This window comes from Escherichia sp. E2748 (assembly GCF_005781125.1).
Taxonomy (GTDB): domain Bacteria; phylum Pseudomonadota; class Gammaproteobacteria; order Enterobacterales; family Enterobacteriaceae; genus Escherichia.
In genome coordinates this window covers 863,715-921,385 of sequence record NZ_VATP01000001.1, presented here as the reverse complement: position 1 = coordinate 921,385, position 57,671 = coordinate 863,715, and the positions used below count along the sequence as shown (strand labels likewise).

Below are 57,671 nucleotides of genomic sequence, written 5' to 3'. Positions count from 1 at the left end.
AACATTGTTTATCAACTTCCGCCTACACTGGCGCGACCAGGGATTGCCTTTGTTATTCGCAGAAGGTTTTTTGCTGATGGGCTCATTCGTCACCCTGTTTAATTATATTGGCTATCGCTTGATGCTTTCCCCGTGGCATGTCAGCCAGGCGGTGGTGGGTTTATTATCGCTGGTCTATTTGACCGGTACCTGGAGTTCACCAAAAGCCGGAACCATGACCACCCGCTTCGGACGCGGTCCGGTGATGCTGTCTTCGACAGGTGTCATGCTTGTTGGCCTGTTAATGACATTGTTCAGTTCGATATGGCTGATTTTTGCCGGGATGCTGCTCTTCTCAGCCGGATTCTTTGCTGCTCACTCGGTCGCCAGCAGCTGGATTGGCCCCCGAGCTAAACGCGCCAAAGGCCAGGCTTCCTCGCTGTATCTGTTCAGTTACTACGTGGGGTCAAGTATTGCCGGAACATTAGGTGGGGTCTTCTGGCATAACTACGGCTGGAACGGCGTTGGCGCCTTTATTGCGTCGATGCTGGTGGCCGCGATTATAGTGGGTACACGTTTGCACCATCGATTGCACGCCTGAAAAAATAAGCCCGGGCTGAGTAAAATACCCACCCGGGCTTATTGTCTGCTCAACTCAACGTTAATAACCATCCTAAAATAGACGAAGCGCCAGCCAATTCCCGCAGCGCATCTAATGTCATCAGGATAATAAATACCCAAATTAGCGGATTCATTTACTGTGTGTCATTTATTGATGATGCAAAGTAATTCTACCGTTTTGGGAACAGAGAAATAGTAAACTCGATCAAGACTACTGATATTAGTAGGGAATTTACCTTAAGTCACATCGCGTTATTATTTACCAATTTACTTTGTACATATCGTTACATGCCGAAACCAACCACTCACGGAAGCCTCTCATTACCCGAGATATAGTCATTACATCGGCCCCGTAGTGGGGTTGCATAAAAAAACCAAATTGAGGGTATGACAATGAAAAAAGTATTAGCTCTGGTTGTTGCCGCTGCGATGAGTCTCTCTTCTGCCGCTTTTGCCGCAGAGACTGCGACCACACCTGCCCCTGCAACTACTGCCACCAAAGCTGCACCTGCAAAAACCATGCATCATAAAAAACAGCATAAAGCAGCACCTGCCCAAAAAGCGCAGGCGGCTAAAAAGCATCATAAAAAAGCGAAAACCGAACAGAAAGCTCCGGAACAAAAAGCACAAGCCGCGAAAAAACACACCAAGAAACACAGCCATCAGCAACCTGCAAAACCAGCAGCCCAACCAGCAGCTTAAGTTTTCAGCAGCAATAATGGCGCGCCCCCTCGCGCCTGAAAATTACGGCGCTAGACGGATAACGTTTAGCGCCGCCTTAAGCGGAGGGTACTATGGTGGGCCGTTATCGCTTTGAGTTCATTCTTATCATCCTTATTTTATGTGCATTGATTGCCACTCGCTTTTATCTTTTCTGATCGTAGTTATCTGATTTCACTCCCACTTTAATCCCGTCCCGGCTATAGTATTTATGAGGGTTTGCTTTTAATAATCATAATTACCCACCAGAGTGTGATATGCGTACAACCATTGCTGTAGTACTGGGTGCAATTAGTTTGACATCTGCATTGGTATTTGCAGATAAACCTGACAGTCCTGAATCGGCTAATGATGAAGTCAGCACCCTTTTTTTCGGTCATGACGATCGAGTGCCAGTAATTAACACGACCCAATCTCCGTGGGATGCGGTTGGGCAACTGGAGACTGCCAGTGGAAATCTCTGCACGGCCACCCTGATTGCGCCCAATCTCGCATTAACGGCGGGGCACTGTTTATTAACGCCGCCAAAAGGCAAACCAGACAAAGCAATTGCGCTGCGTTTTGTGTCGAATAAGGGGCTATGGCGCTATGAGATCCACAACATTGAAGGCCGCGTTGATCCGACACTAGGTAAACGGTTAAAGGCTAATGGAGATGGCTGGATTGTCCCGCCTGCTGCCGCGCCGTGGGATTTTGGTTTGATTGTGCTGCGCAATCCGCCTTCTGGCATTACACCCTTACCACTTTTCGAGGGAGACAAAGCAGCACTCACCGCCGCATTAAAAACGGCAGGTCGTAAAGTGACCCAGGCAGGCTATCCCGAGGATCACCTGGATACGTTGTACAGTCATAAAAATTGCGAAGTGACTGGCTGGGCGCAAACGTCGGTGATGTCGCATCAGTGCGATACCCTGCCGGGTGACAGCGGTTCGCCGCTAATGCTGCATACTGATGACGGCTGGCAGTTGATTGGCGTGCAAAGTTCGGCGCCTGCGGCTAAGGATCGCTGGCGGGCTGATAACCGGGCTATCTCTGTTACCGGCTTTCGCGACAAACTGGAAGAGTTATCCCGGCAATAGCGTTTAAATGCTGCCCGAAAATACGGGCAGCATAAACATCAGGCGAGTTTCACCATGATCATTCCGGCTAACAACAGGACCAGACCAACCCAGCCTTTGCGGTTTAACCGCTGACCAAACAGGACCCAACCGGCTGCTAATGTGGCGACAATACCAAACCCACCCCACAGCGCATACGCCACTGACAAGTCGATCCCTTTCACTGCCTGGGATAGTGCACTAAAAGCAGCAAGTACCGCCGCCAGCGACAACAAGCCATAGACTTTACGGCGAAAGCCATCAGAAAATTTCAAAAATACGTTAGCAATAATTTCCAGCACTATCGCCAGTGCCAACCAGGCGGCGTGAATCCATTCAAACTGAGCCATGATTCTGCTCCAGCGTAGATTTACGCACTTTACGTGTACCCGATTTGATCAAGACAATCCCGGCAACCAGAGTTGTTAACCCGACAATTTTCATCAGCGATAAACTTTCATCAAATAACAGAACGCTAAACAGCGTAATAAATAAAATACCGATACCTTCCCACAGCGCATAGGCTACGCCTAACGCAATTTTTTTAACGGCGAAAGAGAGAAGTATATATGACAGAGAAATCATCACCAGCATTAAAATAAACCCGCTGTTTCCATCACTGACGCTAGCCCATTTCATAGATAACGTGCCGGTAATTTCTGTGGCAATAGCCAGACCTAATAAAATCCAATAAAAATACATTACCCTTCTCCTGCAAGAGAATTATTTTAATATTCGCTTAATTCAGCGAAAGTAAAGAGGTCAAGCCCAGCGCATAGCGCAAGCTTCGGCAGAAGAAAGGACTAAAGCGCGTTGCGCCAGTGCTGCTCACCTGCGAGCAAGATAGTGGATGAGGTACGAAGATGGGTAAATGTAGAAAATAACGTCCTGAACAAATTGTCCATAAAATTACAATTATCCGCAGTGTTGCTTCTCGTCATCGCGGATGATAATTGTCCTCGGTAGTTGAACACGTCTGATTTGTATCATAGCTTAAGAATTAACTCAAAACATTTTCATTTCTTTACCTGAGTGGTTTGATTTTCGTTATAATGCCGCCGCTAAAAATAAAATATTATTAGCGAAGGAAGAATATACGGGGATAAGCATGGCAAAGCCGATCATCACACTCAATGGTCTAAAAATCGTCATAATGTTGGGAATGCTGGTCATTATTCTGTGCGGTATCCGGTTTGCCGCCGATATCATCGTCCCCTTTATCCTCTCGCTATTTATCGCGGTAATACTTAATCCTCTGGTACAACGCATGGTTCGCTGGCGAGTGCCGCGCGTACTGGCGGTGTCAATTTTGATGACCATTATCGTGATGGCGATGGTGTTAATGCTGGCCTATCTCGGTTCAACACTCAATGAACTGACCCGCACTTTGCCACAGTATCGCAGCTCAATCATAAAACCGTTGCAGGCTCTGGAACCTTTATTACAGCGCGTGGGTATTGATGTCTCAGTTGACCAACTGGCTCATTACATTGATCCGAACTCGGCAATGACGTTGCTCACCAACTTACTGACTCAGTTATCTAATGCCATGTCGTCAATATTTTTATTGTTGCTGACGGTGTTGTTCATGCTGCTCGAAGTGCCGCAACTGCCCGGTAAACTCCAGCAAATGATGGCGCGTCCGGTTGAAGGAATGGCGGCAATTCAGCGCGCGATTGACAGTGTGTCGCATTACCTGGTACTAAAAACGGCTATCAGCATCATCACCGGACTGGTCGCCTGGACGATGCTCGCTGCACTGGATGTTCGCTTTGCTTTTGTCTGGGGATTGCTGGCCTTTGCGCTTAATTACATACCCAATATTGGTTCAGTTCTGGCAGCAATTCCCCCTATCGCTCAGGTACTGGTGTTTAATGGTTTCTACGAGGCGTTACTTGTACTGGCGGGATATCTGCTGATTAATTTGGTCTTCGGCAATATTCTGGAACCACGCATTATGGGGCGCGGGTTAGGACTTTCCACACTGGTGGTTTTTTTGTCATTAATTTTTTGGGGATGGTTGTTAGGACCGGTAGGTATGCTGCTTTCTGTGCCGTTGACGATTATTGTCAAAATTGCACTTGAGCAAACGGCGGGAGGCCAAAGCATCGCCGTTCTGTTAAGCGATCTCAATAAAGAGTGACGGCCTCCGTAGAGGCCGTTGAGGTTACAGAGCTTTGAGGATTGCATCCACGCTGGCTTTGGCGTCACCAAACAGCATGTGGGTGTTCTCCTTGAAGAACAGCGGGTTTTGCACGCCAGCATAGCCGGTGTTCATCGAGCGTTTAAAGACAATCACGTTCTGCGCTTTCCACACTTCCAGAACAGGCATGCCAGCAATCGGGCTCTTTGGATCGTCCTGTGCCGCCGGGTTAACCGTATCGTTGGCACCAATCACCAGTACGGTATCGGTATCAGCGAAGTCATCGTTGATTTCGTCCATTTCCAGCACGATGTCATACGGTACTTTCGCTTCCGCCAGCAACACGTTCATATGCCCAGGCAAACGGCCCGCAACCGGGTGAATCCCGAAGCGCACGTTGATACCGCGCGCACGCAGTTTCTCGGTGATTTCTGCGACCGGATACTGTGCCTGCGCTACCGCCATGCCGTACCCTGGAGTAATGATTACTGAATGCGAGTTTTTCAGCAGCTCCGCCGTCTCTTCTGCGGTGATTTCGCGGTGCTCGCCCACTTCCTGATCATCGCCGGTAGAGGAACCATCAGTGCCGAAACCGCCCGCAATGACGCTGATAAAGGAACGGTTCATCGCCTTACACATAATGTAAGAAAGAATCGCGCCCGACGAACCGACCAACGCACCGGTCACAATCAGCAGGTCATTACTGAGCATAAAGCCCGCCGCTGCCGCCGCCCAACCGGAGTAGGAGTTCAGCATCGACACCACCACTGGCATATCAGCGCCACCGATGGAAGCCACTAAATGCCAACCGAAGACCAGCGCTATAGCGGTCATTATCAGCAATGCCAGCACCTGCAAGCCAACACTATCGGTACGAACAAACACCATCAACAGCAGGAAGGAAACGACCAATGCAGCCAGGTTCATTTTATGGCGGTTTGGCAGCATCAACGGTTTAGACGAAATCTTTCCGCACAGCTTACCGAACGCCACAACCGAACCGGTAAAGGTTACCGCACCAATAAAGATGCCAAGGAACACTTCCGTCAGGTGAATGTTGGCCAGAATCGGTGCCATTCCCGCGTCATGATGCAGATAGCTGTTAAAGCCAACCAGCACCGCCGCCAGCCCCACGAAGCTATGCAGGATCGCCACCAGTTCCGGCATTTCAGTCATTTCGACTTTCTTCGCCAGACGGATACCAATCGCGCCACCAATGACCATCGCAACCAGGATCCAGCCAACATTGCCAGTATCCGGCCCGAAGACAGTTGCAATTAACGCAATCGCCATCCCGGCGATACCGAAGTTGTTACCACGGCGAGACGTTTCATGTTTAGAAAGCCCGGCCAGACTGAAGATAAACAGGATCGCGGCAACAATGTATGCAGCTGTAACTAATCCTCCAGACATATGTTACCCCTTAGTTTTTGCGAAACATTTTCAGCATGCGCTGAGTCACGGTAAAGCCACCGAAAATATTAATGCTGGCGATAAGCACCGCGATAAAACTAAGGAAGCTAACCCAGCCGCCCTGGCCAATCTGCAATAGAGCTCCGACAACAATAATCCCTGAAATCGCGTTAGTAACCGACATCAGCGGCGTATGCAACGCGTGGGAGACATTCCACACCACGTAATAACCTACGACGCAGGCCAGCGCGAAAACGGTAAAGTGTCCGAGGAATTCTTTCGGTGCTACGCTTGCCAACCAGCCGAAAAGGATGATTGCCAGCGCCATCAGCGCATATTTACGCCACGGTGAGCAGGCACATTTTTCTTCGGTTTTAACATCAGGTGCCGCCTTCTGTGCTGCCTGCGGTTGGACAGAAACCTGAATCGGCGGCGCCGGCCAGGTAATTTCGCCAGAACGGATCACGGTCACGCCGCGAATCACCACATCATCAAAATCAACCGTGATATTGCCGTCTTTCTCTTTGCACAACAGTTTCAGCAGATTGACAAGGTTGGTGCCGTAAAGCTGTGAGGATTGCGTCGGCAGGCGACCAGGAAGATCGGTGTAGCCAATCACTTTGACACCATTCTCCGTGGTGAAGATTTCACCCGGCACGGTGTATTCACAGTTACCACCGTTTTGGGCTGCCAGGTCGACAATCACACTACCCGACTTCATAGAATCAACCATTTCACGGGTAATCAGTTTCGGTGCTGGTTTGCCTGGAATAAGCGCGGTGGTCACAATGATATCGACCTCTTTTGCCTGGGCGGCAAAGAGTTCCATTTCTGCTTTGATGAACGCTTCCGACATCACTTTGGCGTAACCATCGCCGCTACCGGCTTCCTCTTTAAAATCCAGCTCGAGGAATTCCGCCCCCATACTTTGAACCTGTTCTTTCACTTCCGGGCGGGTATCGAATGCACGCACAATTGCGCCGAGGCTGTTTGCTGCGCCAATGGCGGCCAGACCTGCAACACCCGCACCAATCACCATCACTTTTGCTGGCGGCACTTTACCTGCTGCAGTGATTTGCCCGGTAAAGAAACGCCCAAACTCATGAGCCGCTTCAACAATGGCGCGATAACCAGCGATGTTCGCCATCGAACTTAACGCATCAAGCGATTGAGCACGTGAGATACGTGGTACAGAGTCCATCGCCATCACCGTCACGTTACGCTCCGCGAGTTTTTGCATTAACTCCGGATTCTGCGCGGGCCAGATGAAGCTTACCAGCGTGGTTCCCGGATTTAGTAACGCAATTTCATCATCTAACGGCGCATTGACCTTCAGAATGATCTCTGACTGCCAGACGTTATTCCCTTCTACAATTTCGGCGCCCGCTTGCACAAACGCTTTATCGTCAAAACTAGCCAGTTGACCTGCGCCGCTCTCTACCGCGACGGTAAAACCTAGTTTCAGCAACTGCTCCACTGTTTTCGGCGTTGCTGCAACACGGGTTTCATTGGTTAACCGTTCTCTTGGTATGCCAATTCGCATGATATTCCCTTCCATCGGTTTTATTGATGATGGTTTGCCTGTGTTTTTGATACACAAGCCGCTCATGTACGAGCTAAATGTTACTCCGTTAAAATAAATTAGTAACAAACGCCTATAACGTACTGAAAATAATGCCTGTGATCTAGCGTCAAAAATCAGTATTTCGGCGTGAACTCGCAAAATATTAACGATTCAGCCTTGATAGCGGGATAAACACCATAGAACACAGGATAATGGGCGATAATTGTCTTTGATAATCAGGTAAAACATGAGATTTCACCGACGCCAGCCACCGGTTAACATTAAATTAACTTATACAATTCAGCCAGTTCAGTCATTCTTCTGTTGTTGTGGCTATTTTTTAAGCGCGATGCTCATTCGATCAGATTTAAAATCAAATCAAGAAGTCTGATATGAAAAAATCACGCAGACAGTTACACACTTTAAATGCAATAATCAGCCACGTTTCTCGTTAATAACAATACCAGTACCTGGTTTGCGCAAGGCGAAGGATTATTTTTATGAAGCTTAAGAACACCCTCCTGGCGTCGGCACTGCTTTCTGCTACGGCATTTTCCGTTAACGCAGCAACAGAACTGACACCGGAGCAAGCGGCAGCGGTTAAACCTTTTGACCGTGTAGTGGTTACCGGTCGTTTTAATGCCATTGGTGAAGCGGTTAAAGCCGTTTCCCGTCGCGCTGATAAAGAAGGCGCCGCCTCTTTTTATGTTGTCGACACTTCAGATTTCGGTAACAGCGGTAACTGGCGTGTAGTTGCCGATCTTTATAAAGCCGATGCTGAAAAAGCAGAAGCTGATAAGAATCGCGTTTTTAATGGCGTTATTGAACTGCCTAAAGACCAGGCTGTTTTGATCGAACCGTATGACACCGTTACCGTCCAGGGCTTCTTCCGCAGCCAACCGGAAGTGAACGATGCCATCACCAAAGCAGCAAAAGCGAAAGGTGCCTACTCTTACTACATCGTTCGCCAGATAGATGCCAACCAGGGCGGCAACCAGCGTATTACTGCGTTCATCTACAAACAAGATGCTAAAAAACGCATCGTCCAGAGCCCGGATGTGATCCCTGCGGATTCTGATGCTGGTCGCGCGGCACTGGCCGCAGGTGGCGAAGCCGCGAAGAAAGTTGAAATCCCGGGCGTTGCCACCACTGCATCACCAAGTGCTGAAGTTGGTCGTTTCTTTGAAACTCAGTCCTCAAAAGGCGGACGTTACACCGTCACGCTTCCTGACGGCACCAAAGTAGAAGAACTGAACAAAGCGACCGCAGCAATGATGGTTCCGTTCGATAGCATTAAGTTCTCGGGTAACTACGGCAACATGACCGAAGTCTCCTACCAGGTTGCTAAACGTGCCGCGAAGAAAGGTGCTAAGTATTACCACATCACCCGCCAGTGGCAGGAACGTGGTAACAACCTGACCATCAGTGCAGACCTGTATAAATAAATAACTATTCAGTATCACATTAAGGCGGCTTTATGCCGCCTTTCAGATTTTTAGCTACAAATTTTCCCGCAACCATTGCATGCCGCCACTTCTCTTCGTAAAATCCCGCGCTTTAGTGGCATTCACCATTTTTATGCGTTTTGCCCTAATATTTATTCTTCTGAACACGTTTTAAACACTGGATATCGATGGAAAAGAAACTGGGACTGAGCGCACTCACCGCGCTGGTATTAAGCTCAATGCTGGGCGCGGGTGTTTTCAGTCTGCCGCAAAATATGGCGGCGGTTGCCAGCCCGGCAGCACTGCTCATCGGCTGGGGTATTACTGGCGCTGGCATCTTATTGCTGGCCTTTGCCATGCTGATCCTGACACGCATTCGTCCCGACCTTGACGGCGGTATTTTTACCTATGCACGGGAAGGGTTTGGCGAGTTAATCGGCTTCTGCTCCGCGTGGGGATACTGGCTATGTGCGGTTATCGCCAACGTCTCTTATCTGGTTATCGTCTTTTCCGCATTAAGTTTCTTCACCGATACGCCGGAACTACGCCTGTTTGGCGATGGTAACACCTGGCAATCGATCGTCGGTGCATCGGCATTGTTGTGGATTGTTCACTTTTTGATTCTGCGCGGCGTACAAACCGCCGCCAGCATTAATCTGGTGGCGACATTGGCAAAATTATTGCCGCTTGGTTTGTTTATTGTGCTGGCGATGATGATGTTCAAACTGGACACCTTCAAGCTCGACTTTACTGGCCTTGCGCTTGGCGTGCCGGTATGGGAACAGGTGAAAAACACCATGCTAATCACACTGTGGGTATTCATTGGTGTGGAAGGTGCGGTGGTTGTTTCTTCACGGGCGCGGAATAAACATGATGTTGGCAAAGCGACGCTTCTGGCGGTGCTTTCTGCACTGGGCGTTTATTTATTGGTCACGCTGCTTTCGCTGGGGGTGGTTGCTCGTCCTGAACTGGCTGAGATTCGTAACCCGTCTATGGCCGGTCTGATGGTGAAAATGATGGGGCCGTGGGGCGAGATTATCATCGCTGCCGGATTGATCGTTTCTGTCTGTGGCGCGTATCTAAGCTGGACCATTATGGCGGCAGAAGTCCCCTTCCTGGCAGCGACGCATAAGGCATTCCCGCGTATTTTTGCGCGCCAGAATGCACAAGCCGCACCGTCTGCCTCGCTGTGGCTGACCAACATCTGCGTGCAAATTTGTCTGGTTCTGATCTGGCTGACCGGCTCTGATTACAACACGTTGCTGACCATCGCCTCAGAGATGATTCTGGTGCCCTATTTCCTGGTTGGCGCATTCTTGTTGAAAATCGCTACTCGTCCACTGCATAAAGCGGTAGGTGTCGGCGCCTGCATTTATGGCTTATGGTTATTATACGCTTCAGGCCCAATGCACCTGTTGTTGTCCGTCGTTTTGTATGCGCCAGGGCTACTGGTCTTCCTGTACGCGCGTAAAACGCATACACATGATAATGTATTGAATCGTCAGGAAATGGTGCTGATTGGCATGCTGTTAATTGCCGCAGTTCCGGCCACCTGGATGCTGGTGGGATAACTTTCGTCCCATCGTTTGCTTGCAAAGGAGATTAACGATGGGGAAAACCCAGCCCTTGCCAATATTAATCACTGGCGGAGGCCGTCGTATCGGCCTCGCTCTCGCCTGGCATTTCATTAATCAAAAGCAACCGGTGATTGTCAGCTATCGGACGCACTATCCTGCCATTGATGGACTGGTTAATGCAGGTGCGCAGTGTATTCAGGCTGATTTTTCAACGAACGACGGCGTGATGGCGTTTGCCGATGAAGTGTTAAAAACCACCCACGGCCTGCGTGCCATTTTGCATAACGCCAGTGCGTGGATGGCAGAAAAACCAGGTATGCCACTGACTGATGTTCTGGCCTGCATGATGCAGATCCATGTTAATACCCCTTACCTGCTCAACCATGCGCTGGAAAGATTACTGCGCGGTCACGGACACGCCGCCAGCGATATCATTCACTTCACCGATTATGTGGTGGAGCGCGGAAGCGACAAACATATTGCCTATGCTGCAAGCAAAGCGGCACTGGATAATATGACCCGTTCATTTGCCCGCAAGCTGGCACCGGAAGTGAAAGTGAATTCTATTGCACCATCGCTGATCCTGTTTAACGAGCATGATGATGCCGAATATCGCCAACAGGCGCTGAATAAGTCACTGATGAAAACCGCGCCTGGTGAGAAAGAAGTTATCGATCTTGTCGATTACTTACTCACCAGTTGCTTTGTAACCGGACGCAGTTTCCCGCTTGATGGCGGTCGTCATTTGCGTTAATGCAGTTTCATCCAGCAAATAATTAGCACCCATGCGCTTAGCCCCCAGCACGCAACAGAACCCACAAAAGCAGCGGGCAAGCGCATGATTCCGGTGAAATACCACAACGACGCCAGATAAACAAAATAGGGAATAATCGACCACATACTGAAAACGATTGTGGCGCGTAAGGCTTCAATCCCACGTTCACTGACAACAATATAATGCGCGATGAGCGCAAAAGTCGGGAAAAGCGGGATCAGCCCGGCGATATAGTAATTTTTCGTTTTGGCTAATACACCAATCAACACCACCACCAGCGCACCAAGCGCGGCTTTGATTACCAGCCCCACTGTTTTACCTTAACACTTCCATAACAAGTCATCTGTAGAATACCCGATGCAACCTTGTTTAGAAACGATTGATAGTAAGTAAAATCAGCGCGGTGTATTGTGACGTTTTTATATCTGCCGTGAATAATATGAACACTATCGTTTTTGTGGAAGATGACACAGAAGTTGGTTCACTGATTGCCGCGTACCTGGCAAAGCATGATATGCAGGTTACCGTGGAACCGCGCGGCGACCATGCCGAAGAGACAATTCTGCGGGAAAATCCGGATCTGGTGCTGCTTGATATCATGCTGCCTGGCAAAGACGGAATGTCCATCTGCCGCGATTTACGCACAAAATGGTCCGGGCCGATTGTTCTGCTGACCTCTCTCGATAGCGATATGAACCACATTCTGGCGCTGGAAATGGGCGCCTGCGACTATATTCTCAAAACAACGCCCCCCGCTGTTCTGTTGGCGCGTTTACGTTTACATTTGCGTCAGAATGAACAAGCGACGCTGACCAAAGGTATTCAGGAAACGTCTCTGACACCTTACAAACCATTGCATTTCGGTACGTTAACTATCGACCCCATCAACCGCGTAGTGACACTTGCTAACCATGAGATTTCACTCTCGACGGCTGATTTTGAATTGTTATGGGAACTAGCCACCCATGCCGGACAAATTATGGACCGCGATGCGCTGCTGAAGAATTTACGCGGCGTCAGTTATGACGGGCTGGATCGTAGCGTGGATGTAGCTATTTCGCGGTTACGAAAAAAACTGCTCGATAACGCTGCCGAACCCTACCGCATTAAAACCGTGCGTAACAAAGGCTATCTTTTTGCGCCTCATGCGTGGGAATAAACGATGAAAAAACTGTTTATCCAGTTTTATCTTTTGCTGTTTGTCTGCTTTCTGGTGATGTCTCTACTGGTTGGCCTGGTGTACAAATTTACCGCCGAACGTGCAGGCAAACAGTCGCTGGATGATTTGATGAACAGTTCGCTGTATCTGATGCGTAGCGAATTACGCGAGATCCCTCCACACGACTGGGGAAAAACGTTGAAGGAGATGGATTTAAATCTCTCTTTCGATCTGCGCGTCGAGCCGCTGAGTAAATATCATCTCGATAATAACGCCATGCACCGATTGCGTGGCGGAGAGATTGTTGCTCTGGATGATCAGTACACCTTTTTACAGCGTATCCCGCGCAGCCACTACGTTCTCGCCGTGGGTCCCGTTCCTTATCTTTATTTCCTCCATCAAATGCGTTTGCTGGATATCGTGCTGATCGCCTTTATTGCCATCTCCCTCGCCTTTCCGGTGTTTATCTGGATGCGTCCGCACTGGAAAGACATGTTAAAACTGGAAGCGGCGGCGCAACGATTCGGCGATGGGCATCTCAATGAGCGTATTCACTTTGATGATGGTTCAAGCTTTGAACGACTTGGCGTGGCGTTTAACCAGATGGCGGACAATATCAACGCGTTGATTGCCAGTAAAAAGCAGCTTATTGATGGCATTGCCCATGAACTGCGAACACCATTAGTGCGCCTGCGTTATCGGCTGGAGATGAGCGACAACCTGAACGCCACCGAGTCCCAGGCCTTAAATCGCGATATCAGTCAACTGGAAGCCTTAATTGAAGAACTGCTGACTTATGCCCGGCTCGATCGCCCACAAAATGAACTGCATCTTAGCGAACCAGACCTGCCGTTGTGGCTGTCAACACATCTGCAAGATATTCAGGCCGTGACCCCTGACAAAACGGTACGGATAAAAACGATCACGCCAGGTAATTACGCGGCACTGGATATGCGCTTAATGGAGCGCGTGCTGGATAACTTGCTCAACAACGCCCTGCGCTACTGCCATTCAACCGTTGAAACCAGCCTGCTACTGGCAGGAAACAGAGCAACATTGATTGTTGAAGATGATGGTCCGGGAATTGCGGCAGAAAATCGCGAGCATATCTTTGAACCCTTTGTTCGCCTCGATCCCAGCCGGGACCGTGCAACTGGCGGCTGTGGGCTGGGGCTGGCGATTGTCCACTCCATCGCTCTGGCAATGGGCGGCACGGTCAATTGTGACACCAGCGAACTGGGGGGCGCCCGCTTCTCGTTCAGCTGGCCACTGTGGCACAACATCCCGCAATTTACTTCTGCCTGACACCAAACGCACGGTGGTTAAGTTGTCGTCAATGTGCTATAAATAAAGTATGTTGTAACTAAAGTGGTAATTTTATGGCCCGTTACGATCTTGTTGACCGACTCAATACGACTTTTCGCCAGATGGAACAAGAACTGGCAGCGTTTGCCGCTGAACTTGAACAACACAAGTTGCTGGTTGCCCGCGTGTTCTCGTTACCGGAGGTCAAAAAGGAGGATGAGCATAATCCGCTTAATCGCATTGAGGTTAAGCAACATCTCGGGAAAGAAGCGCAGGCGCTGGCACTGCGTCATTTCCGCCATTTGTTTATTCAACAACAGTCCGAAAATCGCAGCAGCAAGGCGGCTGTTCGTCTGCCTGGCGTGTTGTGCTATCAGGTCGATAACCTTTCACAAACGGCGCTGGCAAGTCATATACAGCGCATCAATCAACTTAAAACCACTTTCGAGCATATCGTCACGGTTGAGTCAGAACTGCCTACGGCAGCGCGTTTTGAATGGGTACATCGTCATTTGCCGGGGCTGATTACCCTTAACGCTTATCGCACGCTCACCGTTCTGCACGACCCCGCCACTTTACGTTTTGGCTGGGCGAATAAACATATCATTAAAAATTTGCATCGTGATGAGGTGCTGGCGCAGTTGGAAAAGAGCCTGAAATCGCCACGTAGCGTTGCACCGTGGACGCGCGAGGAGTGGCAGGGAAAACTGGAACGCGAGTATCAGGATATTGCCGCCCTGCCACAGGATGCGAAGTTAAAAATCAAACGTCCGGTGAAAGTTCAGCCAATTGCCCGTGTCTGGTACAAGGGGGATCAAAAACAAGTTCAGCACGCCTGCCCGACACCGCTTATCGCGCTGATTAATCGGGATAATGGCGCAGGCATGCCAGACGTTGGTGAGCTGTTAAATTACGATGCCGACAATGTTCAGCATCGTTTTAAACCGCAGGCACAGCCGCTTCGTTTGATCATTCCACGGCTGCACCTGTATGTTGCAGATTAACGCCCTGCTTTCATACTGCCGACCATCTGTTCTGGTCGTACCCAGCTATCAAACTCGGCTTCGCTAAGATAGCCCAGCGCAAGGGCGGCAGCTTTTAAGGTCAGCCCTTCTTTGTGTGCTTTTTTGGCGATCTCCGCAGCTTTGTCATAGCCAATATGGGTGTTTAGCGCGGTCACCAGCATCAGAGATTCATTGAGTAATTGGTTGATACGCTCACGATTCGGCTCTATTCCCACCGCGCAGTGTTTGTTAAAACTTTCCATGCCATCTGCCAGCAAGCGTACCGATTGCAGGAAATTGTGGATCACCATCGGACGGAAGACGTTCAGTTCGAAGTTACCAGAAGCGCCGCCGATGTTGATTGCCACGTCATTCCCCATCACCTGGCAGCAAAGCATGGTTAACGCTTCACACTGCGTTGGGTTCACTTTTCCCGGCATGATTGAACTGCCCGGCTCGTTTTCCGGGATTGAGATTTCGCCAATGCCGCAACGTGGACCAGAAGCCAGCCAGCGGACGTCATTGGCAATTTTCATCAGTGACGCCGCCAATCCTTTTAACGCACCGTGCGCCTGAACCAGCGCATCACAGGTCGCCAGTGCTTCAAATTTGTTCGGTGCAGTAACAAACGGCGCACAGGTAATGACCGAAAGCTCGTCCGCCACGCGACGGGCATATTCCGGATGGGTATTTAGTCCAGTACCCACCGCTGTACCGCCCAGAGCCAGTTCCGCTACGTGAGGCAGGCTGTATTCGATATGTTTGAGATTATGCTCCAGCATCGCTACCCAGCCAGAAATCTCCTGCCCCAGGGTCAGCGGCGTAGCATCCTGCAAATGGGTACGACCAATTTTGACGATATCGGCAAATGTGCGGGATTTTTCACTCAGCGTCTGTGTCAGGGTTTTAAGCTGCGGAATGAGTTGCTTGCGCAGCGCCAGCAGCGCTGCAACGTGCATTGCTGTTGGAAAGACATCATTGGAACTCTGGCTTTTGTTCACATCGTCGTTAGGGTGAACTTTACGTTCCATCCCGCGCACACCGCCGAGCAGTTCACTCGCCCGATTGGCCAGCACTTCGTTCATGTTCATATTACTTTGCGTGCCGGAACCGGTCTGCCAGATTGCCAGCGGAAACTCATCGTCATGCTGTCCCGCCAGCACTTCATCCGCCGCCTGCCGAATGGCACTCGCTTTCTCTTCAGACAGCAAGCCTAAATCTTCATTAACTTTTGCCGCTGCGCGCTTGGTTAGCGCCAGCGCATGAATCAGTGAGGTTGGCATTTTCTCCGTCGAAATGCGGAAATGCTCCAGCGAGCGTTGAGTTTGTGCGCCCCACAGCTTATCTGCCGGGACATCGATCGCACCCATCGAATCTTTTTCGCTGCGTACTGTTTTCATGGCCTGCTCCTCACCTGATTAATTTTTTTCTTCTTTGCTTACGTTAAGCAACTTTTAGCCCACTTATTATTTACTATTTGATAACAAATGTTTGGTATTTCGTGCCATGTAAAAAAGCCGCCCCGAAGGGCGGCTCTGCTTATTTCACGCAGCGGCTACACTGCGTGAGTTGTATCTGCTGGAAGAAGTCATTTCCTTTATCATCCACCAGGATAAACGCCGGGAAATCTTCCACTTCGATTTTCCAGATGGCTTCCATTCCCAGTTCCGGATATTCAACACATTCCAGACTTTTAATACTCCCCTGCGCCAGCACTGCCGCAGGACCGCCGATACTGCCGAGATAGAAACCGCCATGTTTTTTACAGGCATCCGTCACCTGCTGGCTGCGGTTACCTTTCGCCAGCATGATCATGCTGCCGCCCTGCGCTTGCAGTTGATCGACGTAAGAATCCATACGTCCGGCAGTCGTTGGGCCAAGAGAACCGGAGGCATAACCTTCCGGCGTTTTGGCCGGACCCGCGTAGTAAATTGGATGATCTTTAATATACTGCGGCAGCCCTTCGCCGTTATCCATCCGCTCTTTCAGTTTGGCATGAGCGATATCACGACCGACGATAATCGTGCCGTTAAGCGATAAGCGTGTAGAAACGGGATACTGCGACAACTGTGCGAGGATCTCTTTCATTGGGCGGTTAAGGTCAACGCGTACCGCTTCGCCTTCTCCCGCTTTACGCAGTTCTTCAGGGATGTATTTGCCAGGATTATGTTCCAGTTTTTCGATCCAGATCCCCTGACGGTTAATCTTCGCTTTGATATTACGGTCAGCAGAACAGGAGACGCCCATACCAATCGGGCAGGATGCGCCGTGGCGTGGCAGGCGAATAACGCGAATGTCATGGGCGAAATATTTCCCGCCAAACTGCGCGCCCAGACCGAGATTTTGCGCTGCAATCAGCAATTCGTTTTCCAGTTCCACATCGCGGAACGCCTGACCGTGCTCGTTCCCTTCCGTTGGCAGTTCGTCATAGTATTTAGCGGAAGCCAGTTTCACCGTTTTAAGGTTAGTTTCCGCAGAAGTTCCGCCAATAACGAACGCAATATGATACGGAGGACACGCCGCCGTACCCAGTGTGCGCATTTTCTCAACCAGATAATTTTTCAGTTTCCCCGGCGTCAGTAACGCTTTGGTTTCCTGATAGAGATACGTCTTGTTTGCCGAACCGCCACCTTTGGCGATACAGAGGAATTTGTACTCGTCGCCATCAACGGCATAAAGATCGATCTGCGCTGGCAAGTTAGTGCCGGTATTCACCTCTTTATACATATCCAGCGGCGCGTTTTGCGAGTAGCGCAGGTTATCTTCGATGTAAGTGTTATAGACACCGCGCGCCAGCGCCGCTTCGTCGCCACCACCGGTCCATACACGCTGCCCTTTTTTACCAACGATAATCGCGGTGCCGGTGTCCTGGCAGGTTGGCAGAACACCTTTTGCGGCGATATCGGAGTTTCGCAGGAATTGCAGTGCCACATACTTGTCGTTTTCGCTGGCTTCCGGGTCACGCAAAATATCGGCTACCTGCTGTTGATGGGCCGGACGCAGCATGAATGACGCATCATGAAACGCCTGACGCGCCAGAAGAGTTAACGCTTCTGGTGCAACTTTCAAAATCTCCTGCCCTTCAAATTCAGATACGCTGACATGTTCGCTGGTCAGCAGGTAGTACTCGGTATCATCTTTTTTGAGTGGGAAAGGAGCCTGATAATGAAAGGGTTTGTTTGACATTGTTCTCTCACTTACTGCCTGGTTTGGTTATGCTCTGGGCGGGTGTTCCGTTGCCCTGTTAAAAGCGAGTAACAATATCCTACACACTTTTTTAACAAAAACTGAGACTAGTACGACTTTTTGCGGCTCCAGGTTACTTCCCGTAGGATTCTTGCTTTAATAGCGGGATTAATTTCCACATCTAAACAGGGATTGATCATGCAAAAACTCATTAACTCAGTGCAAAACTATGCCTGGGGCAGCAAAACGGCGTTGACTGAACTTTATGGCATGGAAAATCCGTCCAGCCAGCCGATGGCCGAGTTGTGGATGGGCGCGCATCCAAAGAGCAGTTCACGGGTGCAGAATGCCGCAGGAGATATCGTTTCACTGCGTGATGTGATTGAGAGTGATAAAGCGACTCTGCTGGGAGATGCCGTTGCCAAACGCTTTGGCGAGTTGCCTTTCCTGTTCAAAGTATTATGCGCAGCCCAGCCGCTCTCCATTCAGGTGCATCCGAACAAACGCAATTCTGAAATCGGTTTTGCCAAAGAAAATGCGGCCGGTATTCCGATGAATGCCGCCGAGCGTAATTATAAAGATCCTAATCACAAGCCTGAGCTGGTTTTCGCCCTGACCCCTTTCCTCGCGATGAACGCATTTCGTGAGTTTTCCGACATTGTCTCCCTGCTTCAGCCAGTCGCGGGCGCACATCCGGCCATTGCTCACTTTTTGCAGCAGCCCAATGCCGAAAGTTTAAGTGAACTGTTTGCCAGCCTGTTAAATATGCAGGGTGAAGAAAAATCCCGCGCGCTGGCGATTTTAAAATCGGCGCTCGACAGCCAGCAGGGTGAACCGTGGCAAACGATTCGTTTAATTTCTGAATTTTACCCGGATGACAGCGGTCTGTTCTCCCCGCTATTGCTGAATGTGGTCAAATTGAATCCTGGCGAAGCGATGTTCCTGTTCGCTGAAACACCGCACGCTTACCTGCAAGGCGTGGCGCTGGAAGTGATGGCGAACTCCGATAACGTGCTGCGTGCGGGTCTGACGCCTAAATACATTGATATTCCAGAGCTGGTTGCCAACGTGAAGTTTGCAGCCAAACCGGCCAACCAGTTGTTGACCCAGCCTGTGAAACAAGGCTCAGAGCTGGACTTCCCGATTCCGGTTGATGATTTTGCCTTCTCGCTGCATGACCTTAGCGATGAAGAAACCACCATCAGCCAGCAAAGTGCCGCCATTTTGTTCTGCGTCGAGGGCGATGCAACGCTGTGTAAAGGTTCTCAGCAGTTACAGCTTAAACCGGGTGAATCAGCGTTTATTGCCGCCAACGAGTCACCGGTGACTGTCAAAGGCCACGGCCGTTTAGCCCGTGTTTACAACAAGCTGTAAGAGCTTACTGAAAAAATTAACATCTCTTGCTAAGCTTATTAAAGGCTTATAACACCTTCAGGCGGCCAGTCCGCCTGATTTTATTTTATGGATAATCATTATGAATAAATCGCTGGTAGCGGTAGGCGTCATTGTTGCGCTCGGCGTAGTCTGGACAGGCGGCGCATGGTACACAGGCAAGAAGATTGAAACCCATCTCGAAGACATGGTCGCGCAGGCGAACGCGCAACTCAAACTAACAGCTCCTGAATCCAACCTGGAAGTGAGTTATCAAAACTATCATCGCGGCGTATTCAGCAGCCAGTTGCAACTGGTGGTGAAACCCATTGCCGGGAAAGAAAATCCGTGGATTAAAAGCGGTCAGAGCGTCATCTTCAACGAATCGGTTGATCATGGTCCCTTCCCCCTTGCCCAGCTTAAAAAACTGAACCTGATTCCGTCGATGGCATCAATTCAAACCACGCTGGTCAATAATGAAGTAAGCAAACCACTGTTTGATATGGCAAAAGGTGAAACGCCTTTTGAGATTAACTCCCGCATTGGTTACAGCGGTGATTCCAGTTCCGATATTTCGCTCAAGCCCCTGAATTACGAGCAAAAGGATGAAAAAGTCGCCTTTAGCGGCGGCGAGTTCCAGTTAAATGCTGACAGAGACGGCAAAGCCATCTCCCTGTCAGGGGAAGCACAAAGCGGTCGGGTGGATGCGGTTAACGAATACAACCAGAAAGTGCAGTTGACCTTTAATAATCTGAAAACTGACGGTTCCAGCTCGCTGGCAAGTTTTGGTGAACGCGTGGGCAATCAAAAAGTCTCGCTGGAAAAAATGACCATTTCAGTGGAAGGCAAAGAGCTGGCATTGCTGGAAGGCATGGAGATCAGCGGTAAATCGGATCTGGTCAATGACGGGAAAACGATCAATAGCCAACTGGATTACTCGCTAAATAGCCTGAAGGTTCAGAATCAGGATCTGGGCAGTGGCAAGCTGACTTTAAAAGTCGGCCAAATTGATGGCGAAGCCTGGCATCAGTTTAGCCAGCAATATAACGCGCAAACTCAGGCGCTGCTGTCACAGCCAGAAATTGCCAACAATCCCGAACTTTATCAGGAGAAAGTGACGGAAGCCTTCTTTAGCGCCCTGCCGCTGATGTTGAAAGGCGATCCGGTGATTACTATCGCACCACTGAGCTGGAAAAACAGTCAGGGTGAAAGTGCGCTGAATCTGTCGCTGTTCCTGAAAGATCCGGCAACGACTAAAGAAGCGCCGCAAACGCTGGCGCAGGAAGTAGACCGCTCGGTTAAATCTCTGGATGCGAAACTGACCATTCCGGTGGATATGGCAACTGAGCTGATGACTCAGGTAGCGAAGCTGGAAGGATATCAGGAAGATCAAGCGAAAAAACTGGCGAAACAGCAAGTTGAAGGTGCATCAGCAATGGGGCAGATGTTCCGTCTGACCACCTTGCAGGACAATACCATCACCACCAGCCTGCAGTATGCTAACGGTCAGATCACGTTAAACGGACAGAAAATGTCGTTAGAAGATTTTGTTGGCATGTTTGCGATGCCAGCTCTTAACGTTCCGGCTGTACCGGCAATTCCGCAGCAGTAATTCACGGCCAAAACGCCGGAGAATTTTCACTCCGGCGTTTTTTCTCACTTCAGCATAAAGTCATACTGAATGCTCATTTTCACATCCCAGTAATTCAGGCGATCGCCAAACGCGCTGCCGTTGCGCTTTTCCCGTCCTTTATCGGCTGCAAGAAAGAAATTCATCCCTTGTAGCGGCCCTTCGCTAACCCGATAGTTCACGCCACCTAAGAGGCCCGCGCCTTCAATCCGCACGTCTCGTTTACTGGATTCATAGCCGCGGGTCACAATCGGTGCAAATGTCAGCGTAAATTGCGGGGTTAAACGATAATTGACGCCCAATTGCCAGGACTGCATTCCTTCGCGGTTACGATCAAGACTTAATGAAAAGGGATAGCCAATGTCGGTGTCCACTACGGCTCCATTCATCGCATGACGCAGATAACCGCCACTGCCAAATACGCTTCCCCACGGCGCGCTCCAGGTCAATTGTCCACTAACCAACGCCGTTTCATTGGGCTGGCTGGTATTACGACTTAAACCTTCGAGTTGCGCATAAAAGCCGAGCAACTCCCCTTTCAACGTATAATTCGGGTCGAGCGGTATGCTTTTCTCGAGAATACTTTGTATCTGATTGGAAACATCTTTCTGTACCGATGCCCCCAGAGAATAGCGACTGGTATCATCATGCCAACTGGCGGCTAAAAAAGAACGTGCGCGATGTTTATCGTATTTTCCCGTCTGGCTGTTATAAACCCCTTCATCACGAATACCGGTTGTTGAATCGGTCCATAAAAATACTCGTGAACGCCACATTCCCCACAATTCAATATTTGGCGTTAAAGCCCAGTAACCTAACGCCCCTTCGGAAACAGTCGGCAATGTCCGTTGCGAACTGCCAGCAATTAACGGAATACGATAAGGTAAGCTGCCATAACTATAATCTGTTCCGAAGCGACCTAATTTAAGCAGGCTATTTTCACTGGGTTTTATTTTTACTGCCCCCAGGGCAAAGCCAAAACTTTTATCACCATCAAGATACCACCGGGTACTCATATCAGCACGAGCACCTAATTTATAAACATAATACGCCCCACCTTCGACACCAATAATATTAGAATAATAGCCACTATTAAAATCGAGTAATCCTCCCTGTACCCATGCGTAAATGTCTCTTCCCGCGCCAGCACTGGGCTTGTCGGCCCTGCGCAATTCATTTTTCAGTCTGATGCGTAGTCCTGATTCATCGTCAGCCAGTTGCGCCGCGTAAGCAGTGGTAAGGCCAGAGGCAGCCGTCAGGGAAATAACGGCCATGGCCACTATTATTCTCATAGTTGCACCTTTGATGTTCTGATTATTTTTATGGAATATTAATTAGTGATATCGCTGATTAATTGCTGCTGCATTTGTTTGCGATTATCAATTTCAACTACGATTTCTTTGAATTTTTTATCCGTGAGCGGATAAAACCAGATTATTATAAATGCCAGTAGCATAAACCCGCAGGGTACTAAGGCAATTGATGTGCGGATCCCCATAATAACTTCCGGTGTTTGCACCTGATTGGCAATATATCCGCTTAACCCCAAAATAAAGGCAGGAATTGAACCTCCGATTGCCTGACCGCATTTACGGGTAAATGAGAATAGTGAATAGGTGAGCCCTTCAATTCGCACGCCGGTCAGGTATTCACCGTATTCTACGGTATCAGCTTCCAGCGCCCACATCACGGTCATGGTAACGCCCTGACCAATTGAAGCGATGGCCAACGCAACCAACGCCACCGGCAGTGACCAGACGGAAACCCAGAAGAACAGCAGATAACCACAGGTTCCCAGCAGCGCGCCAATCAGGAAGGTGTTCTTTTTACCGATTCTGGCGACCATCCCCGGCACCAGCGGTGCCGATGCCACGGTACCGACCAGGTTTTGCACCAGCACCAGTACGGTGAACAAGCCGGTATCATTCAACACATAGCGCACATAGAACAACAACGAGGCGCTAACAGCGAAGGTCGAAATCAGCACACACAGCGCTCCGATGCACAACATAAACAGCGGACGATTCCGTTTCAGCGTTTGCAGACTGATCTTCAATGACGGCTGTGCCACGATGCGTACCACATTCTCGCGCGTCGATTTAAAGCAGATGAAGTAAAGCACCATTCCGGCCATCGCCAGCACAATCGTCCAGAAATGGTATACCGACACCATCTCCTCCGGGCTGGAGTTCTTAATGCTCGGTCCTATCAGAAATGCCAGGCAGACAAAGGTCAATGAAGCGGCAATCCCGCGAGCCGCGCCCAGACGGGCGCGGGATTGTGGTTGTTGGGTCATCGCGGTAGCAAGTGAACCATAAGGAATATTCACCAGGCTGTAGCAAAGCCCGAGGCCCATGTAGGTCAAATATGCATACACCACTTTGCTGCTATGGCTCCAGTCGGTCGGCACCCAGAATACCAGCACGCTGAAGATCATTAACGGCGCTGTGCCGAAGAGTAAAAATGGGCGGAATTTTCCCCAGCGGGTATTCACACTGTCCACTACTCGCCCGGCCAGGACGTCGGCAAAGGCATCGAATACCCGCACCAGTAACAGCATAGTGCCCGCCGCAGCGGCACCGACGCCTGCGACGTCGGTGTAGTAACTCAACAGGAAGAGCGCCCCCATTGCGAAGGCGAAGTTATTGGCGACGTCACCGAGGCTGTAGCCGACGATGGTGCGCCAGGAGAGTTGTTGATTCATTGTTTGCCTCCCTGCTGCGGTTTTTCACCGAAATTCATGCCAGTCCAGCGTTTTTGCAGCAGGAAAGCCGCCGATTTCGGTTTGCGGTCGCGGGTGAAGATCCCTTTCTTGTTGCCGCCAACGCGCATAATGCCCTGCGAGGTCGCAAAATCAGCGAAGTTCCATACCTGTTCACCGACGACGGCGCTGACGCGATCAAAGACGCGGTGATACATATCCAGCCATGCACACTGATACTCTTCACTCCACATGTCGGTGTACATCGAGTGCAGACCCGCTAACGTATCTACGCCGTATTCGGTGATGATAATCGGCTGATGCAGTTTCTCTTGCCAGGCAAGCAGTTCTTTTTCCAGTACCTTCTCTGCCGTTTCCAAATCGCCGCTTTGGACATACCAACCGTAATAACGATTCAGGCACAGCACATCAAAGAGATCGCTGATGGTATCGGTGTGAGCGTCGCAGAACATTACATTGACGCAGGTGATCGGTCGCGTCGGGTCGAGTTTACGCGTTACTTCCGCCAGTGGTGCGAAATATTCCCGTGCACCTTGCGGACGGGTATCCGGTTCGTTGGCAATACTCCACATCACCACGCTGGGGTGGTTTTTGTCACGCGCAATCAGCTCTTTAATCGCCTGTAAGTGCACCTGCTGAGTTTCCCCGTTGACGGCCTCTTCGCTGTAGAGTTCTTTTGGCTTGTTACCCGCTTCAAATCCAATGCCTAAAGAGAGGTTAAAGCCGACGGCAGCAGTTTCATCAATCACCACAATGCCATTTTCATCAGCCCAGTCGAGCATCTCTTCAGCGTAAGGGTAATGCGAGGTACGGTAAGAGTTGGCACCAATCCAGTCCATCAATGCGTGATCGTGCACCATCAGCACGTTATCGAATCCTTTACCGCGTAAATCAGCATCTTCATGACGACCAAAACCAGTGAAGTAGAACGGTTTGTGGTTGATCAGGAACTGTTCGCCCTTCACTGCCACTGACCGGATGCCGACGCGCAGCGGGTAGATATCACACTCTGTCTGGCTTTTGGCTGTGACGCACAGTTCATAGAGATAACCTTCACCCGGTTGCCAGAGGTGCGGATTCACCACTTGCAAAGTCCCGCTGGTACCTTGTCCAGTTGCAACAACCTGTTGATCTGCATCACGCAGTTCAACGCTGACATCACCATTTGCCACCACCTGCCAGTCAATAGACGCGTGATTACAGTCTTGCGCGACATGCGTCACCACGGTGATATCGCCCACCCAGGTGTTCGGTGTGGTGTAGAGCATTACGCTGCGATGGATCCCGGCGTAGTTAAAGAAATCATGAAAGTAAGACTGCTTTTTCTTGCTGTTTTCGTCGGTAATCACCATTCCCGGCGGGATAGTCTGCCAGTTCAGTTCGTTGTTCACACAAACGGTAACACGTACACTTTTCCCGGCAATAACATACGGCGTGACATCGGCTTCAAACGGCGTATAGCCGCCCTGATGCTCCATCACTTCCTGATTATTTACCCACACTTTGCCGTAATGAGTGACCGCATCGAAACGCAGGACGATACGCTGCCCCGTCCAACCTTTCGGTATAAAGACTTCGCGCTGATACCAGACGTTGCCCACATAATTACGAATATCTGCATCGGCGAACTGATCGTTAAAACTGCCCGGCACAGCAATTGCCCGGCTTTCTTGTAATGCGCTTTCCCACCAACGCTGAGAGATTCCACAGTTTTCCCGATCCAGGCTGAATGCCCACAGGCCGTCGAGTTTTTTGATTTCACGAGTTGGGGTTTCTACAGGACGTAACATAAGGGACTCCTCATTAAGATAAAAATACTGGTCAACCTTTAATCTGATTAGTTGACCAATTCTGTGTTGAACACAGTTATCTGTGAGAAACCCATGGAAGAGAAATGGAAATAAAAAGAACTGACACCGCGATCAAAAAACCAAAAACTGCAATACCCACAGCGTGATATGGATCGCATTAATCTTTAAAACAGCGTTGACAGAAGACACAAAATAAGCAATCGAACGCTCGTTCGATTGCTTATAAAACGATAAATTCCCATGACATATGGTTTCGACGAATGTTTTAGTGGGATTTTTCGACCAGGGGAGAACGCTTTTTGTTCAGCAGTGTTGAGGCATTGAACGCGGGCACTCTCTTCACCGGCCCGCGGAAAGTGAGGATCAGGATGCGGTCAAGATACCGCCAATCATCGCACGTAGCCCCTGGGCAAATAACGCTTCTCGCGCCAGGTCTTCCGCTTCGATATCGGCAAGCACGCCATAGGTCAGATCCAGCAGTAAACGAGAGGTCATTGCCGTGTTAATGTCAGGGCTTATCTCGCCTTTTTGCTGGGCATCCCTCATGCGCTGGGCAATACATTCCGTGATGGTCAGATGTTTATTCTTAAGCATGGTGGCAACCTGTGGATTGCGCATCCCTTCTGCCATAATTTCGACCACCAGCGCTCGTTGTCCAAAGGCTTCATGGGTGAGGGAGACTATCGACTCGACCATATAGTCAACGAAATGGATCCCTTCAATCGGTTCCCGGAAGCGGGCCAACGCCCTCTCCTGGTCCTGGAGAATAATCGCCTGAATCAAGGCTTCTTTCGAAATGAAGTGGTGATAAAGCGTCCCGGGACTGATAGCGCAGGATTTACAGATGGCTTTCATTGAGGCACTGTGAAATCCATTTTCTGAAAAAATCTCTCTGGCAGCATTGAGGATCCGGGTCCGTGTCGGTTGTGCTTCAGTTTGCATGTTATCCATCGTTAAACCAATATAGTTAGCATGAATAACTAGTTTACCGCGTTGTCCGGTGAGCGCCTATCATTGCAGTTGAATTGTGCGAAGGAATACCCGTTTCGTTTACTATTTGCACGATAATTGGTCAACCAGCAGGCAGAATTTGGCTACCAGTTATCTGGCGGAGGTTTTCCCTACTCGACAAGCGGTGTCGGTAAACAACACTCACTCGGTTGTTTACCGACCTGTTAGCGTATTAATTAAGTTCCTGTACCCCACCGCCGGAGACGGTGAGTATTTGCCCGCTTATCCAGCTGGCAGCTGGTGAACAGAGGAATAGCGCCGCGTTGGCAATATCTTGCGGTTGGCCCAGACGCCTGATTGGCGTGTGCTGCAACATTTTCTGTTCAATTTCTGGTGTAATAACGGATTTCAGGGCATCAGTTAATATTGCCCCAGGCGCTATGCCATTCACCCGAATATTTTTTTCACCCAGGTCAAACGCCATATTCCTGACCAGATGGCTGGCCGCCGCTTTAGATGACGCATAGGAGGTCATGTTTTTATTTTTATTTTCTGCCGCCATAGATGTGATGGTCAAAATAACGCCTCCGCCATTTTTTTCCATTTCAGGCGCAATGAGTTGTGACAGACGGAAAAAAGAAAACACATTCAGTTCATAAGCGCGGCGGAAATCCGCCATTGGCATATCAAACGGTTTAGGACCACCACCACCAGCATTGTTAACCAGAATATCAACTTTGCCCAGCTTACTGATGGCAAAGTCTGCCAGAGCAGATAACTCCTGTTCGGAAGTAATATCACAGCGCCAGGCAAATGCCTGCCCACCCAACTGTTGAATTTCATCTACAACATGATTAGCTGCATCGGCGTTAATATCACTGACCACTACAGATGCGCCAGCTGTCGCGAACGTAATGGCGATTTCTTTACCAATACCTGCACCCGCACCTGTGATGATGGCGCATTTTCCGTCGAGTCTCAGGTTGTCAGAATTAAACACATAAACCTCCTGTGAACTTCAGTAAAAATAAAAGGCACCGCCTGTGTGCCACATTTTTTATCATTAACCTTGAGGAAAGGACACTACCAGGTATAGCAGATAAAGAGAGGATTATTTCGCCGCAATGAGCCGGGCGGGAATAATAAGATTACGTGAATGCGTCTCTTCATGGGTGATTTTTTGCATCATGCGATCCGCAAGTGTCGTACCAAGTTCCCGCGCAGGCGTGCTGGCCCAGGTAACGGGTATATCATCAAGTGCAGTTGGCGTCGCATCGGTAAATGCCGCCAGTGAAACCTGTTGTTCAAAGTAACGATCGACGCCACTTTCACCACTTTGTCGTCCAGCTTTCAGCAAGCCAAACCATGCCCCCATTGCAATGGTTTCGTTGTAACAAACCACGGCGCTGATGGTCGGGTTATGACGCAAAAGCGCCGTAATGGCTTCCGCAGCTTGCTTCTGACTCGAGGCACACTCCAGTACCCAATCACTGTGAAACGGCAGGCTGAATTTTAATAGTGTCGCACAATAGCCACCCACTCGTTCCGCCCGGGTTAAAGAGGAACTTTGCCCTCCCAGCCAGGCAATACGCTGGTGTCCATTGCGAATGAGATGCTCCGTCAATAACTGCGCTGCCTGCATGTTATCCGGGCGAACAGTATCAACATCATCAAGATAACTGGCTCGGGAAGCGAAAATCACCGGGATACCTTTTTCTTCTGCCATGCGCCGCAGGTCATCACTGCTACCCGCCGCACCGGCAATGACGACGCCATCGACGCCCTGGTTCAGTAGCAGTGAAAAGCGCTGGGTCAGTTGCTCACCGTCTTTACCGCCGTGGAGCAAAAAAACCATTCGCCCCTGCGCTTCCAGTGCCTCCGTCAGCCCGGCTGTTAATTCAGCGTAAAACGGCGCAGACAAGTCACGCACAATTAAGCCAACCACACCACTCTGCCCGCCGCGTAGTGCCGACGCCTGGCGATTGCGCACAAACCCCAGTTCTTCAATGGCGGCGTTAACACGTTCTCCTGTGGCGGTAGAGATTCGCCCTTTGCCACTAAGCACCAGCGAAACGGTACTGACCGACACGCCCGCAGCCAGCGCAACATCATGAATGGTGATTTTTTTGGCGGTAGCCATGCAGATGACCTACTCCCTGATTTTGTGACAGATAAAACGTTTTACCTTTTATTTATCTTATACCCGCTATTATCGTTGCGTAATGTGATTTATGCCTCACTAAAATTTGATAAAACGTTTTATCTTCTCGCGCAATTTACTGAATCCAGATTGTTCTCTACGAGGAGTCGTTTTATGACGGCGAAAGCAGCACCAAAAGTCACACTGTGGGAATTCTTCCAGCAGCTAGGCAAAACCTTTATGTTGCCTGTCGCATTACTGTCGTTCTGCGGCATTATGTTGGGGATTGGCAGTTCCCTTAGTAGTCACGATGTCATCACACTGATCCCGGCATTGGGTAACCCTGTGCTGCAGGCCATCTTTACCTGGATGAGTAAGGTTGGTTCGTTTGCGTTTAGTTTCCTGCCAGTGATGTTCTGTATCGCCATTCCGCTGGGTCTGGCGCGCGAAAACAAAGGCGTCGCGGCGTTCGCTGGTTTTGTTGGTTACGCAGTGATGAACCTGGCAGTGAACTTCTGGTTGACCAATAAAGGCATTCTGCCGACCACCGATGCTGCCGTGCTGAAAGCCAATAACATTCAAAGCATTCTTGGGATCCAGTCGATCGACACCGGGATCCTCGGTGCAGTTATCGCCGGTATTATCGTCTGGATGCTGCATGAGCGTTTCCATAATATCCGCCTGCCGGATGCGCTGGCATTCTTCGGCGGTACGCGCTTCGTACCAATCATCTCCTCGCTGGTGATGGGCCTTGTCGGTCTGGTGATTCCATTGGTCTGGCCGATCTTCGCCATGGGCATTAGTGGATTAGGCCATATGATTAACAGCGCGGGTGATTTCGGACCTATGCTGTTTGGTACGGGTGAGCGTCTGCTGTTACCATTTGGTCTGCATCACATTCTGGTGGCATTAATTCGCTTTACCGACGCAGGCGGCACGCAGGAAGTCTGCGGTCAAACCGTCAGCGGCGCACTAACCATCTTCCAGGCGCAATTGAGTTGCCCGACCACTCACGGTTTTTCTGAAAGCGCCACGCGTTTCCTCTCGCAGGGCAAAATGCCTGCATTCCTCGGTGGTCTGCCAGGCGCAGCGTTAGCGATGTATCACTGTGCGCGCCCGGAAAATCGCCATAAAATTAAAGGCCTGCTGATTTCTGGCCTGATCGCCTGTGTCGTTGGCGGCACTACCGAACCGCTGGAATTCCTGTTCCTGTTCGTAGCGCCAGTTCTGTATGTCATCCACGCGCTGTTAACCGGCCTCGGCTTCACCGTCATGTCTGTGCTCGGTGTCACCATCGGTAATACCGACGGCAATATCATCGACTTTGTGGTGTTCGGTATTCTGCATGGACTGTCAACCAAGTGGTACATGGTGCCAGTGGTGGCGGCAATCTGGTTTGTTGTTTACTACGTCATCTTCCGTTTCGCTATCACCCGCTTCAATTTGAAAACCCCTGGCCGCGATAGCGAAATTGCCAGCTCAATCGAAAAAGCCGTTGCCGGTACGCCTGGTAAATCAGGTTACAACGTTCCGGCAATCCTCGAAGCCTTAGGCGGTGCCGACAATATTGTCAGCCTCGATAACTGCATTACTCGTCTGCGTTTGTCAGTGAAAGATATGTCCCTTGTTAATGTGCAGGCACTGAAGGACAATCGGGCAATTGGCGTAGTACAACTTAATCAACATAACCTGCAGGTTGTTATCGGGCCGCAAGTTCAGTCAGTCAAAGATGAAATGGCCGGTCTGATGCGTACTGTTCAGGCATAAGGATAAGATATGTTCGATTTTTCGAAGGTCGTGGATCGTCATGGCACATGGTGCACACAGTGGGATTATGTCGCTGACCGTTTCGGCACTGCTGACCTGTTACCGTTCACGATTTCAGACATGGATTTTGCCACCGCTCCCTGCATTATCGAGGCGCTGAACCAGCGCCTGATGCACGGCGTATTTGGCTACAGTCGCTGGAAAAACGATGAATTTCTCGCGGCTATCGCCCACTGGTTTTCCACACAGCATTACACCGCCATTGATACGCAGTCGGTGGTATATGGTCCTTCCGTTATCTATATGGTGTCGGAGCTGATTCGTCAGTGGTCCGCCGTCGGTGAAGGTGTGGTGATCCATACCCCGGCCTACGACGCATTTTACAAAGCCATTGAAGGTAATCAGCGCACCGTGATGCCCGTTGCTTTAGAGAAGCGGGTTGATGGTTGGTTTTGCGATATGGGTAAACTGGAAGCCGTGTTGGCGAAACCGGAGTGTAAAATTATGCTCCTGTGTAGCCCTCAGAATCCTACCGGTAAAGTCTGGACTTGCGATGAACTGGAAACAATGGCTGACCTGTGCGAACGCTATGGTGTGCGCGTTATCTCCGATGAAATCCATATGGATATGGTATGGGGCGAGCAACCGCATATTCCCTGGAGCAATGTAGCTCGCGGCGACTGGGCGCTACTGACTTCTGGTTCGAAAAGTTTCAATATTCCGGCTCTGACCGGGGCTTACGGGATTATTGAAAATAACGACAGCCGTGAAGCGTATTTATCGGCCCTGAAAAGCCGTGATGGGCTTTCTTCCCCTGCGGTACTGGCGTTAACCGCCCATATCGCCGCCTATCAGCAAGGCGCGCCATGGCTTGATGCCTTACGCGTCTATCTGAAAGATAACCTGACGTATATCGCAGAGACGATGAACGCCGCGTTCCCTGAACTCAACTGGCAGATTCCCCAATCCACTTATCTCGCATGGCTTGATTTACGTCCGTTGAACATTGATGACAACGCGTTGCAAAAAGCCCTGATTGAACAAGAAAAAGTGGCAATCATGCCAGGATATACCTACGGTGAAGAAGGCCGTGGCTTTGTTCGGCTCAATGCCGGATGCCCACGTTCTAAACTGGAAAAAGGTGTCGCTGGATTAATTAACGCCATCCGAGCTGTACGCTAATTGCGATTGCGCAACGCAAATAATCGTTGCGCAATCGTAGATTTTTACCCTGCTTTGTTTTTATAATGGTGCGCACTTTTATATCCAGAAAAAGAGTGCGACCATGATTGATACCACCCTGCCATTAACTGATATCCATCGCCACCTTGATGGCAACATTCGTCCCCAGACCATCCTTGAACTTGGCCGCCAGTATAATATCTCGCTACCTGCACAATCCCTGGAAACGCTAATTCCACACGTTCAGGTCATTGCCAACGAACCCGATCTGGTGAGTTTTCTGACTAAGCTTGACTGGGGCGTTAAAGTTCTCGCCTCGCTCGACGCATGCCGTCGCGTGGCGTTTGAAAATATTGAAGATGCTGCCCGAAACGGCCTGCACTATGTCGAACTGCGTTTTTCGCCAGGTTATATGGCAATGACGCATCAGTTGCCTGTTGCGGGCGTTGTCGAAGCCGTTATTGACGGCGTACGTGACGGTTGCCGCACCTTTGGTGTGCAGGCGAAACTTATCGGCATTATGAGCCGGACCTTTGGCGAAGCTGCCTGCCAGCAAGAGCTGGAGGCATTTTTAGCCCACCGTGATCAGATTACCGCACTGGATTTAGCCGGTGATGAACTTGGTTTTCCGGGGAGTTTGTTCCTCTCTCACTTCAACCACGCGCGTGATGCAGGCTGGCATATTACCGTCCATGCAGGCGAAGCTGCCGGGGCAGAAAGTATCTGGCAAGCCATTCGTGAGCTGGGAGCTGAACGCATTGGGCATGGCGTAAAAGCCATTGAAGATCGGGCGCTGATGGATTTCCTCGCCGAGCAACAAATTGGCATAGAATCCTGCCTGACCTCCAATATTCAGACCAGTACCGTGGCATCTCTGGCGGCACATCCGCTGAAAACGTTCCTTGAGCATGGTATCTGCGCCAGTATTAACACCGACGACCCGGGTGTTCAGGGCGTCGATATCATTCACGAATATACCGTTGCCGCGCCCGCTGCAGGTTTATCTCGCGAGCAAATCCGCCAGGCGCAGATTAATGGTCTGGAAATGGCTTTCCTCAGCGCAGAGGAAAAACGCGCACTGCGAGAAACAGTCGCAGCGAAGTAACAAAAATGGATGGTGCTAATTGCACCATCCCCTTTTCAAGCAAGGCACAAAGTCGAGCGATGTTTGGCGGACTCGATGCCCAGCTCAATCAACTCCATTACCTGAATGGCCTGACTTGCTGGCACCGGGTTTTCACCGTCGCCATTCAACGCATCACGAATGGCAGCATAGTAAGCCGGATAATTCCCCGGCACGGTCAACAGCGTTTCTTCAACACGTTCCTCGCCTTCAACACGGGTTAGTACACCGTCACGCATATCGTAGCCCCAGTCTTCCTGCGGCAGACGCTCACCATTTTTCAACCGCTCTTCCTGCGGATCGAGGCCGTATTTAACATAGCTGCCACGGGAGCCATGCACGATATAACGTGCTGACTCAGCTGCCGCCAACATGGTGCCGTGTAAAATGACCCGCCGCTGTGGGTAGGACAAAATGGCGTGGAAATAATCAGTCGACTGCGCCCCTGGGCGCAACTGTGCTAAATCCACCGTCATACTGACGGGTAAGCCAAAAAGCGTAATAGCTTGATCGAGCAAATGCGGTGCCAAATCGTACCAGATACCGCTGCCAGGGCCGCCCTGTTCACGCCAGCGATCGCGCACCTGCGGCCGAAAGCGGTCAAAATGAGACTCAAAGTACGCAACTTCACCCAGCGAGCCTTCCGCGAGCAAACCTTTTAGTGTCAAAAAATCGCTATCCCAGCGACGATTATGAAACACCGACAATACGCGACCCAGACTTTTTGCCAACGCATCCAGTTCTCGAGCTTGTGACAGTGTCACGGTAAAAGGCTTGTCGACGACCACATGTTTACCCGCTTCAAGCGCCGCTTTGGCTAACGGGAAATGGGTATCATTTGGTGTGGGAATGACAATCAAGTCTATGTTGGGATCATTAAAAAGATGCTTTGGTTCAGAGACAACCGTCACTGTTGGCCAGTCGGCTTTTACTTTTGTTTCGTCACTGCTGGAAATTACTGCCAGTTCTAGTCCGGGCGTGCCCGCAATCAGGGGCGCATGGAAGGTTTTGCTCGCATAACCATACCCAATCAACCCAACACGGATGTTGTCGCTCATGTCATTGCCTCTCAGAGAAGTACGATCGCTATTTGACACTATCCTTTACCCTCTCTCAACAGTTTAATAACCAGCCCGCAATAAGGGATGTTATTTAACTTAAGTCAAAGAAATAGCGAATTTTCTAATGATAAAAGCTAAATATCGCAAAAACCTCAGCAAAAATCTTGCTGGGGCAATTATTGCTAAGTAACATTTACCCCCTGAAGTTAATGGATCACTCAACATAGATGTGGGCAGTAATGAATCGTCTTATTGAATTAACAGGTTGGATCGTTCTTGTCGTTTCTGTCATTCTCCTTGGCGTGGCGAGTCACATTGACAACTACCAGCCGCCAGAACAGAGTACACCAGTACAACATAAGTAATACCTGCACTTGCAGAACAGCATGCAGCCCGTCCGGATGCATGTTTTAACTTGTCGGGTATTAAACCAGGAATTTATTATCTTGTGGTGTGTTGTCGGCGATTGGCAGGGATAGTAAAGCGCGTTACTCTTTTCATGACAGTATTTCATCCCTGAATATTTACCATCAGCACATTCTTATTATTGTTATTACATAAGCGTTCACTTTTGGTGAAGTTTTATCATTACATATAATACCTACCACTTTGGTATTAATTATTTTATGGGCCTTTTATGACTGTTCAGGACTACTTATTAAAATTTCGCAAAATCAGTTCACTCGAAAGCCTGGAAAAACTCTACGATCATCTTAATTACACACTGACGGACGATCAGGACCTTATCAACATGTATCGCGCCGCCGATCACCGCCGCGCAGAGCTGGTGTCTGGCGGGCGTTTGTTTGACCTGGGCCAGGTGCCGAAGTCCGTCTGGCATTATGTCCAATAAAGAAAGTAGCGATTGATAATAAAAACCTTATAATAACGCCCCTAAAATTAGATTTGCCTGTTTGCTGTCGCTATTCTGGAGAACCTATGACCACCACAACGCCACAACGTATTGGAGGCTGGTTGCTTGGCCCTTTGGCCTGGCTGTTAGTCGCTCTATTGAGTACGACGCTGACGCTGTTACTGTATACCGCAGCGTTATCTTCTCCTCAAACATATAAAACGATCGGCGAACAAGCACTGACAACGCAAATCTTATGGGGCGTTTCTTTTATTACCGCCATCGCCATGTGGTATTACACTTTGTGGTTGACCATCGCTTTCTTTAAACGTCGGCGTTGTGTTCCTAAGCACTATATTATCTGGCTACTGATCTCTGTATTACTGGCTGTTAAAACCTTCGCTTTTTCGCCAGTTGCAGATGGCGTAGCCGTGCGCCAGTTGTTGTTCACTTTGCTGGCAACCGCATTGATAGTCCCCTATTTCAAACGCTCGTTGCGGGTCAAAGCGACGTTTGTGAATCCGTAATAACCTTACAGTTAACCTGTTGTCGCCTGCTCTGGATTAACGGATAATAGGCGGCTTTTTTATTTCAGGCCGAAAAATGACTGACTACCTGTTACTGTTTGTCGGAACTGTACTGGTCAATAACTTTGTACTGGTTAAGTTTCTGGGCCTCTGTCCGTTTATGGGCGTTTCCAAAAAGCTGGAAACTGCAATGGGGATGGGGCTGGCAACAACATTTGTGATGACGCTGGCGTCAATCTGCGCCTGGCTTATCGACACGTGGATCTTGATTCCACTCAACCTGATTTACCTGCGCACGTTAGCGTTTATTTTAGTGATCGCTGTAGTGGTGCAGTTCACCGAGATGGTGGTGCGTAAAACCAGCCCGGTGCTTTATCGTCTGCTGGGGATTTTTCTGCCGCTTATTACCACCAACTGTGCGGTGCTTGGCGTCGCGTTGCTGAATATTAATCTCGGGCATAATTTCTTGCAGTCGGCGCTGTACGGTTTTTCAGCAGCTGTCGGCTTCTCGTTGGTGATGGTGCTTTTCGCAGCCATCCGCGAGCGCCTGGCTGTGGCTGATGTCCCGGCACCTTTTCGTGGTAATGCCATTGCGCTGATTACCGCAGGTCTTATGTCTCTGGCCTTTATGGGCTTTAGTGGTTTGGTGAAGTTGTAATGAATGCTATCTGGATTGCCGTTGCCGCCATCAGCCTGCTGGGCCTGGCGTTTGGCGCCATTCTGGGTTATGCCTCCCGCCGTTTTGCGGTGGAAGACGATCCGGTCGTTGAGAAAATTGACGAAATTTTACCGCAGAGCCAGTGTGGTCAATGCGGTTATCCAGGCTGTCGCCCGTATGCGGAGGCTATCAGTTGCAACGGTGAAAAAATCAACCGCTGCGCCCCTGGTGGCGAAGCTGTAATGCTGAAAATTGCCGAGTTGCTCAACGTCGAACCACAGCCGCTGGATGGCGAAGCGCAAGAGTTGACGCCTGCGCGTATGGTAGCGGTTATCGATGAAAATAACTGTATCGGCTGCACTAAGTGTATTCAGGCGTGTCCGGTGGACGCCATTGTCGGCGCTACCCGAGCAATGCATACCGTCATGAGCGATCTGTGCACAGGTTGTAATCTGTGTGTAGACCCATGCCCAACGCATTGCATCTCCTTACAACCGGTTGCAGAAACGCCAGACAGCTGGAAATGGGATCTGAACACCATTCCCGTGCGCATCATTCCCGTGGAACACCATGCTTAAGTTATTCTCTGCTTTCAAAAAAAATAAAATCTGGGACTTCGATGGCGGTATTCATCCACCGGAGATGAAAACTCAGTCCAACGGTACTCCCCTACGCCAGGTTCCGCTGGCGCAGCGATTTGTTATTCCACTGAAACAGCATATTGGTGCTGAAGGCGAGCTGTGCGTTAACGTTGGTGATAAGGTACTGCGCGGACAGCCACTCACCCGTGGACGCGGCAAAATGCTACCGGTTCACGCACCAACGTCTGGCACCGTTACGGCTATTGCGCCCCACTCTACGGCTCATCCTTCAGCGTTAGCTGAATTAAGCGTGATTATTGATGCCGATGGGGAAGATTGCTGGATCCCACGTGACGGTTGGACCGATTATCGCTCACGCACTAGGGAAGAATTAATCGAACGCATTCATCAATTTGGCGTCGCCGGACTGGGTGGTGCTGGCTTCCCTACTGGCGTTAAATTGCAGGGCGGCGGCGATAAAATCGAAACGTTGATCATTAATGCCGCAGAATGCGAGCCGTATATTACCGCCGATGACCGCTTGATGCAGGATTGCGCCGCCCAGGTCGTAGAAGGTATTCGCATTCTTGGGCATATTCTACAGCCACGCGAAATTCTGATCGGAATTGAAGATAACAAACCGCAGGCAATTTCCATGCTGCGTGCAGTGTTGGCGGATTCTCACGATATTTCTCTGCGAGTTATTCCGACCAAATATCCCTCTGGCGGCGCCAAACAGTTAACCTACATCCTGACCGGAAAGCAGGTTCCACACGGCGGTCGTTCATCAGATATCGGCGTGTTAATGCAAAACGTCGGCACGGCTTACGCAGTAAAACGAGCCGTTATTGATGGCGAGCCGATTACCGAGCGTGTCGTGACGCTGACTGGCGAAGCAATTGCACGCCCCGGCAACGTCTGGGCACGACTGGGTACGCCGGTCCGTCATTTATTGAACGATGCAGGATTCTGCCCTTCTGCCGATCAAATGGTGATTATGGGCGGCCCGCTAATGGGCTTTACCTTGCCGTGGCTGGATGTTCCGGTCGTAAAAATCACCAACTGTTTACTGGCACCGTCTGCCAATGAACTTGGCGAACCACAGGAAGAACAAAGCTGCATCCGTTGTAGCGCCTGTGCTGATGCCTGCCCTGCAGATCTCCTGCCGCAACAGTTGTACTGGTTCAGCAAAGGCCAGCAACACGATAAAGCCACCACACATAACATTGCCGATTGTATTGAATGCGGGGCCTGTGCGTGGGTTTGCCCAAGCAATATCCCTCTTGTGCAATATTTCCGTCAGGAAAAAGCCGAGATTGCCGCCATTCGTCAGGAAGAAAAACGCGCAGCCGAAGCAAAAGCGCGCTTTGAAGCTCGTCAGGCACGTCTGGAACGTGAAAAAGCCGCACGTCTTGAACGCCACAAGAACGCGGCGGTTCAACCTGCGGCCAAAGACAAAGATGCGATTGCTGCCGCACTGGCACGCGTAAAAGAAAAACAGGCCCAGGCCACACAGCCTATTGTGATAAAAGCTGGCGAACGCCCGGATAACAGCGCGATTATTGCGGCACGGGAAGCGCGTAAAGCGCAAGCCAGAGCGAAACAGGCTGAATTGCAACAGACTAACGAAGCCTCAACCGTTGCCGATCCGCGGAAAGCGGCAGTGGAAGCCGCAATTGCTCGCGCCAAAGCACGCAAGCAGGAGCAACAGCCTGCTAACGAAGAGCCACAGGAACAGGTTGATCCGCGTAAAGCTGCCGTTGAAGCCGCTATCGCCCGTGCTAAAGCGCGCAAGCTGGAACAGCAGTCTGGTAACGAAGAACCGCAAGAACAGGTCGACCCGCGTAAAGCGGCAGTGGAAGCCGCAATTGCCCGTGCTAAAGCGCGCAAGCTGGAACAGCAGCCTGCTAACGAAGAACCGCAGGAACAGGTTGATCCGCGTAAAGCTGCCGTTGAAGCTGCTATCGCCCGCGCTAAAGCGCGCAAGCTGGAACAGCAGCAGGCCAACGGAGAGCAGGAAGAACAGGTTGACCCGCGCAAGGCTGCCGTTGAAGCTGCTATCGCCCGCGCTAAAGCCCGCAAGCTGGAACAGCAGCAGGCCAACGGAGAGCAGGAAGAACAGGTTGATCCGCGCAAGGCTGCAGTTGCCACGGCTATCGCCCGGGTTCAGGCAAAAAAAGCCGCTCAGCAAAAGGTTGTAAACGAGGACTAAATGGTATTCAGAATAGCTAGCTCCCCTTATACCCATAACCAGCGCCAGACATCGCGCATAATGCTGCTGGTGCTGGCCGCAACCGTCCCAGGAATCGCTGCGCAACTGTGGTTTTTTGGCTGGGGTACTCTCGTTCAACTCCTGTTGGCCTCGGTCAGTGCACTCTTAGCCGAAGCCCTCGTACTCAAACTGCGCAAGCAATCTGTAACGGCAACCTTAAAAGATAACTCAGCATTGCTAACGGGCTTATTACTGGCGGTAAGTATTCCGCCTCTTGCGCCGTGGTGGATGGTGGTACTCGGCACGGTGTTTGCCGTAATCATCGCTAAACAGCTGTATGGCGGTCTGGGGCAAAATCCGTTTAACCCGGCAATGATTGGTTATGTGGTATTACTGATCTCCTTCCCGGTGCAGATGACCAGCTGGTTGCCGCCGCATGAGATTGCGGTCAACGTCCCTGGATTCATTGATGCTGTACAGATTATCTTCAGCGGTCATACCGCCAGTGGTGGTGATATGAACACACTTCGCTTAGGTATCGATGGCATTAGCCAGGCGACACCGCTGGATACGTTCAAAACATCTGTACGCGCCGGTCATTCTGTTGAACAGATTATGCAGTATCCAATTTACAGCGGTGTTCTCGCGGGCGCTGGCTGGCAATGGGTAAACCTCGCATGGCTGGTTGGTGGCGTGTGGCTGCTATGGCAGAAAGCGATTCGTTGGCATATTCCTGTCAGTTTCTTAGTGACACTGGCCCTGTGCGCAACGCTGGGTTGGTTGTTCTCTCCGGAAACACTAGCTTCACCGCAGATTCATCTGCTGTCTGGCGCGACCATGCTCGGTGCATTCTTTATTCTGACCGATCCAGTCACCGCGTCTACCACCAATCGTGGTCGTCTGATTTTCGGTGCGCTGGCGGGATTATTAGTCTGGCTGATCCGCAGTTTCGGCGGCTATCCTGACGGCGTTGCCTTTGCTGTCCTGCTGGCGAACATCACGGTTCCTCTGATCGATTACTACACGCGTCCACGCGTATACGGCCATCGCAAAGGATAAACCATGCTGAAGACTATCCGAAAACACGGTATTACGCTGGCGCTGTTCGCCGCTGGTTCAACAGGTTTAACGGCTGCCATCAACCAGATGACCAAAGCCACGATTGCTGAACAGGCTAGCCTGCAACAAAAAGCGTTATTTGATCAGGTGTTACCAGCCGATCGCTATAACAACGAGCTGGCCCAAAGTTGCTATATAGTGACTGCGCCTGAGTTAGGAAAAGGCGAGCATCGGATTTACATCGCGAAAAAGGATGATAAACCAGTAGCTGCCGTTCTGGAGGCAACCGCACCAGATGGTTATTCCGGTGCGATTCAGTTGTTGGTTGGGGCCGATTTTAACGGCACGGTACTTGGCACCCGCGTGACAGAACATCACGAAACGCCGGGACTTGGCGACAAAATCGAACTGCGCCTTTCTGACTGGATCACCCATTTCGCGGGTAAAAATATCAGCGGCGCGGATGACGCTCACTGGGCAGTGAAGAAAGATGGTGGTGATTTCGACCAGTTCACCGGAGCGACCATTACGCCTCGCGCGGTGGTGAATGCGGTAAAACGCGCCGGATTGTTTGCCCAAACGTTGCCAGCACAACTTTCTCAACTTCCTGCCTGTGGAGAATAAACCGTGAGCGAAATTAAAGACGTTATTGTTCAGGGGTTATGGAAGAACAACTCCGCACTGGTCCAGTTACTTGGCCTCTGTCCGCTGCTGGCGGTCACTTCCACTGCCACCAACGCACTGGGTTTAGGGCTTGCGACAACGCTGGTGTTGACTCTCACCAACCTGACCATCTCGACGCTGCGTCACTGGACGCCAGCCGAAATCCGAATCCCGATTTACGTGATGATCATCGCCTCGGTGGTCAGCGCCGTACAAATGCTGATTAACGCATACGCCTTTGGCCTGTATCAATCGTTAGGGATTTTTATTCCTCTGATTGTCACTAACTGTATCGTTGTTGGCCGTGCGGAAGCTTTCGCCGCAAAAAAAGGTCCGGCGCTCTCCGCACTTGATGGTTTTTCGATAGGCATGGGCGCAACCTGCGCCATGTTCGTACTGGGTTCACTACGCGAAATCATCGGCAACGGAACATTGTTTGACGGTGCCGATGCGCTGTTAGGTAGCTGGGCCAAAGTACTGCGGGTAGAGATCTTCCATACCGATTCTCCCTTCCTGTTAGCAATGTTACCGCCAGGCGCATTCATTGGTCTGGGGCTAATGCTGGCGGGAAAATATCTGATTGATGAAAGAATGAAAAAGCGCCGTGCTGAAGCAGCTGCTACACGCGAGTTGCCAAACGGTGAAACAGGGAATGTCTGATGAACAAAGCAAAACGACTGGAGATCCTCACTCGCCTGCGTGAGAACAACCCTCATCCTACAACCGAACTTAATTTCAGTTCGCCTTTTGAATTGCTGATTGCTGTACTGCTTTCCGCTCAGGCGACCGATGTCAGCGTCAATAAGGCGACGGCAAAGCTTTACCCGGTGGCCAATACACCTGCCGCAATGCTCGAACTGGGCGTTGATGGGGTTAAAACGTATATCAAAACCATTGGGCTATATAACAGCAAAGCAGAAAATATCATCAAAACCTGCCGTATTTTGCTCGAACAGCATAATGGCGAAGTTCCGGAAGATCGCGCTGCGCTGGAAGCCCTGCCCGGTGTAGGGCGTAAAACAGCAAACGTGGTATTGAATACTGCTTTCGGTTGGCCGACCATTGCTGTAGATACGCACATTTTCCGCGTCTGTAATCGCACCCAATTTGCACCGGGGAAAAATGTCGAACAAGTTGAAGAAAAACTACTCAAAGTGGTTCCGGCAGAATTCAAAGTCGATTGCCACCACTGGTTAATCCTCCACGGGCGTTACACCTGTATTGCCCGCAAGCCTCGCTGTGGCTCCTGCATTATTGAAGATCTTTGTGAATACAAAGAGAAAGTTGACATCTGACGAAAAGGGGTAACATCGTTATTCCATTGATAACTATTTCTCATCCTCTTATAAAACATCTTGTTAACGCCAATGATGCCGCCTCGCGGCATCATTATCAGGCAATCCGTTTGTGAATAACCAAAAATGCAGGTTAATTGTTTTTTTAATAGCGAAATTTTCTATCTATTCGTGATCAAGATCACATTGATGTCATGATGTAAAAATATTGCTCTATTTAAGTTAAATTTGACAAGGCATTGATTCAACCAGGGCATAAACCTACAAAACATTACACTGTCTATTTTTCAGATAATGGACTATCTCACTACATAAAACACCTTACAGTAGAACATATCGCCAAATATCAGTATCCCCCCTCTTCTGGTAGTGAAAAAATCTGTCGTTGCGTTTTTTGAAAAATTTAACGCTGGATAACATTTCAATGGGCCGATGATTTCTCCACGCCAGTTATATGTAACAGATTATTACAAAGGACTTGTCTGAAAGTGCAAGATAGTGAACATTACCTGCCGTTTCCCCTCCCACTATAACAATTGCGCGTATGTTTATTAGACATCACGCGAGAAAGCACCCCCGTTAATATGGGATGTAAAAAAAGAGGTAAAAGTGTCCACTGCAAACCAAAAACCAACAGAAAGCGTTAGTTTGAACGCTTTCAAACAACCGAAGGCGTTCTATCTCATCTTCTCGATCGAGTTATGGGAACGCTTTGGTTATTACGGCCTACAAGGAATTATGGCTGTTTACCTGGTTAAACAACTGGGTATGTCCGAAGCGGATTCAATCACACTTTTCTCTTCCTTTAGCGCCCTGGTTTATGGTCTTGTCGCTATTGGTGGTTGGTTAGGCGATAAAGTACTGGGTACAAAACGCGTCATTATGCTTGGTGCTATTGTGCTGGCTATTGGCTATGCGCTGGTTGCCTGGTCTGGTCACGATGCCGGTATCGTCTATATGGGTATGGCGGCAATTGCGGTCGGTAACGGCCTGTTTAAAGCCAACCCGTCTTCACTGCTGTCAACTTGCTACGAGAAAAACGATCCACGTCTGGACGGTGCATTCACCATGTACTACATGTCCGTCAACATCGGTTCATTCTTCTCTATGATTGCAACGCCGTGGTTAGCAGCCAAGTATGGCTGGAGCGTCGCATTCGCCCTTAGCGTAGTTGGTCTGTTGATCACCATCGTTAACTTCGCCTTTTGCCAACGCTGGGTTAAGCAGTACGGTTCAAAACCTGACTTCGAGCCGATCAACTACCGCAATCTGCTGTTAACCATTATTGGTGTTGTCGCGCTGATTGCTATTGCCACCTGGCTGCTGCACAACCAGGACGTTGCGCGTATGGCGCTGGGCGTTGTTGCCTTCGGTATCGTGGTTATCTTCGGTAAAGAAGCCTTTGCAATGAAAGGTGCTGCACGTCGTAAAATGATCGTTGCTTTCATCCTGATGCTTGAAGCAATCATCTTCTTCGTGCTGTACAGCCAGATGCCGACGTCTCTGAACTTCTTTGCAATCCGTAACGTTGAGCACACCATTCTGGGCCTGGCAGTAGAACCTGAACAGTATCAGGCACTGAACCCGTTCTGGATCATCATTGGTAGCCCGATTCTCGCCGCTATCTATAACAAGATGGGCGATACCCTGCCGATGCCGACTAAGTTTGCTATCGGTATGGTGATGTGTTCTGGCGCGTTCCTGATCCTGCCACTGGGCGCGAAATTCGCCTCTGACGCCGGTATCGTGTCTGTAAGCTGGCTGGTCGCAAGCTATGGCCTGCAGAGTATCGGTGAACTGATGATCTCCGGTCTGGGTCTGGCAATGGTTGCGCAGCTCGTTCCACAGCGTCTGATGGGCTTTATTATGGGTAGCTGGTTCCTGACCACTGCCGGTGCAAACCTGATTGGTGGTTATGTTGCGGGTATGATGGCTGTACCGGATAACGTAACCGATCCGCTGATGTCGCTGGAAGTATATGGCCGCGTATTCTTACAGATTGGTGTTGCTACTGCTGTTATTGCAGTGCTGATGCTGCTGACCGCGCCGAAACTGCATCGTATGACTCAGGACGATGCTGCTGATAAAGCGGCGAAAGCTGCCGTAGCGTAAATTTCAGGGAAACTCTTTTACAAGCCGCTAACTTTTCGTTAGCGGCTTTTTTTTTGTTCAGCAACGCACTACCATACTTTAAACCACAGCCAAAAGGAGTTACCGATGAAACTGTTCTACAAACCGGGCGCCTGCTCTCTTGCTTCCCATATCATCCTGCGTGAGAGCGGAAAGGACTTTACGCTCACCAGTGTGGATTTAATGAAAAAACGTCTGGAAAACGGCGATGATTACTTTGCGATTAATCCTAAAGGGCAGGTTCCTGCTCTGCTGCTGGACGATGGCACTCTGCTCACGGAAGGCGTGGCCATTATGCAGTATCTTGCCGACAGCGTCCCCGACCGCCAGTTACTGGCTCCGGTAAACAGTATTTCTCGCTATAAAACCATCGAATGGCTGAACTATATCGCCACTGAGTTGCATAAAGGCTTTACTCCGCTGTTTCACCCGGCTACACCGGAAGAGTTCAAACCGACTGCACGCGCACAGCTGGAGAAAAAACTGCAGTACGTTAACGATGCGCTGAAAGAGGATCACTGGATTTGCGGGCAACGTTTTACTATTGCTGACGCCTATCTGTTTACTGTACTGCGCTGGGCATATGGGGTGAAATTGAATCTGGAAGGTTTAGAGCATATTGCCGCCTATATGCAGCGTATGGCTGAACGTCCGACGGTAAAAGCCGCGCTAACAGCAGAAGGCTTGCAGTAATGGTTTATCGGCCCGCAGGATACTGTGGGCCGATAAGACACTTTTCAGAGCTTCGTCGCACTGAAGTAGTGTTCTGGTTTAGCAATACGATTCTGGGCTGCTACAACTTGCAGCTCATATTCCTGCATTGCTTTGGTGGTTACCATAATTTCGTATACCGCCGCGGTCACATGCTCCAGCGCCTGCTGCAACGTTGCGCCCTGTAGTAGTTTCACTAGCAGTAACCCGCTCGTCACATCACCGACGCCTACTGGCTGACGCGAGCCAAAGTCTACCAGAGGACGGTCGATATGCCATGCTTCATCGGCAGTAACCAGCAGCATTTCAAAACGTTCTGTGCTGTAACCGGCACGCGCCAGATGTTTCACCAGTACGATTTCAGGCCCCTGAGCAATAAGTTCGCGCGCAGCTTTAACCGCATCTTCGACGTTATGTACCGGATGCTCGCAGAGGATTTCCAGCTCAACCAGATTTGGCGCGATGATATCGCTGGCAGGAAGACCGTGACGCACGTGGAACTCCGCCACACCTGGCGCAACGATACAGCCTTTTTCGGGGTGTCCCATTACCGGATCGCAAAAATATTTCGCCTGCGGGTTCGCCGCTTTCACCTGACGGACAATACCGAGGATATGCTCGCCCTGCTCCGCCGACCCCAGATAGCCGCTTAATACGGCATCACAAGTGTGCAACTTATCGATGGCAGCAATGCCTTGCACAATTTCGGTTAAATGGCTGGGCGGCATAACACAGCCGGTCCATTTGCCGTATTGGGTGTGATTAGAAAATTGAACGGTGTTGAGTGGCCAGACATTCGCGCCCAGGCGGCGCATTGGAAACTCTGCCGCGCTGTTACCCGCATGACCATAGACAACGTGAGACTGGATAGCGAGAATATTTTTCATCGTGTTCCCTGTATAAAAATCAGGGGGAGTGATTTCTCACCCCCCCTTTCCACTTAATGCATTATTTCCAGCAAATCAGACAGTAATTCTTTTTGCCGCGACGAAGTAAGGTATAACGACCAAACAGACGATCTTCTTCTTTAAAGAAGTATTCTGGATCGGACTGTTTTTCACCATTAATGGTGATGGCATTAGAGGCGATAGTTTTACGCGCCTGACCACGGGAAGGTTGCAGTTCAGAATCAACCAACGCCTGCATCAGATCAGCGCCTTTTTCCATCTCTACCATCGGTACGCCGTCCTGTGCCAGTTGTTCGAAGTCCGCTTCACTCAGCGCACTCAGAGAACCGCTGAACAGGCACTCAGTAATACGTTTCGCAGCTTGCAAACCTTCTTCACCGTGAACCAGACGCGTCACCTGCTCCGCAAGCACATACTGAGCGCGTGGCGCTTTACCGCTGTTTTTGTCTTCTTCTTCGAGGGCATTGATCTCTTCAATGCTCATAAAGGTAAAGAACTTCAGGAAGCGGTAAACGTCAGCATCAGCAGTATTGATCCAGAACTGGTAGAACTTGTACGGACTGGTTTTCTTCGGATCCAGCCATACTGCACCACCTTCAGTTTTACCGAACTTAGTGCCGTCTGCTTTGGTGATAAGAGGAACGGTCAGGCCAAACACCTGGTTCTGATGCAGACGACGGGTCAGATCGATACCAGAGGTGATGTTACCCCACTGGTCAGAACCGCCGATTTGCAGCACCACACCGTACTGTTTGTTCAGGCAGGCAAAGTCATAGCCCTGCAACAGGTTGTAGGAAAACTCGGTAAACGAAATCCCCTGATCTTCACGGTTGAGACGCTGTTTAACCGCTTCTTTGTTGATCATCTGGTTAACGGAGAAGTGTTTGCCGATATCGCGCAGGAAGGTCAGCACATTCATATTGCCGAACCAGTCATAGTTGTTCGCTGCGATAGCAGAGTTTTCTCCGCAGTCGAAATCGAGGAACGGGGCAACCTGCTTGCGGATTTTGTCCACCCACTCCTGAACAGTTTCTTCAGTGTTCAGCTTACGCTCGGCAGCTTTGAAGCTCGGGTCGCCAATCAGACCCGTGGCGCCGCCTACCAGCGCAACCGGCTTGTGGCCCGCCTGCTGGAAGCGTTTCAGGCATAACAATGGAACAAGATGCCCCAAATGCAAGCTGTCAGCGGTAGGATCGAAGCCGCAATAGAGCGCGATCGGGCCTTGCGCCAGTCGCTCTGCTAACGCTTCTTCGTCCGTCACCTGGGCCACCAGCCCCCGCTCTTGCAATTGTTTAATCAAGTTACTGCTTGCCATCAAAATCTCCATGTATATAACGACTGCACCTTTGCCGGTACACGACTTTTCGCCAGATGCGAAAGAGACATAGAATAAAGTGCCGGAATCAGGAGTACCAGCGATTAAAGCAAGATTTTTGCATCTTTTCAGGGTGCGAGGCGATCGATTTTCCACGCCTCGTTTTCACGCTGGTACAAAAAGCGGTCATGCAGCCGATGCTCACCGCCCTGCCAGAACTCAATCTGTTCAAGGCTGACGCGAAAACCGCCCCAAAAACTCGGCAACGGCACTTCGCCCTGCTGAAACTTCTGCTTCAATTCCAGAAACTTGCTTTCAAGGATCCCACGCGCAGAAATACGGCTGGACTGCTTCGATACCCACGCGCCAATCTGGCTATCACGCGGGCGGCTATGAAAATATTTCATCACTTCGAGAGTCGAAAGTCGTTCCGCTTTACCGGTAACCATCACCTGGCGTTCCAGGGTATGCCACGGAAAAAGCAGGCTAACGCGCGGATTATTTTCGATTTGGTGTGCTTTACGGCTGCCAAGGTTGGTGTAAAACACCATCCCTTTTTCATCGTAATGTTTTAGTAAAACAATGCGCTGATAGGGTTGGCCATGTTCATCAACGGTAGCGACGACCATCGCAGTAGGGTCGGCCAGTTTGGCTTCACAGGCCTGAGAAAGCCAGCGTTCAAAAAGGGTTAAAGGATCGGCGGGAAGATCGCGGCGGCGTAAACCGCCTTTAGTGTATTCGCGGCGCAGATGCGCGATTTGCTGCAATTCGTCGTTATCAGCCATGGTTTTCTTTACAAATTGTCAGTGGGTGACGCTATTGTGCGCCGCCCCTGGAAAAATCTCAACGCTGCGGATTTTGTAACTGACAGTTATTCAAGACGATGCGGTCACGTTTATAGACCGTCGCCTCATCACCTTTTGACCAGAAAACGTAGATACCGTCGGTATAACGTGCGCCAGACGCTGAAATCCCCTGTTTAAGGTGCAGCAGTTGATTATCATAAACAAAACTAACTTCCTGACGCGGATTATTCAGTTTGACCGTCAACGGTTTTTCATCACACTGGTATTCCAGCGTATCAGTTTGCATGCGCTCAACCAGTTGATTAAACGCGCCACAGCCGGTAAGAAATAGCGGCAGACAAAGTAGTAACAGTTTTTTCATAAACATATCCCGAAGACTTTCCTGGTCCGGAGGGCAAAAACGCCCTCCTCAACTTCCAAGTGTAACGGCAGACGCAGTAAGAAAAATTCAGTTAACTCTGATATCGCGGGTTGGCAGGGAAAATAGCGCCCAATACCGTTTCCTCGCTTGCGCCGGTAACGGAAGGTAGATTGCCGGGCAGCCCAGCCAGCGTTCGCCAGGCAAGCCATGCGAAGGCTAACGCTTCCATGTCATCGCCACTAATGCCAACGGCATCGGTGGAGGTCACTTCAGTACCGGGCAGTAATGCAGCCAGCCTCGCCATGAGCAGCGGATTGCGACTTCCGCCACCACATACCATCAATCGATCGCAGCCACCGCTCAACAAGACTTGTTCAGAAATGGTCACGGCGGTGAGTTCCGCCAGTGTTGCCTGGACATCTCGCGCATCCAGGCCAGGGAAATCGCGTAGATGGCGCTCCAGCCAGGCATAGTTAAAGTATTCGCGCCCGGTGCTTTTGGGTGCTGGCTGGGAAAAATAGGGATCGCTAAGCATTTTTTGCAGCAGCGGCAGAATAACCTTACCCGCCCGCGCCCACTCAGCGTCTTTATCGTAAGGTTTACCGACCTGACGCCAGATCCATGCGTCCATTAGCATGTTGCCCGGTCCGGTATCGTAGCCACCTACCGGCATCCCTGGTATGAGTAGTGACAGATTGGCAATACCACCAATATTAAGCACCATTCGCCGCTCAGTTGGATGGGCCAGCAATGCCTGATGAAAAGCAGGAACCAGCGGTGCGCCCTGGCCACCTAAGGCGATATCGCGACGGCGAAAATCCCCGACGACGGTAATTCCAGTCCGAGCAACAATTTGATTGTTATCACCAATCTGTAGCGTATGTGGCGCAACGCCCGTAGGTTCGTGCCAGACGGTCTGACCATGACAACCGATAGCTACGATATCTTTCGGCTGTAAATTTTCTGCTTTTAATAGTGCATTAACGGCATCCGCAAACAAGCAGCCAAGTCGGGTATCCAGTTGACCAAACTGGGAGAGCGTAAGCTGTTGCCCCTGGCAAATATCCAGCACCGCCTGTTTGAGTGATGGGGGAATCGGCCAGCTCAAACTTGCCAGCTGCGCCACCCGGTGTTCATCGATCGTCGCTAACACAACATCGACACCATCCAGGCTAGTACCTGACATAACACCAATAAAGCGGCCTGATTTCATAGTTCATCCTTTTTCAACCTGATGTTTGCGTTCCACTCAAACACAAACCTTTCGCGAATTCCATGCATAAGAGCCGATTTTTATCGTTGGTAGTAAAAGATTATATTCACATCAATAACTAATATGAATGTTTTGTTTATACTTGGTTAACCCTACTCTAATTATGATTTAATCATGTTTTAGTGGAACATGTAATCATGGTTATACTAATGCGGTTTACTTTGACCATTAGGGATGCTTGTGAGGCGTTTCATGGTAATCAGGAGATTTTTCAATGATTAAACGCGTACTGGTTGTATCAATGGTAGGTCTTTCTCTTGTTGGTTGTGTTAACAACGATACCCTATCTGGCGATGTTTATACTGCCTCTGAAGCGAAGCAAGTGCAGAATGTCAGCTACGGCACAATCGTGAACGTACGGCAGGTACAGATTCAGGGCGGTGATGATTCCAACGTCATCGGCGCAATTGGCGGTGCGGTTCTCGGTGGTTTTCTTGGTAATACCGTTGGTGGCGGTACTGGACGCTCTTTGGCTACCGCAGCAGGTGCCGTCGCGGGTGGTGTAGCCGGTCAGGGCGTACAGAGCGCAATGAACAAAACACAGGGTGTGGAGCTGGAAATTCGTAAAGATGATGGCAACACCATCATGGTGGTACAGAAACAGGGCAATACCCATTTCTCTCCGGGACAACGTGTGGTTCTGGCCAGCAACGGCAGCCAGGTGACGGTTTCCCCGCGCTAAACAAGTTGACGTGTGGTCAGCTAACTGGCCACACGCCCCCTTTATTTCACCCTTTGGCCTGTAACTCAGTAATATTATGCTCAAGTTTTGCAATGAGCCTAATCAGTTGTTCCAGTTCCTCTGCTGAAATCCCATCCAAAATTTCCGCCCGGGTCTTGTTAATAACAGCTTCCATTTCGCTAATCAGCGGCTCCGCCTTTTCCGTCAGTTTAATACGTTTGGCCCGCCGATCGCTGGGACAAGTTTGACGCGAAATTAACCCTTTTTCTTCCAGTTGGTCCAACGTACGAACCAGTGATGGCTGCTCAATGCCGATCGCTTTTGCCAGTTGAATTTGCGACTGGTCTGGAGGTAACTGATGTATATTATGCAACGTCACCCAATGGGTTTGCGTTAACTCCAGGGGTTTCAGGCGATGGTCTATCAGAGCACGCCATATGCGCACCAACCGTGCCAGATCAGAACCTAGTGGCGATTCCAATTTCATCTCCTTATAATTAGCTTGCTAAGATATTATACGGCTTTTAGAATAGTGTGCAGCAATTGTATTGCTAAAACAAATGGATTGCTGCATTTGCTTACCGTCAGACATGCTTTTCAGAAATAGCGAGTAATTTTCTCTCACATAAACAATATTTATTAATCTAAAGCAATAAACTCAGCCTCAAAGGAATCTATTTTGTGAAGTTTATGCATAGTGCAACAGGATTGCCCCTACAAGATCTGGTGTTCGGTGCATCCGTCTACTTTCCTCCGTTTTTCAAAGCCTTCGCGCTTGGATTCGTCGTCTGGCTTGTCCTGCACCGCCTGCTTCGCGACTGGCTCTACGCGGGCGACATCTGGCATCCCTTGTTAATGGATTTGTCGCTGTTTGCGATCTGCGTATGCTCCGCCCTGGCAATATTGATTGCGTGGTAACTATGTCAATTAAAACCATTAAGTATTTCTCAACAATAATTGTAGCAGTAGTTGCCGTTCTCGCCGGATGGTGGCTCTGGAACTATTACATGCAGTCACCGTGGACGCGGGATGGCAAAATACGCGCGGAACAGGTCGCTATCACCCCACAAGTGTCCGGACGTATTGTTGCGATGAATATAAAAGACAACCAGTTGGTTAACGCTGGCGATATTCTGTTCACTATCGATAAAACACCCTTCCAGATTGCAGAACTGAATGCCCAGGCCCAACTGGCGAAAGCGCAATCTGATCTTGCCAGAGCCAATAATGAGGCCAACCGCCGCCGTCATCTCTCGCAAAATTTTATCTCTGCTGAAGAACTGGATACGGCAAACCTCAATGTTAAAGCGATGCAGGCCAGTGTCGATGCCGCACAAGCAACGCTGAAACAAGCACAATGGCAATTGGCACAAACGGAAATTCGCGCCCCGGTCAGCGGATGGGTCACCAACCTCACTACCCGCATCGGCGACTACGCTGACACAGGAAAACCGCTGTTTGCCCTCGTGGACAGTCACTCGTTTTACGTCATTGGTTATTTTGAAGAAACCAAATTGCGGCATATCCGCGACGGTGCGCCAGCACACATTACGCTCTATAGCGACAACAAAACGTTACAGGGTCACGTCTCCAGTATCGGTCGGGCAATTTATGATCAGAGTGTGGAAAACGATTCCAGCCTGATTCCAGACGTTAAACCTAACGTTCCCTGGGTTCGCCTCGCCCAACGCGTCCCGGTTCGCTTTGCCCTTGATAATGTTCCCAGCGATGTCACGCTGGTATCCGGCACAACCTGTAGTATCGCAGTAGGTCAGTAATGAACGCCTGGTCATGGTCTCTGCGCAATCTGCCCTGGTTTAAGGCCACGCTGGCACAATGGCGCTATGCGTTGCGCAATACCCTTGCCATGTGTCTGGCGCTGACTGTTGCTTATTATTTAAATCTGGACGAGCCCTATTGGGCGATGACGTCAGCCGCGGTAGTGAGCTTTCCGACAGTTGGCGGTGTTATCAGCAAAAGCCTGGGGCGCATCGCTGGCAGTTTGCTGGGGGCTATCGCGGCGCTAATCCTTGCCGGGCATACTCTTAACGAACCGTGGTTCTTCCTGTTGAGCATGTCGGCATGGCTTGGTTTTTGTACCTGGGCCTGCGCGCATTTCACGAATAACGTGGCCTATGCGTTTCAACTGGCGGGTTACACAGCTGCGATTATCGCCTTCCCGATGGTCAATATCACTGAAGCAAGCCAGTTGTGGGACATCGCCCAGGCGCGCGTTTGCGAAGTGATCGTCGGTATTCTCTGCGGTGGGATGATGATGATGATTCTGCCGAGCACTTCCGATGCCACTGCCCTTTTAACCGCATTGAAAAACATGCACGCCCGTTTACTGGAACATGCCAGTTTACTCTGGCAGCCTGAAACAACCGATGCCATTCGTACCGCACATGAAGGGGTGATTGGGCAAATAATGACCATGAATTTGCTGCGTATCCAGGCTTTCTGGAGCCACTATCGCTTCCGCCAGCAAAACGCGCGCCTCAATGCGTTACTCCACCAGCAGTTACGCATGACCAGCGTCATTTCGAGCTTGCGGCGTATGTTGCTCAACTGGCCATCACCCCCTGGTGCTATACGGGAAATTCTTGAACAGTTGCTAACGGCCCTCGCCAGCGGGCAAACGGATTTTTACACCGTCGCACGCATTATTGCCCCGCTACGCCCGACGAACTCAGCTGACTACCGGCACGTCGCCTTCTGGCAGCGACTACGTTATTTTTGCCGCCTTTATCTGCAAAGTAGTCAGGAATTACATCATCTGCAAAGCGGCGTAGATGATCAAACCAGACTCCCTCGCGCGTCCGGGCTGGCACGTCATACCGATAATGCAGAAGCCATGTGGAGCGGGCTGCGGACATTTTGTACGTTGATGTTGATTGGGGCGTGGAGTATTGCCTCGCAATGGGATGCCGGAGCCAATGCCTTAACCCTGGCTGCGATTAGCTGCGTCCTTTATTCCGCCGTTGCAGCGCCGTTTAAGTCATTGACGCTACTGATGCGCACACTGGTATTGCTGTCGTTCTTTAGCTTTGTGGTTAAATTTGGCCTGATGGTCCAAATTAGCGAGCTGTGGCAATTTTTGCTGTTTCTTTTCCCCCTGCTGGCAACGATGCAGCTACTCAAAATACAATTGCCAAAACAAGCTGCATTATGGGGGCAACTGATTGTTTTTATGGGCTCGTTTATCGCCGTCACCAACCCGCCGGTGTATGATTTTGCCGATTTTCTCAATGATAATCTGGCGAAAATCGTTGGCGTGGCGTTGGCGTGGTTAGCGTTTGCCATTCTGCGACCTGGGTCGGATGCCCGCAAAAGCCGTCGCCATATTCGCGCCCTGCGCCGGGATTTTGTCGATCAACTCAGCCGTCGTCCGATACACAGCGAGAACGAATTTGAATCTCTCACTTATCATCACGTCAGTCAGTTGAGCAACAGCCAGGATGCGCTGGCGCGCCGCTGGTTATTACGTTGGGGGGTGGTGCTACTGAACTGTTCGCATGTTGTCTGGCAATTACGCGAGTGGGAGTCACGTTCTGATCCGTTATCACAAGTGCGGGATAACTGTATTTCGCTGTTGCGGGGAGTGATGAGTGAGCGTGGCGTTCAGCAAAAATCGCTGGCAGCCACACTTGAAGAATTACAGCGGATTTGCGACAGCCTTGCCCGGCATCATCAGCCTGCTGCCCGTGAGCTGGCAGCGATTGTCTGGCGACTATACTGCTCGCTTTCGCAACTTGAGCAAGCACCGCCGCAAGGTACGCTGGCCTCTTAACTACTTAATAACACCACAGGCATAGCGTTCACCGCCACCGCCCAGCGGTTTAGGCTGATCGGACATATTATCGCCGCCAACGTGGATCATCAGCGCCTTGTCTTTGATTTCATCGAGTGATTTCAGACGAGGCGCAATAACGGCATCGGTCGCCTTGCCGTCATTATTGACCACCAGCGCAGGCAGATCGCCTAAATGTCCCGCACCTTCCGGCCCTTCATGCTTGTTGGTTTTTTGTGGATCAAGATGCCCGCCTGCAGATTCCGCGGCGCTGGCTTTGCCATCTTTGGTGGCTGGCTGGCAGCTTCCTTTAGCATGAATATGGAAGCCATGTTCACCGGGGGGTAATGCTTTCAGATCGGGTGAAAACTCCAGACCTTTATCGGTTTCAGTAATAGTTACGCTACCTATTGACTGCCCAACCCCTTGCGACGTAACGAGGTTCATCTCGACTTTTTCACTGGCGGCTTGTGCGCCGGTCGCAACAACCAGCGCCAGGATAGCCAGACTAAAACGCTTCATAGGACCTCCGTTCATTGTGCATACCCGTTAAGTGTAAACCAGTGACACATATTTGAACGGCGGCTAATCCTAAAAGTGCTTACGGTACGTCGTAACCTAATGCAGCTTTACGGATACGGAACCACTGCTGACGCGTCATTTTCAGGGCTTCTGCCTCTACAGCAGCCCGTACGCGCTCAATTTTACCAGAGCCAATGATCGGCAACGGTTGCGACGGCAGACGTAATATCCAGGCATAAACAACCTGCTCAATCGTGGCGGCGTTTAATTCCTGGGCTATCACAGCAAGTTCATCCCGCAGCGGCTGGAAATAATCATCATTGAACAGACGCCCACCACCAAGGCACGACCACGCCATTGGACGAATACGCAGTTGTTGTAGCTGATCGAGCGTACCATCCAGCAGCAACGGCTGATGCACCGGGGATATTTCCACCTGATTGGTCGCAAGAGTAAACGGCAGGCGTGATTGCAACAGGGCAAATTGCGCAGGCGTGAAGTTGGATACGCCAAAATGGCGCACTTTGCCGCTCTGATGCAGATGTTTAAACGCATCCGCCACTTCATCGGCATCCATCAACGGGTCGGGACGGTGGATTAACAGCAAATCCAGATGATCGGTCGCGAGATTAATCAGCGACTGTTCGGCGCTTTTAATAATATGGTCGCGGTCAGTGATGTAATGACCAATGACATTTTCTTCACGAGCAGTCGTCGCGATGCCACATTTACTGACGATTTCCATCCGTTCACGCAGATGCGGCGCCAGCTTCAGCGCCTCGCCAAACGCCGCTTCGCACTGATAGCCGCCATATATATCAGCATGGTCCACGGTGGTAATACCGAGATCCAGATGCTCCTCAATAAAGCTAACCAACTGACGGGCAGACATATTCCAGTCCATTAGTCGCCAGTAGCCCATCACAAAACGGGAAAACTCCGGGCCTTGCGGCGCAATAGTAATACGCTGAACCATAATCGCTTCCTCTTATCTGATATGAGAGGAGTATACGCAAGATTATGCTCAAAAGAGTGATGGTTGCTCCGGTTCATCTGATGACGTTGGTTTATTCGCGCGTAATTTGCGCATCAGCCGCTGCCGACAAAGGCGCAGCACCTCTTGTTTTTCGCCATCGCTCATATTATTCCAGTTAAAACGTTCATCCCGGCTTCGAAAACAGCCGCGACAAAATCCGCGTTCGTCAGACTGGCAAATTCCCCGGCACGGGCTCTGGACGGGAAAGAACTCTAATTGCTCCGCCACCTCGCCCTCCTCAGATAAGATTATTACCATTATTGAAGCTGTTAATGCCCAAAGTAGCAACTTTGCTTGCACTAGACCGACTGGTCTACTACACTCCAACGCATGAACAAACACACCGAACATGATACTCGCGAACATCTCCTGGCGACGGGCGAGCAACTTTGCCTGCAACGTGGATTCACCGGGATGGGATTAAGCGAATTACTGAAGACCGCTGAAGTGCCGAAAGGATCCTTCTATCACTACTTTCGCTCTAAAGAAGCGTTTGGCGTTGCCATGCTTGAGCGTCATTACGCAGCATATCACCAGCGACTAACGGAGTTGCTGCAATCCGGCGAAGGTAATTACCGCGACCGCATTCTGGCTTATTACCAGCAGACGCTGAACCAGTTTTGCCAACACGGAACCATCAGTGGTTGCCTGACAGTAAAACTCTCTGCCGAAGTGTGCGATCTGTCAGAGGATATGCGCTGCGCGATGGATAAAGGCGCTAGCGGCGTGATCGCCCTGCTCTCGCAGGCGCTGGAAAATGGCCGTGATAGCCATTGTTTAACCTTTTTTGGCGAACCGCTGCAACAGGCGCAAGTGCTTTACGCACTATGGCTGGGTGCGAATCTGCAGGCCAAAATTTCGCGCAATTCCGCGCCACTGGAAAACGCGCTAGCACATGTAAAAACCATTATTGCGACGCCTGCCGTTTAGTAGGCTTTTTTATCACCAGACGACCAGGAGCCTTTATGTCATCTGAAAAACTGTATTCCCCACTGAAAGTGGGCGCGATCACGGCGGCAAACCGTATTTTTATGGCACCACTAACGCGTCTGCGCAGTATTGAACCGGGTGACATCCCTACTCCGTTGATGGCGGAATACTATCGCCAACGTGCCAGTGCTGGTTTGATTATTAGCGAAGCCACGCAAATTTCTGCTCAGGCAAAAGGATATGCAGGCGCGCCTGGCATCCATAGCCCGGAGCAAATTGCCGCATGGAAAAAAATCACCGCTGGCGTTCATGCTGAAAATGGTCATATGGCCGTACAGCTGTGGCACACCGGACGCATTTCTCACGCCAGCCTGCAACCTGGCGGTCAGGCACCGGTAGCGCCTTCAGCACTTAGCGCGGGAACACGTACTTCTCTGCGCGATGAAAATGGTCAGGCGATCCGTGTTGAAACATCCATGCCGCGTGCGCTTGAACTGGAAGAGATTCCGGGTATCGTCAACGATTTCCGTCAGGCCATTGCTAACGCGCGTGAAGCCGGGTTTGATCTGGTGGAGCTCCACTCTGCTCACGGTTATTTGCTGCATCAGTTCCTTTCCCCTTCTTCAAACCATCGTACCGATCAGTACGGCGGCAGCGTGGAAAATCGCGCACGTCTGGTGCTGGAAGTGGTCGATGCCGGGATTGAAGAATGGGGAGCCGATCGCATTGGCATTCGCGTTTCGCCAATCGGTACGTTCCAGAATACGGATAACGGCCCGAATGAAGAAGCCGATGCGCTGTATCTGATTGAACAACTGGGTAAACGCGGCATTGCTTATCTGCATATGTCAGAACCAGACTGGGCAGGCGGCAAACCGTATACCGAGGCGTTTCGCGAAAAAGTACGCGCCCGTTTCCACGGTCCGATTATCGGCGCAGGTGCATACACGGTAGAAAAAGCAGAAATGCTGATCGGTAAAGGGCTAATTGATGCGGTGGCATTTGGGCGTGACTGGATTGCGAACCCGGATCTGGTCGCCCGCTTGCAGCGCAAAGCCGAGCTTAACCCACAACGTGCTGAAAGTTTCTATGGTGGCGGTGCGGAAGGCTATACCGATTACCCGACGCTGTAATCCAACATTGCGAGCGGCGTAAAGCCGCCGCTATACTAAAACAACATTTTGAATCTGTTAGCCATTTTGAGGATATAAAGATGCGTCTTCTTCATACCATGCTGCGCGTTGGCGATCTGCAACGCTCCATCGATTTTTATACCAAAGTGCTGGGCATGAAACTGCTGCGCACCAGCGAAAACCCGGAATACAAATACTCACTGGCGTTTGTTGGCTACGGCCCGGAAACCGAAGAAGCGGTAATTGAACTGACCTACAACTGGGGCGTGGATAAATACGAACTCGGCACTGCTTATGGTCATATCGCGCTTAGCGTTGATAACGCCGCTGAAGCGTGCGAAAAAATCCGTCAAAACGGGGGTAACGTGACCCGTGAAGCGGGTCCGGTAAAAGGCGGTACTACGGTTATCGCGTTTGTGGAAGATCCGGACGGTTACAAAATTGAATTAATCGAAGAGAAAGACGCCGGTCGCGGTCTGG

Annotated in this window: 58 protein-coding genes (2 of these 58 cut by a window edge); 35 read left to right on the top strand and 23 right to left on the bottom strand. The window is 50.4% G+C overall.

Going from position 1 to position 57,671, the window contains the following annotated elements; genetic code table 11:
• From FEK42_RS04440 to FEK42_RS04425, 4 genes are all read left to right on the top strand, one after another.
• Positions 1-580, top strand: partial view of an MFS transporter gene (locus tag FEK42_RS04440; protein ID WP_135492660.1) — the end only. Its footprint begins 674 nt before the window's first position; 580 of the gene's 1,254 nt are visible here — the last part of the coding sequence; the start codon falls outside the window, past its left edge; it ends in the stop codon at positions 578-580.
• Between the two features lie 413 nt (positions 581-993).
• The gene (gene asr, locus FEK42_RS04435; protein WP_214678558.1) at positions 994-1,302 is read left to right on the top strand and encodes an acid resistance repetitive basic protein Asr; all 309 of its coding nucleotides are present in this window, start codon (positions 994-996) and stop codon (positions 1,300-1,302) included.
• Between the two features lie 92 nt (positions 1,303-1,394).
• Positions 1,395-1,478 (top strand): hypothetical protein, encoded by an 84-nt coding sequence (locus FEK42_RS04430; RefSeq protein ID WP_000233091.1) that lies wholly within the window; start codon positions 1,395-1,397, stop codon positions 1,476-1,478.
• Positions 1,479-1,577: 99 nt separating this feature from the next.
• Positions 1,578-2,399, top strand: a complete 822-nt coding sequence (locus FEK42_RS04425) for a serine protease (RefSeq protein WP_130209303.1) — start codon at positions 1,578-1,580, stop codon at positions 2,397-2,399.
• A 38-nt stretch (positions 2,400-2,437) separates the two neighbouring features.
• Here FEK42_RS04425 and mdtI read toward each other — a convergent pair whose 3' ends face one another.
• Together mdtI and mdtJ are read right to left on the bottom strand one after the other, a co-directional pair.
• A complete protein-coding gene (gene mdtI / locus FEK42_RS04420; RefSeq protein ID WP_130219061.1) occupies positions 2,438-2,767 on the bottom strand; it encodes a multidrug/spermidine efflux SMR transporter subunit MdtI in 330 nt (109 codons plus the stop codon).
• Positions 2,754-3,119 carry a multidrug/spermidine efflux SMR transporter subunit MdtJ gene (gene mdtJ / locus FEK42_RS04415; RefSeq protein ID WP_130209307.1) on the bottom strand — a complete coding sequence of 122 codons (366 nt, stop codon included), beginning with the start codon at positions 3,117-3,119 and terminating at the stop codon, positions 2,754-2,756. The genes mdtI and mdtJ overlap by 14 nt, the downstream gene beginning before the upstream one ends.
• Positions 3,120-3,525: 406 nt before the next feature.
• Between mdtJ and tqsA the strand changes: the two genes are divergently transcribed.
• The gene (tqsA, locus tag FEK42_RS04405) at positions 3,526-4,560 is read left to right on the top strand and encodes an AI-2 transporter TqsA (protein ID WP_135492661.1); all 1,035 of its coding nucleotides are present in this window, start codon (positions 3,526-3,528) and stop codon (positions 4,558-4,560) included.
• 24 nt (positions 4,561-4,584) lie between these two features.
• Here tqsA and pntB read toward each other — a convergent pair whose 3' ends face one another.
• Both pntB and pntA read right to left on the bottom strand, forming a co-directional pair.
• Positions 4,585-5,973 (bottom strand): Re/Si-specific NAD(P)(+) transhydrogenase subunit beta, encoded by a 1,389-nt coding sequence (gene pntB, locus FEK42_RS04400; RefSeq protein WP_135492662.1) that lies wholly within the window; start codon positions 5,971-5,973, stop codon positions 4,585-4,587.
• 10 nt (positions 5,974-5,983) lie between these two features.
• On the bottom strand, positions 5,984-7,516 hold the full coding sequence (gene pntA / locus FEK42_RS04395; RefSeq protein ID WP_130219055.1) for a Re/Si-specific NAD(P)(+) transhydrogenase subunit alpha: 1,533 nt from the start codon (positions 7,514-7,516) through the stop codon (positions 5,984-5,986).
• A gap of 521 nt (positions 7,517-8,037) precedes the next feature.
• On the opposite strand from pntA, the gene ydgH reads away from it, so the two are divergent.
• The 3 genes from ydgH to folM all read left to right on the top strand — a co-directional run bounded on the left by ydgH (position 8,038) and on the right by folM (position 11,313).
• The gene (gene ydgH / locus FEK42_RS04390; RefSeq protein WP_130209317.1) at positions 8,038-8,982 is read left to right on the top strand and encodes a DUF1471 family protein YdgH; all 945 of its coding nucleotides are present in this window, start codon (positions 8,038-8,040) and stop codon (positions 8,980-8,982) included.
• 188 nt (positions 8,983-9,170) lie between these two features.
• On the top strand, positions 9,171-10,553 hold the full coding sequence (locus FEK42_RS04385) for an amino acid permease (protein ID WP_130209319.1): 1,383 nt from the start codon (positions 9,171-9,173) through the stop codon (positions 10,551-10,553).
• Between the two features lie 37 nt (positions 10,554-10,590).
• Positions 10,591-11,313: a dihydromonapterin reductase gene (gene folM, locus FEK42_RS04380; RefSeq protein ID WP_130209321.1), complete on the top strand. Its 723-nt coding sequence runs from the start codon at positions 10,591-10,593 to the stop codon at positions 11,311-11,313.
• Here folM and FEK42_RS04375 read toward each other — a convergent pair.
• Entirely contained in the window at positions 11,310-11,645 is a 336-nt protein-coding gene (locus FEK42_RS04375) for a GlpM family protein (protein WP_130209323.1), read from the bottom strand. The genes folM and FEK42_RS04375 overlap by 4 nt on opposite strands.
• Before the next feature lie 128 nt (positions 11,646-11,773).
• On the opposite strand from FEK42_RS04375, the gene rstA reads away from it, so the two are divergent.
• From rstA to tus, 3 genes are all read left to right on the top strand, one after another.
• Positions 11,774-12,493 (top strand): two-component system response regulator RstA, encoded by a 720-nt coding sequence (gene rstA, locus FEK42_RS04370; protein WP_130258961.1) that lies wholly within the window; start codon positions 11,774-11,776, stop codon positions 12,491-12,493.
• 3 nt (positions 12,494-12,496) lie between these two features.
• Positions 12,497-13,798: a two-component system sensor histidine kinase RstB gene (gene rstB / locus FEK42_RS04365; protein ID WP_135492663.1), complete on the top strand. Its 1,302-nt coding sequence runs from the start codon at positions 12,497-12,499 to the stop codon at positions 13,796-13,798.
• Between the two features lie 74 nt (positions 13,799-13,872).
• Complete coding sequence (gene tus, locus FEK42_RS04360; RefSeq protein ID WP_130219049.1) at positions 13,873-14,802, top strand: DNA replication terminus site-binding protein; 930 nt, start codon at positions 13,873-13,875, stop codon at positions 14,800-14,802.
• On the opposite strand, the gene fumC is transcribed toward tus, so the two are convergent.
• Positions 14,799-16,202 (bottom strand): class II fumarate hydratase, encoded by a 1,404-nt coding sequence (gene fumC / locus FEK42_RS04355; protein ID WP_135492664.1) that lies wholly within the window; start codon positions 16,200-16,202, stop codon positions 14,799-14,801. The two genes, tus and fumC, sit on opposite strands and share 4 nt — an antisense overlap.
• A 139-nt stretch (positions 16,203-16,341) precedes the next feature.
• Positions 16,342-17,988: a class I fumarate hydratase gene (gene fumB, locus FEK42_RS04350; RefSeq protein WP_135492665.1), complete on the bottom strand. Its 1,647-nt coding sequence runs from the start codon at positions 17,986-17,988 to the stop codon at positions 16,342-16,344.
• 198 nt (positions 17,989-18,186) lie between these two features.
• Here fumB and manA point away from each other — a divergent pair, with 198 nt between their 5' ends.
• Both manA and FEK42_RS04340 read left to right on the top strand, forming a co-directional pair.
• On the top strand, positions 18,187-19,362 hold the full coding sequence (gene manA / locus FEK42_RS04345; protein ID WP_135492666.1) for a mannose-6-phosphate isomerase: 1,176 nt from the start codon (positions 18,187-18,189) through the stop codon (positions 19,360-19,362).
• 100 nt (positions 19,363-19,462) lie between these two features.
• On the top strand, positions 19,463-20,971 hold the full coding sequence (locus FEK42_RS04340) for a YdgA family protein (RefSeq protein WP_130209337.1): 1,509 nt from the start codon (positions 19,463-19,465) through the stop codon (positions 20,969-20,971).
• A 44-nt stretch (positions 20,972-21,015) separates the two neighbouring features.
• On the opposite strand, the gene uidC is transcribed toward FEK42_RS04340, so the two are convergent.
• From uidC to malI, 6 genes are all read right to left on the bottom strand, one after another.
• Positions 21,016-22,281 carry a glucuronide uptake porin UidC gene (gene uidC, locus FEK42_RS04335; protein WP_135492667.1) on the bottom strand — a complete coding sequence of 422 codons (1,266 nt, stop codon included), beginning with the start codon at positions 22,279-22,281 and terminating at the stop codon, positions 21,016-21,018.
• Between the two features lie 38 nt (positions 22,282-22,319).
• The gene (gene uidB / locus FEK42_RS04330; protein WP_130260597.1) at positions 22,320-23,693 is read right to left on the bottom strand and encodes a glucuronide transporter; all 1,374 of its coding nucleotides are present in this window, start codon (positions 23,691-23,693) and stop codon (positions 22,320-22,322) included.
• Positions 23,690-25,501, bottom strand: a complete 1,812-nt coding sequence (gene uidA / locus FEK42_RS04325) for a beta-glucuronidase (protein ID WP_135492668.1) — start codon at positions 25,499-25,501, stop codon at positions 23,690-23,692. The genes uidB and uidA overlap by 4 nt, the downstream gene beginning before the upstream one ends.
• A gap of 384 nt (positions 25,502-25,885) precedes the next feature.
• Entirely contained in the window at positions 25,886-26,473 is a 588-nt protein-coding gene (uidR, locus tag FEK42_RS04320; protein ID WP_130209345.1) for a DNA-binding transcriptional regulator UidR, read from the bottom strand.
• Between the two features lie 232 nt (positions 26,474-26,705).
• Positions 26,706-27,473: a 7-alpha-hydroxysteroid dehydrogenase gene (gene hdhA / locus FEK42_RS04315; RefSeq protein ID WP_135489264.1), complete on the bottom strand. Its 768-nt coding sequence runs from the start codon at positions 27,471-27,473 to the stop codon at positions 26,706-26,708.
• Between the two features lie 111 nt (positions 27,474-27,584).
• Positions 27,585-28,613: a mal regulon transcriptional regulator MalI gene (gene malI / locus FEK42_RS04310; RefSeq protein ID WP_130219033.1), complete on the bottom strand. Its 1,029-nt coding sequence runs from the start codon at positions 28,611-28,613 to the stop codon at positions 27,585-27,587.
• A gap of 174 nt (positions 28,614-28,787) precedes the next feature.
• Here malI and malX point away from each other — a divergent pair, with 174 nt between their 5' ends.
• The 3 genes from malX to add all read left to right on the top strand — a co-directional run bounded on the left by malX (position 28,788) and on the right by add (position 32,667).
• On the top strand, positions 28,788-30,380 hold the full coding sequence (gene malX / locus FEK42_RS04305; protein WP_130258952.1) for a PTS maltose transporter subunit IICB: 1,593 nt from the start codon (positions 28,788-28,790) through the stop codon (positions 30,378-30,380).
• Positions 30,381-30,389: 9 nt separating this feature from the next.
• Positions 30,390-31,562: a bifunctional maltose regulon transcriptional repressor/cystathionine beta-lyase MalY gene (gene malY, locus FEK42_RS04300; RefSeq protein ID WP_135492669.1), complete on the top strand. Its 1,173-nt coding sequence runs from the start codon at positions 30,390-30,392 to the stop codon at positions 31,560-31,562.
• A gap of 103 nt (positions 31,563-31,665) precedes the next feature.
• A complete protein-coding gene (add, locus tag FEK42_RS04295; protein WP_130209355.1) occupies positions 31,666-32,667 on the top strand; it encodes an adenosine deaminase in 1,002 nt (333 codons plus the stop codon).
• A gap of 35 nt (positions 32,668-32,702) precedes the next feature.
• Here the strand turns inward: add and FEK42_RS04290 are convergent, their stop codons facing one another.
• Complete coding sequence (locus tag FEK42_RS04290; RefSeq protein WP_064530016.1) at positions 32,703-33,743, bottom strand: oxidoreductase; 1,041 nt, start codon at positions 33,741-33,743, stop codon at positions 32,703-32,705.
• A 242-nt stretch (positions 33,744-33,985) separates the two neighbouring features.
• On the opposite strand from FEK42_RS04290, the gene blr reads away from it, so the two are divergent.
• From blr to gstA, 12 genes are all read left to right on the top strand, one after another.
• Positions 33,986-34,111, top strand: coding sequence for a division septum protein Blr (gene blr, locus FEK42_RS04285; protein WP_032147885.1), 126 nt, complete (start codon positions 33,986-33,988; stop codon positions 34,109-34,111).
• Positions 34,112-34,383: 272 nt separating this feature from the next.
• Positions 34,384-34,599 carry a transcription modulator YdgT gene (gene ydgT / locus FEK42_RS04280; protein ID WP_064530017.1) on the top strand — a complete coding sequence of 72 codons (216 nt, stop codon included), beginning with the start codon at positions 34,384-34,386 and terminating at the stop codon, positions 34,597-34,599.
• An 86-nt stretch (positions 34,600-34,685) separates the two neighbouring features.
• Entirely contained in the window at positions 34,686-35,126 is a 441-nt protein-coding gene (locus FEK42_RS04275; RefSeq protein ID WP_130209359.1) for a DUF2569 domain-containing protein, read from the top strand.
• Positions 35,127-35,202: 76 nt separating this feature from the next.
• Positions 35,203-35,784, top strand: coding sequence for an electron transport complex subunit RsxA (gene rsxA / locus FEK42_RS04270; protein ID WP_000133193.1), 582 nt, complete (start codon positions 35,203-35,205; stop codon positions 35,782-35,784).
• The gene (rsxB, locus tag FEK42_RS04265; protein ID WP_130209361.1) at positions 35,784-36,362 is read left to right on the top strand and encodes an electron transport complex subunit RsxB; all 579 of its coding nucleotides are present in this window, start codon (positions 35,784-35,786) and stop codon (positions 36,360-36,362) included. The genes rsxA and rsxB overlap by 1 nt, the downstream gene beginning before the upstream one ends.
• Entirely contained in the window at positions 36,355-38,577 is a 2,223-nt protein-coding gene (gene rsxC, locus FEK42_RS04260) for an electron transport complex subunit RsxC (protein ID WP_138211748.1), read from the top strand. Before rsxB ends, rsxC begins: the two co-directional genes overlap by 8 nt.
• Positions 38,578-39,636 carry an electron transport complex subunit RsxD gene (rsxD, locus tag FEK42_RS04255; RefSeq protein ID WP_135492670.1) on the top strand — a complete coding sequence of 353 codons (1,059 nt, stop codon included), beginning with the start codon at positions 38,578-38,580 and terminating at the stop codon, positions 39,634-39,636.
• Positions 39,637-39,639: 3 nt separating this feature from the next.
• Positions 39,640-40,260 carry an electron transport complex subunit RsxG gene (gene rsxG / locus FEK42_RS04250; RefSeq protein ID WP_135492671.1) on the top strand — a complete coding sequence of 207 codons (621 nt, stop codon included), beginning with the start codon at positions 39,640-39,642 and terminating at the stop codon, positions 40,258-40,260.
• A 3-nt stretch (positions 40,261-40,263) separates the two neighbouring features.
• On the top strand, positions 40,264-40,959 hold the full coding sequence (gene rsxE, locus FEK42_RS04245) for an electron transport complex subunit RsxE (RefSeq protein ID WP_064530022.1): 696 nt from the start codon (positions 40,264-40,266) through the stop codon (positions 40,957-40,959).
• Entirely contained in the window at positions 40,959-41,594 is a 636-nt protein-coding gene (gene nth / locus FEK42_RS04240; RefSeq protein WP_001030332.1) for an endonuclease III, read from the top strand. The genes rsxE and nth overlap by 1 nt, the downstream gene beginning before the upstream one ends.
• A gap of 609 nt (positions 41,595-42,203) precedes the next feature.
• Positions 42,204-43,706: a dipeptide/tripeptide permease DtpA gene (gene dtpA / locus FEK42_RS04235; protein WP_064530078.1), complete on the top strand. Its 1,503-nt coding sequence runs from the start codon at positions 42,204-42,206 to the stop codon at positions 43,704-43,706.
• A gap of 105 nt (positions 43,707-43,811) precedes the next feature.
• Positions 43,812-44,417, top strand: coding sequence for a glutathione transferase GstA (gstA, locus tag FEK42_RS04230; protein WP_130208170.1), 606 nt, complete (start codon positions 43,812-43,814; stop codon positions 44,415-44,417).
• 44 nt (positions 44,418-44,461) lie between these two features.
• Here gstA and pdxY read toward each other — a convergent pair whose 3' ends face one another.
• From pdxY to anmK, 5 genes are all read right to left on the bottom strand, one after another.
• Positions 44,462-45,322 carry a pyridoxal kinase PdxY gene (gene pdxY / locus FEK42_RS04225; protein WP_138211747.1) on the bottom strand — a complete coding sequence of 287 codons (861 nt, stop codon included), beginning with the start codon at positions 45,320-45,322 and terminating at the stop codon, positions 44,462-44,464.
• Positions 45,323-45,383: 61 nt separating this feature from the next.
• Entirely contained in the window at positions 45,384-46,658 is a 1,275-nt protein-coding gene (gene tyrS / locus FEK42_RS04220; RefSeq protein WP_053264059.1) for a tyrosine--tRNA ligase, read from the bottom strand.
• 128 nt (positions 46,659-46,786) lie between these two features.
• Entirely contained in the window at positions 46,787-47,443 is a 657-nt protein-coding gene (pdxH, locus tag FEK42_RS04215) for a pyridoxamine 5'-phosphate oxidase (protein WP_130224736.1), read from the bottom strand.
• A gap of 58 nt (positions 47,444-47,501) precedes the next feature.
• Positions 47,502-47,831 carry a C-type lysozyme inhibitor gene (gene mliC, locus FEK42_RS04210; protein ID WP_130208174.1) on the bottom strand — a complete coding sequence of 110 codons (330 nt, stop codon included), beginning with the start codon at positions 47,829-47,831 and terminating at the stop codon, positions 47,502-47,504.
• 85 nt (positions 47,832-47,916) lie between these two features.
• Complete coding sequence (gene anmK, locus FEK42_RS04205) at positions 47,917-49,038, bottom strand: anhydro-N-acetylmuramic acid kinase (protein WP_131161932.1); 1,122 nt, start codon at positions 49,036-49,038, stop codon at positions 47,917-47,919.
• Between the two features lie 274 nt (positions 49,039-49,312).
• Between anmK and slyB the strand changes: the two genes are divergently transcribed.
• On the top strand, positions 49,313-49,780 hold the full coding sequence (slyB, locus tag FEK42_RS04200) for an outer membrane lipoprotein SlyB (RefSeq protein WP_064530029.1): 468 nt from the start codon (positions 49,313-49,315) through the stop codon (positions 49,778-49,780).
• Positions 49,781-49,826: 46 nt separating this feature from the next.
• On the opposite strand, the gene slyA is transcribed toward slyB, so the two are convergent.
• Positions 49,827-50,261: a transcriptional regulator SlyA gene (gene slyA / locus FEK42_RS04195; RefSeq protein ID WP_064530079.1), complete on the bottom strand. Its 435-nt coding sequence runs from the start codon at positions 50,259-50,261 to the stop codon at positions 49,827-49,829.
• Between the two features lie 200 nt (positions 50,262-50,461).
• Between slyA and FEK42_RS04190 the strand changes: the two genes are divergently transcribed.
• The 3 genes from FEK42_RS04190 to FEK42_RS04180 are packed head-to-tail and all read left to right on the top strand — an operon-like array spanning position 50,462 to position 53,570.
• Positions 50,462-50,698 carry a DUF1656 domain-containing protein gene (locus tag FEK42_RS04190; protein WP_135491378.1) on the top strand — a complete coding sequence of 79 codons (237 nt, stop codon included), beginning with the start codon at positions 50,462-50,464 and terminating at the stop codon, positions 50,696-50,698.
• A 2-nt stretch (positions 50,699-50,700) separates the two neighbouring features.
• Positions 50,701-51,558 (top strand): HlyD family secretion protein, encoded by an 858-nt coding sequence (locus FEK42_RS04185; protein ID WP_130260586.1) that lies wholly within the window; start codon positions 50,701-50,703, stop codon positions 51,556-51,558.
• A complete protein-coding gene (locus tag FEK42_RS04180) occupies positions 51,558-53,570 on the top strand; it encodes an FUSC family protein (RefSeq protein WP_138211746.1) in 2,013 nt (670 codons plus the stop codon). The genes FEK42_RS04185 and FEK42_RS04180 overlap by 1 nt, the downstream gene beginning before the upstream one ends.
• Here FEK42_RS04180 and sodC read toward each other — a convergent pair whose 3' ends face one another.
• The 3 genes from sodC to FEK42_RS04165 all read right to left on the bottom strand — a co-directional run bounded on the left by sodC (position 53,571) and on the right by FEK42_RS04165 (position 55,356).
• Positions 53,571-54,092: a superoxide dismutase [Cu-Zn] SodC gene (gene sodC, locus FEK42_RS04175; RefSeq protein WP_135405856.1), complete on the bottom strand. Its 522-nt coding sequence runs from the start codon at positions 54,090-54,092 to the stop codon at positions 53,571-53,573.
• Positions 54,093-54,171: 79 nt separating this feature from the next.
• Positions 54,172-55,068 (bottom strand): aldo/keto reductase family oxidoreductase, encoded by an 897-nt coding sequence (locus FEK42_RS04170; protein WP_130208186.1) that lies wholly within the window; start codon positions 55,066-55,068, stop codon positions 54,172-54,174.
• 48 nt (positions 55,069-55,116) lie between these two features.
• Entirely contained in the window at positions 55,117-55,356 is a 240-nt protein-coding gene (locus FEK42_RS04165) for a DUF1289 domain-containing protein (RefSeq protein WP_024258169.1), read from the bottom strand.
• Between the two features lie 102 nt (positions 55,357-55,458).
• Between FEK42_RS04165 and nemR the strand changes: the two genes are divergently transcribed.
• The 3 genes from nemR to gloA all read left to right on the top strand — a co-directional run.
• Positions 55,459-56,058, top strand: a complete 600-nt coding sequence (gene nemR, locus FEK42_RS04160; RefSeq protein ID WP_135409983.1) for a DNA-binding transcriptional regulator NemR — start codon at positions 55,459-55,461, stop codon at positions 56,056-56,058.
• A gap of 35 nt (positions 56,059-56,093) precedes the next feature.
• Entirely contained in the window at positions 56,094-57,191 is a 1,098-nt protein-coding gene (nemA, locus tag FEK42_RS04155) for an N-ethylmaleimide reductase (RefSeq protein WP_130218977.1), read from the top strand.
• An 80-nt stretch (positions 57,192-57,271) separates the two neighbouring features.
• Positions 57,272-57,671: the 5' portion of a lactoylglutathione lyase gene (gene gloA / locus FEK42_RS04150; RefSeq protein ID WP_001237796.1), read on the top strand. The gene runs 8 nt beyond the window's last position; the window shows 400 of its 408 coding nt (coding positions 1-400); the start codon lies at positions 57,272-57,274; its stop codon lies off the right edge, out of view.

Coding starts and splice junctions, on each gene's coding strand:
- asr (WP_214678558.1), top strand. CDS start 994: ATGAAAAAAGTATTAGCTCTGGTTGTTGCCGCTGCGATGAGTCTCTCT.
- FEK42_RS04430 (WP_000233091.1), top strand. CDS start 1,395: ATGGTGGGCCGTTATCGCTTTGAGTTCATTCTTATCATCCTTATTTTA.
- FEK42_RS04425 (WP_130209303.1), top strand. CDS start 1,578: ATGCGTACAACCATTGCTGTAGTACTGGGTGCAATTAGTTTGACATCT.
- mdtI (WP_130219061.1), bottom strand. CDS start 2,767: ATGGCTCAGTTTGAATGGATTCACGCCGCCTGGTTGGCACTGGCGATA.
- mdtJ (WP_130209307.1), bottom strand. CDS start 3,119: ATGTATTTTTATTGGATTTTATTAGGTCTGGCTATTGCCACAGAAATT.
- tqsA (WP_135492661.1), top strand. CDS start 3,526: ATGGCAAAGCCGATCATCACACTCAATGGTCTAAAAATCGTCATAATG.
- pntB (WP_135492662.1), bottom strand. CDS start 5,973: ATGTCTGGAGGATTAGTTACAGCTGCATACATTGTTGCCGCGATCCTG.
- pntA (WP_130219055.1), bottom strand. CDS start 7,516: ATGCGAATTGGCATACCAAGAGAACGGTTAACCAATGAAACCCGTGTT.
- ydgH (WP_130209317.1), top strand. CDS start 8,038: ATGAAGCTTAAGAACACCCTCCTGGCGTCGGCACTGCTTTCTGCTACG.
- FEK42_RS04385 (WP_130209319.1), top strand. CDS start 9,171: ATGGAAAAGAAACTGGGACTGAGCGCACTCACCGCGCTGGTATTAAGC.
- folM (WP_130209321.1), top strand. CDS start 10,591: ATGGGGAAAACCCAGCCCTTGCCAATATTAATCACTGGCGGAGGCCGT.
- rstA (WP_130258961.1), top strand. CDS start 11,774: ATGAACACTATCGTTTTTGTGGAAGATGACACAGAAGTTGGTTCACTG.
- rstB (WP_135492663.1), top strand. CDS start 12,497: ATGAAAAAACTGTTTATCCAGTTTTATCTTTTGCTGTTTGTCTGCTTT.
- tus (WP_130219049.1), top strand. CDS start 13,873: ATGGCCCGTTACGATCTTGTTGACCGACTCAATACGACTTTTCGCCAG.
- fumC (WP_135492664.1), bottom strand. CDS start 16,202: ATGAAAACAGTACGCAGCGAAAAAGATTCGATGGGTGCGATCGATGTC.
- fumB (WP_135492665.1), bottom strand. CDS start 17,988: ATGTCAAACAAACCCTTTCATTATCAGGCTCCTTTCCCACTCAAAAAA.
- manA (WP_135492666.1), top strand. CDS start 18,187: ATGCAAAAACTCATTAACTCAGTGCAAAACTATGCCTGGGGCAGCAAA.
- FEK42_RS04340 (WP_130209337.1), top strand. CDS start 19,463: ATGAATAAATCGCTGGTAGCGGTAGGCGTCATTGTTGCGCTCGGCGTA.
- uidC (WP_135492667.1), bottom strand. CDS start 22,281: ATGAGAATAATAGTGGCCATGGCCGTTATTTCCCTGACGGCTGCCTCT.
- uidB (WP_130260597.1), bottom strand. CDS start 23,693: ATGAATCAACAACTCTCCTGGCGCACCATCGTCGGCTACAGCCTCGGT.
- uidA (WP_135492668.1), bottom strand. CDS start 25,501: ATGTTACGTCCTGTAGAAACCCCAACTCGTGAAATCAAAAAACTCGAC.
- uidR (WP_130209345.1), bottom strand. CDS start 26,473: ATGGATAACATGCAAACTGAAGCACAACCGACACGGACCCGGATCCTC.
- malI (WP_130219033.1), bottom strand. CDS start 28,613: ATGGCTACCGCCAAAAAAATCACCATTCATGATGTTGCGCTGGCTGCG.
- malX (WP_130258952.1), top strand. CDS start 28,788: ATGACGGCGAAAGCAGCACCAAAAGTCACACTGTGGGAATTCTTCCAG.
- malY (WP_135492669.1), top strand. CDS start 30,390: ATGTTCGATTTTTCGAAGGTCGTGGATCGTCATGGCACATGGTGCACA.
- add (WP_130209355.1), top strand. CDS start 31,666: ATGATTGATACCACCCTGCCATTAACTGATATCCATCGCCACCTTGAT.
- FEK42_RS04290 (WP_064530016.1), bottom strand. CDS start 33,743: ATGAGCGACAACATCCGTGTTGGGTTGATTGGGTATGGTTATGCGAGC.
- blr (WP_032147885.1), top strand. CDS start 33,986: ATGAATCGTCTTATTGAATTAACAGGTTGGATCGTTCTTGTCGTTTCT.
- ydgT (WP_064530017.1), top strand. CDS start 34,384: ATGACTGTTCAGGACTACTTATTAAAATTTCGCAAAATCAGTTCACTC.
- FEK42_RS04275 (WP_130209359.1), top strand. CDS start 34,686: ATGACCACCACAACGCCACAACGTATTGGAGGCTGGTTGCTTGGCCCT.
- rsxA (WP_000133193.1), top strand. CDS start 35,203: ATGACTGACTACCTGTTACTGTTTGTCGGAACTGTACTGGTCAATAAC.
- rsxB (WP_130209361.1), top strand. CDS start 35,784: ATGAATGCTATCTGGATTGCCGTTGCCGCCATCAGCCTGCTGGGCCTG.
- rsxC (WP_138211748.1), top strand. CDS start 36,355: ATGCTTAAGTTATTCTCTGCTTTCAAAAAAAATAAAATCTGGGACTTC.
- rsxD (WP_135492670.1), top strand. CDS start 38,578: ATGGTATTCAGAATAGCTAGCTCCCCTTATACCCATAACCAGCGCCAG.
- rsxG (WP_135492671.1), top strand. CDS start 39,640: ATGCTGAAGACTATCCGAAAACACGGTATTACGCTGGCGCTGTTCGCC.
- nth (WP_001030332.1), top strand. CDS start 40,959: ATGAACAAAGCAAAACGACTGGAGATCCTCACTCGCCTGCGTGAGAAC.
- gstA (WP_130208170.1), top strand. CDS start 43,812: ATGAAACTGTTCTACAAACCGGGCGCCTGCTCTCTTGCTTCCCATATC.
- pdxY (WP_138211747.1), bottom strand. CDS start 45,322: ATGAAAAATATTCTCGCTATCCAGTCTCACGTTGTCTATGGTCATGCG.
- tyrS (WP_053264059.1), bottom strand. CDS start 46,658: ATGGCAAGCAGTAACTTGATTAAACAATTGCAAGAGCGGGGGCTGGTG.
- pdxH (WP_130224736.1), bottom strand. CDS start 47,443: ATGGCTGATAACGACGAATTGCAGCAAATCGCGCATCTGCGCCGCGAA.
- mliC (WP_130208174.1), bottom strand. CDS start 47,831: ATGTTTATGAAAAAACTGTTACTACTTTGTCTGCCGCTATTTCTTACC.
- anmK (WP_131161932.1), bottom strand. CDS start 49,038: ATGAAATCAGGCCGCTTTATTGGTGTTATGTCAGGTACTAGCCTGGAT.
- slyB (WP_064530029.1), top strand. CDS start 49,313: ATGATTAAACGCGTACTGGTTGTATCAATGGTAGGTCTTTCTCTTGTT.
- FEK42_RS04185 (WP_130260586.1), top strand. CDS start 50,701: ATGTCAATTAAAACCATTAAGTATTTCTCAACAATAATTGTAGCAGTA.
- FEK42_RS04180 (WP_138211746.1), top strand. CDS start 51,558: ATGAACGCCTGGTCATGGTCTCTGCGCAATCTGCCCTGGTTTAAGGCC.
- sodC (WP_135405856.1), bottom strand. CDS start 54,092: ATGAAGCGTTTTAGTCTGGCTATCCTGGCGCTGGTTGTTGCGACCGGC.
- FEK42_RS04170 (WP_130208186.1), bottom strand. CDS start 55,068: ATGGTTCAGCGTATTACTATTGCGCCGCAAGGCCCGGAGTTTTCCCGT.
- nemR (WP_135409983.1), top strand. CDS start 55,459: ATGAACAAACACACCGAACATGATACTCGCGAACATCTCCTGGCGACG.
- nemA (WP_130218977.1), top strand. CDS start 56,094: ATGTCATCTGAAAAACTGTATTCCCCACTGAAAGTGGGCGCGATCACG.